This window comes from Niabella aquatica (assembly GCF_054779315.1).
The window spans coordinates 1-57,671 of sequence record NZ_BAAGYM010000003.1 but is presented as its reverse complement, the minus strand read 5'-3'; the positions used below and the strand labels follow the sequence as shown (position 1 = coordinate 57,671).

The window sequence follows — 57,671 nt, the reverse complement described above, 5'->3', positions numbered from 1 at the left end:
ACGGCGTATTGCTCATGCTGCATCCGCAGGAAGAAGGCGGTAAAAAACTGGGTTACAGCGAATATGAGATTTGGACGAACAGCGAAAAATCCGCCGCAAACAAAATAAAATCGTTAAGCGCGTTTAATGTAAACAGTAATCAAATCAAAGTACAGGTATGGCGGCAACAACAGCGATTACGGGTTTACCTGGATGGCGAGAAAATATGGGATCTGCCCAGAGCTTTTGAAGCCGGCAAAAACCTGAATACGTTATTGTTCAGCCGTTACGAGGCAAAGGAAGGAAACTGTTTTTATATTTCAAATATTCGCCTGGCTTCTTCCGTAGAAGATGCGCGTTCCAAAATCCTGAAAGAAGGAAAATATTCTACCAACGCTATTCTGTTCAGCACCAATTCATCTGCCATCCTGCCGCCATCCGCCGCACCCCTCAAAGAAATAGCGGATATTTTAAAAGAAAATCCGTCCTTAAAACTGACCATTGTCGGCCATACCGACAACATTGGCAAAAAGGAAAGCAATCTTACGCTATCCAAACAAAGAGCTGCGTCTGTGAAAAACGAATTGGTGGGAGTGTATGGCATCGCGGCTAACCGCCTGAATACCGATGGCAAAGGCGATACCGAGCCTGTGGCTGATAATGCTATACCCGAAGGCAGATCTCAAAACAGGAGAGTGGAATTTCTGCGGAAGTGAGGGCAAGGCTAAACCGCAGGTTTAAGGTATGCCGAACGGAACAGAAAATCAAAAAAGTTAGTTTGTGAGGATGTAAATAAAAAGAAATGATTTTTCAAAATTGGTTGACAGGTGGCCCGGCGTAATAACCCGGGCCTTTTTAGTACTGCTTTAAGTAAACCTTAAAAAAATATCTGGAAAATTAGTGCTACCACAAATTACTCTCTGTACTTTTACAAATTAATTGAATTACACTTTATAAGTTCCCCGATTTTTTTTATGTCCGTATTCAATCAGAGTAGAAGTTATATCATACGAGCCATTTTCCTGCTGGTGTTTCTGGTGATCCTGGGGCAGTTGGTCAACCTGCAGATTTTTGGCAGAAAATATCATCAGCTGGCAAGGGATAATGCTGTTTTTGCCAAAATAGTATACCCCGAAAGGGGAATTATTTTCGATAGAAAAGGCCGTCCCATTCTTAATAATACTATTATGTTTGACTTAATGGTAACACCGGCGGAAGTTAAGAATATTGACACGCTGGCTTTTTGCAGGCTGATGAACATTGACACTGCAGAGTTTCGCCAGCGGATAGTAGAAGCCATTATCAAGAATTCCCGTGTACGGCCTTCTATTTTTATCTCATTGCTTACGCCCCAAATGCAGGCCAGGTTCGAGGAAAACAGCTGGCGGTTTAATGGTTTCAACCTGCAGGCCAGGCCGGTAAGAACCTATCCTTCAAATGTAGGAGCGCAGGTGCTGGGTTATATCGGGGAAGTGAGCCCGGCCGAAATTGAGCGGTCTTCCAAGTATTACCGGATGGGAGATTATATTGGAAAGAACGGGTTAGAGCGTACTTATGAATCAGTATTAATGGGGCAGCGGGGCGTGGAGTACATGATAAAAGATAACAAGAACCGCCTGGTAGGGCATTTTGAAAATGGTGAGTTTGATACTACGGCTATTGCCGGTCGTGGTTTGAAAACTTATATTGATGTGGATTTACAGGCTCTGGCTGAAAAATTGCTTACAGACAAGGTAGGTGGTGTAGTGGCTATTGACCCCAAAACCGGTGGTATCCTGGCTATGGCTTCGGGCCCCACTTTTAACCCTAACGACCTGACCGGCCCCGATTTCAAGCGTAACTTTTTTAAACTGGATTCTTTGTATGCGGCCCCGTTATTCAATCGTGCCATTAAGGGGCAATATCCTCCCGGCTCTACTTTTAAGCCCATCGGAGGTTTGGTAGCATTAGATCAGGGAGTGATTACTCCTTCTTTCGGTTATCCTTGCGGAGGCCGATATTATGGTTGTGGCTCGGGTAAGCCAGCCTGCACCCACGCAGGAGGGGGACACGCAGCCAATTTAAGGCTGGCAACCGCTAATTCCTGCAACTCCTACTTTACAGATATCTACCGAAAAACAGTGGACAATCCTAAATATGGTAATGTGAAAAAGGGATATGAGGTATGGAGGGAATACATGCATAAGTTTGGATTAGGGGTAAGACTGGGAGTGGATCTGCCAAGCGAAGACCCGGGAAATATTTCTTCTGTAGCAAGGTATGATAAACAATATAACGGCAGCTGGAACTCATGCACCAATCTTACGTTAGGAATAGGACAGGACCAGATGACCGCCACGCCGCTGCAATTGGCCAATGCCATGTGTATTATTGCCAACAGGGGGTATTTTTATACGCCACATTTTGTGGATAGCATTGAGAACGAAACAATAGCAGATACCGCTATTATGGGCAGGTACAGAACCAGGCACGAGGTGCTGACCCATATTTCTGACACTGCCTACCAGGCCATTTTTAATGGTATGGAAGATGTGGTACGGGTGGGTACTGCGCGAACGGCAGCTATTCCCGGCATTGCCGTATGTGCAAAAACAGGAACGGCAGAAAACTATCATAAAGGGGTAAAGCAGCAGAATCACTCTGTATTTGTTTGTTTTGCCCCAAAAGAGAATCCTAAAATAGCTATTGGCATCGTAGTGCAGAATGGCGGCTATGGCGCTACATGGGCAGGAAGAATGTCGAGAATATTGATGGAACAATACCTGCTGGATAGCTTAACTCCTAAAAGCAAGGCCGATCTTGAGCAGATATCAAAAACAAAACTGATACCCGCTTATTTTGCCCGCGAACAGTATATAAAAGATTCCACCACCTCCGCCTATTGGGCCGGGATAAGAAGGGACAGCACGAATTACAGGAAATACTTAAAAGGGAATACACCGGTAAAAAAAGACAGTATGAAAAGAGACAGCGGCCTGAAAACCGCCAAAGTTCCCGGCAATAAAAAAGATGTGGAAAGAAAGGAATACTGGGCAATTATTGACAATAAAAAATACACGCACAAAGCAGGGAATATTTAGCATGAGCCAACGGAAAACAGAAATATCAAAAGGGGTGGATTATATATTAATAATTGTCTATCTGATTTTATTGGCGATTGGCTTTACCGCCATTTTTGCGGTTACCTATAAAGATGGCGACCCGGTATTGCAAAGCTTCCTGAGCTATAAAACCGATTATAGCAAGCAGTTCTATTATGGATGTATAGCCATGGTTCTGGGCCTGTTTATACTGCTTACAGACAGTAAGTTTTTTCCTGCTACTGCCAATCTCTGGTATGCCGGTGGTATATTATTATTGCTGCTCGTTTTTCCCTTTCACTCGGCGGTAAAAGGTACCGAGTCTATTATACGCATAGGAGGCTTCCAGTTTCAGCCCGCTGAATTTTGTAAAATAAGCGTGGCGCTTGCTCTGGCCAAATATCTTTCATTGCCTGAAATGGATTTTAGCAAGCCCAAATCCCAGCTCATTGCTGCGGGCATTACACTCCTCCCTGCGGTATTATCGATTTTACAAAAAGAAACCGGTTTGGCTCTGGTGTTTTTTGCCTTTTTCCTGGTTATGTTCAGGGAAGGTCTGCCCGCAATTTACATTATTGTTGGTTTTGCGGCAGCGGCCCTGGTGGTAGCTACTTTGCTGCTCGATAAAAATGTGCTGGCTGTTATTTTAGCAGGGATTACTGTCATTGCCATCCTCTTCAACCAAAGGCAGATTAAAAGGGATAAAGGCATTTTGATAAAAATCGTTTTAGTAGGGTTGCTCTGTATTGGTATCCAGCGCTTTGGCGTGCCCTTTCTGTTTACTCATGTATTTGAAAAGCACCAGGTAGAGCGCATTTTTAGCACTATTGGCCGCGATATTCCCGAGGAATATATAAAAGGAGAAGTAAAAGTTGATGCTAAAACAGGTAAACAAAAAAATACGGCAGATTATAATGTAAAACAGTCCAAAATAGCTATTGGCAGTGGTGGATTGTGGGGAAAGGGCCTGCTTAGCGGCACCCAAACCCGGTATGGCTTTGTACCCGAACAGCGTACCGATTTTATTTTTGATGCCATTGGGGAAGGGTTTGGATTTATGGGCAGCGCTTTGCTTTTGGGGCTTTACCTGCTCCTGCTTTTCAGAATTGTAACCATTGCCGAACGCCAGCGTAGCACTTTTAGCCGCTGTTATGCGTACGGGGTGGCATCGGTGTTCTTTTTCCATATAGCCATTAATATAGCCATGACGGTGGGGCTGGCACCTGTAATCGGTATTCCTTTGCCTTTTGTCAGCTATGGGGGCACTTCGCTGCTTACCAATAGCGTATTGCTTTTTATATTGATAAGGCTTGATGCCGACAGACAAATGGTGCTGCGCTAATTTTTTTTCCAATTGCTGTAACTTTTTATTTTTTCATCCGTATAATTGGTACAGGAGGTTTCAGAGAGTATGCCATAGCGGCACTGTTATGATGAGATGAATACCACAAATGAAGTGTGCGACGCAAGACTGCTGAGGCGTATTCATCTGCTGGTTCAATAATAAAAATATTTTACAAAGGTCCGGGCTGCTTATGACAGAGAAAGAATATAATAGTTGTGTTACGGAGTATGCGGATGCACTGTACAGGTTTATGCTTAAAACGTTAAAGCACAGACCCGATGCGGAAGATATGGTACAAAATGCCTACGAAGTGCTGTGGCAAAACAGGCAGGAGATAAAGGCAGAGACCGCAAAAGCGTATCTTTTTAAAGTAGCCTATAACAAAATGATAGACCATTACAGAAAGAACAGCAGGATGGACCTGAGCGATAATTTTGAGCACCTGGAAACAGGAGTAGTAGAACGGCGTGATAACCTGAAAGAGTTGCTGGGAGATGCTTTGAGCCGCCTGTCGGAACAAAACAGGTCGTTGGTTTTATTGAAAGATTATGAGGGGTACAGCTATGAGGAAATTGGAGAAATTACCGGCCTTAGCGCCTCGCAGGTGAAAGTGTACCTGCACCGGTCCAGGTTGCAGCTAAAAGCCTACCTCGTAAAAATGGACCATTTAGTTTAATTTTTTAAAAAGGGACAATGCAAATCAACCGACATAATTATGAAGAGTTTTTCCTGATGTATGTAGATCTTGAGCTGTCTGCAGCCGAAAGGGAAATGGTGGATGCTTTTATACAGCAAAATCCTGATCTGAAGGCTGAGCTGGATTTGTTGCGGTATACGGTGTCGGGCAGTGAAAAGGATATTCATTTGGAGGATAAGGAAAAGCTGATGGCTATAAATGGTTTTAGAGAAGAAGATCTGCTTACTTACCTGGATGAGGAGATCGCACCGGAAATGGCTGCTGCTATTGAAAAAGCAGCAGACGAAAATGATAATATAAAACAGCGCCTGGCTTTGCTGGAAAAATTATATTTTAAACCGGATACTTCTGTTGTATATCCAGGTAAAGACGTTTTATACAGAAGGGCCAGGGTTAAAAAAATGGACTGGTGGAAAATGGCGATAGCTGCTTCATTACTGCTTTTAGTAAGCGCCTGGCTGTTTTTGTATAAGGAGGAAACAGAGGTAGAAAGTCCTTTGGCTGTGATAGATACAACAAGATCAGCACCTGCAAAAAGAATAAGCCCGCAGGCAGCTTTGCTTGATACAACTCCGGCGGGAAAGATGATGGAGGAACCCCGACAATATGTTAGCCCTCAAAAGAAAGATGAGCCAAAAAAGAATACAACTCAGGTTCCCGTATTCACGTCAGCACAGCCGGTAACTGCCGACCTGCCTGAGAAAAAAACGACAGAAAGAGGGCGTACAACACAGGTAACTGAAGCAGAAAGAACTGTTCCGGCTGTAGAGCATACTTCAGCCAGTAATATTCCCGGGACAGCTAAAGAAATCAAGGAACAGCCAATAATGGCCGAAACAGCAATGCAAACCGCTGTTACTGAAATTCCCGAAAAAGAAAAGAAAAACTCTTTGCTTAAAAAAATAGGAAAAAAAATTAGCGACCGTGCACTGGATATTTTATCTGGCGATGGGGATGATATTCATGTAGCCGGCTTTGCCATCAACCTCAAAAAATAATACTTAAAACTGAAAGTGATATGTTACGAAAAATAATGCCCGCTGTATTAGGACTGATATGGTCTGCCAATGTATTTGCCCAGAAAGATACCTCCTCTGTTACAGTACAGGTGATTACGGATAAGAACAATAAAAAGGTGATAGTAGATGCCGAGGGCAATCTGTATCAAAAAACATCGCGCCGCAAAAATGTTACTACCAACTGGCTGGGCGGTTTCGACTTTGGATTTGCCAATTTTGTTGACCATACAGCGTATGGTTCTGCCGGATCAGACGCTGTAGCTCCCGGTAGTACTGCTGATTGGTTTGATCTGAAGAATGGTAAATCGGTAAATGTAAACCTGTGGATACTCAGCCAGAAGGTGAATTTGGTGAATCATACGGTAAACCTTAAATATGCGCTGGGGCTTGAGTTGAATAATTACAGGTTTAAAAGCCCTGTAAGGTTCAATGAGAACGCTCCGTATATTCGTTGGGACAATACAGCCGGCCGTACCTATTCAAAAAATAAGCTGGCGGCTGATTATGTAACTGTTCCTTTCATGCTCAACTTTGATTTTGGATCAGGCAGTGGAAGTTCTATTAAATACAAAAAAGGAAAGGATGCTGTTTTTTCTTATGGAAAGAAGCGGGAATGGGGTTTTAGCGCAGGTATCAGCGCGGGGTATTTATATAGTGCCCGCAATAAAACCATTACTTCCGATGAGGGAAAGGAGAAGCTAAAGGACAACTTTAACCTGCGTCCCTGGAAGCTGGCCTATGTAGCAGAGATTAATTTAGGGTATCTCAGCCTGTATGGTTCTTATGCTGCAAAGAGTATGTTCAAGAACGGTCTGGATATGACACCCTATACTGTAGGTATCAGGTTTTAAAGAAATTCGGATTATAAAGACCGGCTTTGCTCTCGCGCTCTTGTTCTGTCTTTTCCCGATGATTTAGGAAGGCAGAAAAAAGGAGAATTTTCCTGCATTCAAAAGTTTACACGGGCGCTATTTTTTTCGCCGGATAGTGTTTTCACAACCTGCATACTTTATTTTTACTGTAAAATGTATCTTTACAGGATGACGAGACTTTTTCTGTTACTGATCTTGGTTCCTCTTGCTTTTACATCAATGGCACAGGACCGGCCTAAACCTGATACGCTTGAAATAGGGGGTGTTACAATTATAAGAGATAATGATCCTGATGCTATACCTGATGAGGTAAAGAAAGGCTTTCTGAAAAAACTGAGCAGCCGTACCAGCCCTAAAAAAATCAAAACCCAGTGGGCTACTATAGATATCGGCGTGTCAAACTATGTAGATAACACGGATTATTCAAGTGCTGAAGCTAAAGGGTATGCTTCCGGTGATGTAAATTCAGAGTGGCTGGATTTGAAGCCTTTCAAATCGCGGAACGTAAATATATGGCTGGTTACCCAGCAGTTCGACCTGGTTAGCCATTATGTCAACTTCCAGTACGGATTAGGATTGGAGCTGAATAATTATCATTACAAGCAACCTATCCGTTACGTGGCACAAGTGCCCGCAGTAGAAAATGCGCCCGTTATTTTTTTGGATGAGACGCTGAACAGGAGCTATAAAAAAAATAAACTGGCTGCCGATTATATCACTATGCCGGTAATGCTTAATTTTAATCTCACACCTTATCGTCTTTATCCATTTGAGATCAGCGCAGGCATTAGCGCAGGTTATTTATATAGTGCCCGTAATAAGGCGATTACCTCTGATGAAGGCAAAACAAAAACGCGTGGCGATTTTGACATGCGCCCCTGGAAATTGTCGTATGTTGCTGAAGTAAACCTGGGTATAATCAGGCTGTACGGTTCTTACGCTTTTAAAAGTATGTACCAGCGCGGACTTGACATTACACCCTATAATTTCGGTATCAGGATAAAACCGGTAGAAGTTTTCGGTAAAGTAGAAACGAATTAGGCGTGAAAAATAAACCTGTCTTCTTCACTGCAACCCTTCATAAATTCGAGGAGAATGCCGATAAAACAGGCTGGACTTACATTGAAATACCTGCCGACCTTGCACAACAGCTTAAGCCCGGCAATAAAAAGAGCTTCCGCGTAAAAGGACGAATAGATAAACATCCTATTGAGGGCGTTTCATTATTGCCTGCCGGTGGCGGGTCGTTTTTAATGGCAGTAAATGCCGCTATGAGAAAAGGTATAGCCAAAAAGCACGGCGCAATGGTGGAAGTAACGCTATCTGCGGATAAAAAGAAGTATGAATTAAATGCTGATTTCATAGCCTGCCTGGAAGATGACCCGGGGGCTAAGGCTTTTTTTAATATGCTGACGCCTTCTCACCAAAACTATTTCAGTAAATGGGTTGATGATGCCAAAACAGAAGCCACCAAAGTCAAACGAATTGCACAATCTGTTTTCGGGTTGGCCAATAAAATGGATTACGGGCAGATGATCAGGTATCATCGTGGAAAATAAAAAGAATGATCTGACCGCTATTTTAAAATTACGTTTTCTTATCTCTAAGTAACTTTTTCAGTAATACAATTTGCCCCAGGTGGTAATAAATATGCTGGATCATCGCATTGATATTGTGATAATTGCTTCCGTAGTTCAGGTTGGCAAAAGGCTGCTCCCAGTATTCCTGCGGCTTTTGGCCCACGAGCGCCGAAAACCTGGCAGCATCATCGTCCAGCTTTTTCAAAAGTGTTTGCCAGCTCTCGTCATTCGCAATCTTGGGAGCATCAAAGCTGAATTTATCCTTAATGTCTAATGGGTTGCCTTCCAGCACACGGTTAATACCGCTTATATAGTAATTAAGATGGAAGGCTAAAACGGCAATGCTGTTGTGGTTGCCAATTTTTTTATTGGCTTCTTCCCAGCTAACATCACTTAGCTGAAGTTTTAGGCTGGTAGTAGATACCCAGTCTTTGGTTTGATGTACGTCTGTAAACTGCTGTGCCAGCTGTTGCGATAGGTTGTTCATGTTTCACGGATCGATTATTGCACCGCTAATTTAAACAATTACCTGGTGCTAAATCAGAAATCTTAAATCCTACATCAGAAATAACCGATCCGTCCCGTATTTTTGCACCCTTATGGCAACAGATACTAACAGGTTTCAGGCGATCATATCGCATTGTAAAGAGTACGGATTTATTTTTCCCAGCAGTGAAATATACGACGGCTTACAGGCTGTGTATGACTATGGTCAATGGGGCGCCGAGCTGAAAAAGAACATTAAGGATTACTGGTGGAAGAGCATGACCCAGATGCACGACAATATTGTAGGCATTGATGCGGCTATATTTATGCACCCGACTACATGGAAAGCGAGCGGCCACGTGGATGGCTTTAACGACCCGATGATCGATAACAGGGATAGTAAAAAACGCTATCGTGTAGATCATTTGATTGAGTCGCACACCGATCAGCTAAAAGCCGAAGGAAAAGAAGACGAAGCGGCTGCTATCATTACCCGGATGGAGCAAGCAGATGCATCTGGCGATCTGGCAGGCTTAAAAAAGATCATTGACGATAATAAAATAAAATGCCCGGTAAGCGGCACTGCCAACTGGACCGATATCCGACAGTTCAACCTGATGTTTTCTACCGAGTTTGGCTCAACCGTTTCTTCGGAAGATGAGAATAACAAAGTTTACTTACGACCCGAAACAGCACAGGGCATTTTTGTCAACTTTCTCAATGTGCAAAAAACCGGTCGCATGAAAATACCTTTTGGTATTGCGCAGATCGGTAAAGCTTTCCGTAACGAAATTGTAGCGCGGCAGTTTATTTTCCGCATGCGCGAGTTTGAGCAAATGGAGATGCAGTTCTTTATCAGGCCCGGCTCGCAGCAGCAGTGGTACGAGTACTGGAAAGAGGCACGTTTAAAATGGCACCTCGAATTAGGCGTGCCAGAGTCTGAATATCGCTTTCACGATCACGTAAAGCTGGCGCACTATGCCGATGCAGCCTGTGACATAGAATATAATTTCCCCATGGGCTTTAAAGAGCTGGAAGGTATCCATAGCCGTACTGATTTTGATTTGCGTAATCACCAGGAGTACAGCAAAAAGAAAATGCAGTATTTTGATAATGATATTAATCCAGAAACCGGCAAGCCTTACGGTAATTATATTCCTTATGTAATTGAAACCTCCATTGGTTTGGATCGCATGTTCCTTTCGATGATATGCGCCGCTTATACCGAAGAAGATTTAAGCACTGCCGATAAAAAAGATGACCGGGTAGTACTGAAGTTTCCTGCAAAGCTGGCTCCTGTTAAGCTGGCTGTATTCCCGCTGTTGAAAAAAGACGGGTTGCCCGAAATAGCACAGGAAATTATGGCAAAATATCGCGGCGCGTTCAAATGCTTCTACGAAGAGAAAGATGCTATCGGCAAGCGTTACAGAAGAATGGATGCCCTGGGTGTGCCTTTTTGTGTAACTATCGATCATCAAACCAAAGAAGACAATACAGTAACTATACGCTATCGCGATAATATGCAGCAGGAGCGGATTACCATAGGCCAGATAGGCGAGATCATTAATAATGCTGTTAATAAATAACAATCGTTTGATAGAAAACACACCGGGCGTACCGCATGTGTTTTAATATATAACATCACCGTACAATTCTAGGTCATGAAAAAATCTCTTTTACTAATATTTTTTCTTGTTTTAATCTCTATGAGGGCAATAAACGCACAAGATATCACAGGCTCCTGGAAAGGGGCACTGGAAGTTCAGGGAACACAGCTCCCGTTAATATTCCATATAAAAAAAGATAACGACAAATGGATTACCTCTATGGACAGCCCGGCGCAGGGCGCAACCGGCATACCAGTAGATAGTACTTCATTTTCGGACAATAAATTATTTCTTGGAGTAAAAGCGGCCGGTTTAAGCTATAGTGGTACACTTGATAATAAAACCATAACGGGTGAGTTTAAACAGGGCGGCACAACATTGCCCCTGGTGCTTACTCAAACAGTAGTGACCAAACCCGGGGACACGACGCTGCCTTCCAGCGAAGCGGAACTTCAAAAAATAATGGCGCAGGATAGAGGTAATTATAAATATAAAGTAGAGGACTATTTTGCAAAGCCCCGGTCGGCTCAGTTTCAGTTATCTCCCGGCGGCAAATATCTTTCTTACATGGAAAAAGAAGATAATGGGAAGCGCCATGTGTATGTAAAAGAAATTGCAACCGGCAAGGTTACCAGGGCTATCGAGGAAAAAGAGGAACTGATCAAAGGCTATGGCTGGATCAATGATGATAGGCTGGTGTATGTTATGGATAACGGCGGTAATGAAAATTATCATATTTATGCAGCAGGAGTAGACGGCAGTAATATGCTCGATCTTACCCCCTTTGATGGTGTGCAGGCTGGTATTGAACGGATATTGAAAGATCAGAAGAATTACATGATCATCACCATGAACAAAGACAATAAACAGGTTTTTGAACCTTATAAAGTAAACGTGGTAACAGGATCTCTCGAAAAATTATATGAAAATAAAGATGTAGCCAATCCGGTTGTGGGCTATGATTTTGATAAAGATGGAAACCTAAGAGGTTTTACCAGAATGTTCCAGGGAATTAAATCGCAGTATTTTTATAAACCTTCCGGCGCTGCTGATTATGAGCTTTATTTTACTAACAACTGGGACGATGCTTTTAGCATACAGTCCTTTAGTTATAATCCGGCCAGTCCTGATGAAGCTTATGTTGTAACCAATCTGGACTCTGACAAGTCCCGTATTATTCTTTATGATTTTAAAAAGAAGGAAAAAATAAAAGAGGTTTTTGCCAATAAGGATTTTGATGCCGCAGGTATCGCTCTTTCGCGTAAACGGAATTATGAAGTAGACTACTACAGCTATGAGGGCGAAAAAGAGGAGATCATATCTGTTAGTGAAACATTTAAAAAGATCTATAACAATCTTTCCAACGATTTTAAAGGTTACCAGTTTGGCATTGCGGGAAAGACCGACGACGAAAGCAAATACCTGGTATATGTAACCAGCGACAGGTTGGTTGGTAAATATTATATATATGATGCTGCAACCGGAAAAACTACATTTTTGTATGACCTGATGCCACAGTTGAAAGAGGCAGATATGGCGGTAATGAAAGCTATTTCTTTTAAAAGCCGCGATGGCAAAACCATTCATGGTTATATCACATTGCCGAAAGCAGCTCTTGAAGGTAAGGTGGTACCAATGGTCGTAAATCCGCATGGAGGTCCGCAGGGTATAAGGGATAGCTGGGGGTTTAATCCCGAGGCCCAGTTGTTTGCCAGCCGTGGGTACGCCACGCTACAGGTTAATTTCAGGATCAGCGGAGGTTACGGTAAGGAATTTTTAAGAGCAGGGTTTAAGCAAATAGGCCGTAAGTTGATGGATGATGTGGAGGATGGTGTTAAATATGCCATTAATCAGGGATGGGCCGATAAAAATAAAATAGCCATTTACGGAGGCAGCCACGGTGGTTATGCCACTTTAATGGGGTTGATAAAAACGCCGGATATGTACACTTGCGGCGTTGACTATGTGGGTGTGTCCAATATCGAAACGTTTTTTGCCTCTTTCCCCGAATACTGGAAACCTTACAAGGAGATGGTAAAACAAATCTGGTACGATCTGGACAATCCGGAAGAAGCTAAAATTGCCAGGGAAGTGTCGCCGGTTTACCAGTTAGATAAAATCAAGAAGCCTCTTCTTGTTGTGCAGGGCGCTAATGATCCCCGTGTAAATATCAATGAATCTGATCAGATCGTGAAAGCGCTTCGTGCCAAAGGTTTCAATGTGCCTTATATGGTTAAATATAATGAAGGGCACGGTTTCCAACGCGAAGAAAACCGTATTGAATTTTATAAAACCATGCTGGGCTTTCTGGCGCAATATTTGAAATAAAACCATAATGGCATGTTTTATGCCTTTTTATGAAATTAAAAAATATACACATGAAAAAAACAAGTGGTTTAATAGCATTAGGCCTTGCAGCCTGGGCGTACTGGAAGTATAAAATGACACCAGAGCAAAAAGCCAATATAAAGGATAAGGTTTCCGAAGCGGGCAAAAATCTATGGGATAAAGTGCCGCAAAATGTAAAAGACGCCGTAGGGCAAAAAAAGACAGGTGAGGCGCTCTGAGCTTTTTCAAATGGATTCTTATAAAGTGGCTCAGGCCGCTTTTTTTATGTTATTTTGAATGGTTTCTATAAAAGCGTTCTGCTCATCCGGTGTCAGTAAATATTTTTTCCCGCCGTGGGTTTTAATAAAAACAGCGTTATGCAGGTTTGTTGCAAACCATTTCATGCGGCCCAGCTTTTTGCTGATAAATGTTCCGTAATAACCAAAGAAAGCTCCCGCGCCAAACAGGCGGAAACTTCCTTTTAATTGTTGTTTCGGTACAGGCGCCACTGATAAAACATCAGCTATTGCAATTTTTAAGGGTGGCATCAGCAAGCGGTTAATATAAATATGGTTCTTATCAATGCTGTACGATTTTGGCGCCGAGGCTGCACTAACTACCAAAAGCAATAGGACGGTCAGCAACACGATAAACAATACCCAACCTGTGTCTTCTTTGGTATGCACAAGAAACAACGCTGCCATACTTGCTGCTACAAGTATTATTACTGCAGGCGTGATTATTTTCGTTGCCGTATCGTACGATGCATTATAGTTCATTTTAATTGTTTTGAGATTTTCAGTATCCAACCTGTGATTAACTGCAGCACTGTTGGCGATATCGTTTCTTCAATAGTAGCGTACTCGCTGGCAGCACCGGTTTTTGCTTGCTGGAAAAGATGATTGAGTCCCGGCAGCTCTGTTACTTCAAAGTTTTTATTGCCAGCTCTTTCAAGCGAGGTTTTCCAACCGGCCAGGTTTAATAGGGCATCTACCTGAAAGTCAAGCGAACCATTTATAGCCAGTACAGGAATCTTTATTTTTTCAATCGCTATTTGCGGATTTTGTTTGGCAAAATAAGAGAACCAGGATGTGCCAACCTGTGCAGCTACAGCTTTGCTCATGTCCTGCACCAGTGGAAATTTTTGAGCAAGATGCTGCTCAAGATCTGTTTTTAAATGATTACCTGTATAATTGTTGTTGAAGCTGTATGCCTCATTTACAATAGCTTTATTAATATCAGCGGCAGCTTCGGGCACATTACCAAGCTTTAAAGCCACATCAAGCTGCTTTTTCATCAAAGTATCGACAGGTACGCCCGGTCCGGCCATAGATATTATGAATTGCACTTTTTTATTATTGTTGGCCACCAGCGGGGCAATCATACCCCCTTCGCTGTGTCCTAGAAGACCGATGTGCTTAAAGCCTCGTCTTGCCAGGTAATGTACCGCGCTGTTTATATCTGTAACAAAATCGGCAGTAGTAGGCCCGTCCTTTCCTGCTTCAGAACCGCCAACATTCCTGTCATCGAGCCTTAAAGAGCCGATCCCGTTATTAGCAAGATGATCGGCGATCACTAAAAAAGGCTTGTGCCCAAACAACGTTCCATCACGGTCTTGTGCACCGCTGCCTGTGATCATTACTACAACAGGAAAATTCTTTTTATTGGAAGGCGTAGTTAAGGTGCCCGCCAGCAGATTTCCCTCATCCTGGTTTCTTAGGACAATCTCCTCGATTTTATAGCTGAACGGCGGGTGTGGCGTTTGCGGACGGTTATATACCGGAAGGCTATCTTTTGTACGGGTAAGCCTTAATGGTAAAGAAGTAGTCATTTGCGTAAAAATACCGGCAATGCTATCTCCGCTCACCATTGTTCCCACATAACGGAGTTGGATATTATTCACTACTAAAGTCAGCCGATCGTTCACCAATTCAGTCGTATCCACTTTCATTCCCCTCACTCCCTGCGCCGGGCTATCCATTGTACTGGTAAATGCAGTGCCTTTCTGCGTAATATGAAGTACCAGTGGAAGTTTTGCGCCTTGTATATCCAGCTCACCTGCCCAGTGACCTGTGATGGATTGTCCGTAGACTGTAAGAAATAAGACAGTTGATAATGCAATAAATAAGTATCTGAGCATAAAATTCGTTTCAGGAATTTTGTAAAAAAAATCTGGTTATCATCATTTTCGCGATCAGATCAGCCATTAGCAGACCTGTAACTATAAACAGTACATGAAACCATTTTTTGGAATTGGTAGCAGTTTTAAAGCCGTTAATAAGCAATATAACTGCATAAGCCAGCATGATAAGGCATACAAAGCCAATCACCGTCAGCAATATAAGATCAGGGCCGGAAGGTTTAAACTGCTCTATCTTCTGGATGTCCGGTAATTTTTGAAGTATGGATTTTGTTGCCGGTATAACAAAGGCCATAAGGTATAACGGGATGCGAAAGATTAATGCAACATTTAAAATATCTATAACCCTGGTTCGCTGGTTTACAAACAGGCTGATACCATATAAGCAAACAAAAAGTACCATTACCGCTATAATGTTTTGCAACAGCGCTGCGATGAAGTTTTGTTCTGCTGTAAGGTGTATATTAATAACGCCATCATAAATAATATTAAGGGCAGCAGCTGCCCAACTGGCTAATAACAGGCTCAGGATGCCGGTTATTAAAAGGGCACGCTCCTGGAATTTCATAAACGGGTTGAAAAAGTAAACGGGTTTCATCTTAATCAGTTTTAAGCGTTTTGATCTTTTCGATCATATCATCCATTTTGTTTCTCATAGTAGGATAACTGTTACCCGCCAGCCTGGCCATTTCTTTAATACTGCCGCTTGCCAGGAAGAAATCCATGATAAAATCCTGTTCCTCCCTGCTCAATTTTAAAAAAAGAGGCAGATCGTAACTGCCTGTAATTCCGGTAGAGCAGGTATCGCATTTTAATTGACTTACCTTGAGCGCATGATCACAGCTTGGGCACAAAACGGGCATTTTCATTTAATAAAATTAAAGAAAATATAAATAAAACTAAAAAATATTTGTGTTTTATGAAATTATGAGGCAAAAAAAACCGCCATGCTTTTATACATGACGGCAAAACTTTATCCTACTATGACGACAAGCTAAGAGGCCTGATGTAAAAATAGGAAATCTATTTTAATTAAACTAACAAATGTTAGGGAATTTGCAGTTTTAAACCATCATAAGCTAAATACCTGCCCTTGGGCAGCTCTTTAGAAATGATATGGTGTAAACCGATCTGGTGCGAGAGGTGAATGAAATAAACCTGTGGTATTGCCAGTTCCCCGGCAAGATCCAGGGCTTCCTGCAGGGTAAAATGCGATATATGCTTTTCTTTCCTCAGTGCATTCAGCACCAGTATTTCTGATCCTTTTATTTTTTCTTTAGATGCCGGCTCTATCCTGTTAGCATCTGTTATATAGGTGAATTTTCCCATCCTGAATCCCAGCACCGGCATGTACAGGTGCCATACCGGTATAGGGATCACTTCCACATCATTTACCCAAAAAGTGTCCGTATCATTTATGGTATGCAGGTTCATAGAAGGTACTCCTACATATTTTACGTCAGCAAAGGCATAATCAAATTCCGTTTTTACCCGTTTCAGGGTTGCGGCTGAAGCAAATACATCCATCGGTTGATGCTGAAAATAATTGTATGCTCTCACATCGTCCAAACCGGCTATATGATCTTTATGCGAGTGGGTTAAAAGTATAGCATCCAGATTATTAACCTGGTTAACAAGCATTTGCTGTCTGAAGTCGGGACCTGTATCTATTACAATAGTAGTGCGGGGCGATTGTATAAGAATACTGGACCTAAGCCGCCTGTCTTTGCTGTCAGCAGAAGTGCAGACTTCGCAATGGCAGCCTACCATTGGTACGCCCGAGCTGGTACCGGTACCAAGAAAAGTGATTTGTAAAGGCGGGTAAGGCAAAAGAAATTCGATAAATAATTAATTAACAATGAATACTATATCCCGGATTTTACGGGGTCTCCGGCTCGTTCTCCGCTTCCGGTTTTTCCATTACTTCGGTGTAGAGCTTCCTGGCATTATCGTCCAGGTTTTCCGGATCAATATTCAGTTGGGGTATCATTTCAACCAAAGCATTAATACGCCCTTCGGTTTGTAAAAACTTATTCAGTACCACTACTTTTTTATTGTCTAAAATACAATATCCACTTTGAAAATTTCCCCTTTCATATCGTAAAATATAGCCGCATTGTTCGGGTATAGCTTCTAATTTGTCTAAGGTATTTTGTGTGTACTTAATCATCTTGCTTATTGATGCGCAAATATAAACAATTGCCAAAAGCCGTATGGGGCAATGTTAATATTATGGGGAATGTTTCTGCCGGCTTATGTGTTTGGCAAAATCGCTAATTTTGTGGCAAAGCATCGTAGAGCCGCTTCCATTCGATTTTGAATTTCTGAAAAGAATAAAATTTAAAAATTGTCCCGCAAAATTATCAATGATCCTGTTTATGGATTTATCACAATAGATCATCCTTTGCTGCTACAGATCATTTCTCATCCCTACTATCAAAGGTTACGTAATATTCACCAGATGGCGTTTGCGCACCTGGTTTACCCGGGCGCGGTGCACAGCCGTCTTCATCATTCTTTGGGAGCCTATCACCTGATGTGCATGGCGCTTACCGAGCTGAAAAGTAAGGGAACTGTAATTACGGATGACGAGGCGCTGGGCGCCAAGCTGGCCATTTTATTGCACGATGTGGGACATGGCCCTTTTTCGCATGCGCTGGAGCACGAGCTGATAAAAGATGCACATCACGAGAGTATATCGCTGATGATCATGCACCGTCTGAATGAGGAGTTTGGCGGTCAGTTACAGGCTGCCATTGATATTTTTACGGATAAGCATCCCAAAAAATTTTTACACCAGTTGGTTTCGGGGCAACTGGATGTGGATCGTATGGATTATCTGAACCGCGATAGCTTTTTTACAGGTGTTGCCGAAGGGGTAATCGGTTATGATCGTATCATCAAAATGCTTGCTGTAAAAGATGGCAGGCTGGTAGTAGAGGAAAAAGCGATCTATTCCATTGAGAAATTCCTGCTCAGCCGCAGGCTTATGTACTGGCAGGTATACCTGCATAAAACCGTTGTAGCTGCGGAAAAAATGTTGATCAGGATCATACGGCGGGCCAAAGAGCTGATTGCCCTGGGAATGGATGCTCCGGCGGCAACCGTATCGCTTAATAAATTTTTGCACGCATCTCAAACCGGTTTTTCAATAGTTTCTTTGTTAGATGATTTTTGCGGGATGGACGATCACGATGTGATGGCTACCGTAAAAAACTGGTGTCATCACCCGGATAAAATACTCTCTGTTTTATGCAAAGCCATTATTCAGCGAAGAATTATGCATATCAGATTGCAGTCTGCACCCATATCCCCCGACTTTCGGGAGCGGCAAAAAGCTGAAATTGTGGCTGCTGCAGGCATTGATGCGGAAGATGCTGGTTACTTTGCCTTTGGAGGAGAAGCCTCCAACCAACTGTACAACAGGAACAACGAAAGTATTAATATATTATATAAGGATGGTACCTTAAAGGATATTTCGCGGGTGGATAATGCGATTATCAACCTGGAACTGAGCGAGCCTGTTAAAAAATATTATTTTTGCTGGTTAAGGCTTTAGTTCCGAAAGTTTAACTTTTAATATTTTTTTACTTCCCTACTTTCGATTAACTATAACCGACTAATAAATAAAGTTTTAAACATCTGAAAATGCTTTTTTCTGCTTCTCAAATCGCGTTGTTAATTAATGGTACTGTAGAAGGTGATCCCAATGCTGCTGTTGGGTCATTTGGTAAAATAGAAGAAGCAGGAGAGGGGCAGCTGAGCTTTTTGGCCAATCCTAAGTATGAAGAGTATCTATATACTACCAGGGCCACTATTATCATTGCCAATGAGTCGCTCGAATTAAGGCAGGCCGTAAGTCCCACATTAATCAGGGTAAAAGATGCCTACAGTGCTTTTGCCACTTTATTGGGAAAGTACCAGGAGTTTAAGCAGCAACAGTTAAAAGGCGTGCAGCAGCCGGTTTATATCTCTGCAACGGCTTCTTATGCTGATGATGTTTTTATCGGGGCTTTTGCCTACCTGGGTGAGCACTCAAAGATCGGGAAAGGGTCAAAAATTTATCCCGGCGTTTTTTTGGGAGATAATGTTGTAGTAGGAGAGAACACAACACTGCACCCCGGTGTGAAAATTTTGCACAGCTGCAACGTAGGTAACAATGTAACCATACATGCGGGTACTGTCATCGGCAGCGATGGATTTGGTTTTGCGCCACAGGCGGATGGCAGCTTTTCTAAAGTTCCGCAGATCGGAAATGTGGTAATTGAGGATGATGTTGAAATAGGGGCTAACAGCACCATAGACCGGGCTACCATTGGTTCTACTATTATTAAGAAGGGCGCCAAGCTGGACAACCTGATCCAGATCGCGCATAATGTGGAAATAGGTTATAGTACAGTAGTAGCTGCGCAGGCAGGTATCAGCGGCAGCACTAAAGTAGGCAAAGGAGTGATGATTGGGGGCCAGGCAGGTATTGTGGGGCACCTTCATATTGGCGATGGTGCTAAAATTAATGCGCAAAGCGGGGTGAGTAAAGATCTTGAGCCCGGCAAAGCTGTTACGGGTTCTCCTGCGCACGATTATACTTCGGCGCTGCGCAGCCAGGCTCTCAACCGTAAGCTGCCTGAGCTTGAAAAGCGGATAAAAGAGCTGGAGCAGCTGATCGCCCGGCTGAGGCCCACCACGTAAAAGATCACAGCTCACAATTGTCTACCCGGTCCTTTATTGTTTTTTTACATATTCTTTTCATTTCGCTTATTGTAATACAGCGTAATCGAACATAGCAATTTTATGAAAATTCCTTTAGGCGCCCAGGTATGGTCTCTAAGAAATCAATTAAATGACAATGCCGGAGTTGTTTTCAACAAGCTGGCAGCGGCAGGTTATACTTTTATTGAACCCGCAGGGTTTAATATTACTGAAAAAACCATGCAGGGCTTTTTATTACCTGAACTGAAACGGATGGCCGGTTATCATGGACTGGAGATCATTAGCGGGCACTTTCATTTTGGTGTGGAAGAGGCTCATGCTGTTTGCGAAGCGGCTGTGCAAATGGGCATGAAGTATATTGTCAGGTCTTTTTTTCAGAACGAGGTTAACCCCAATACAGACTATTATAAACAGGCCGCTGACGCGTTGAACCATATCGGCGAAACTGCCGAAATATATGGTCTGCAATTAGCTTATCATAATCATGCGCATGAATTTGATGCTATCAATGGCATATTACCTTTTGATTTGCTGCTACAAAATACAGATCCGGAACTGGTGAGTTTTCAGGCCGACCTGGGGTGGATGGTTTATGCCGGCCAGTTGCCACAGGAATATTTTAAAAAACATCCCGGTCGTTTTCCGCTCTGGCATTTGAGGGATATAGATGCAGATACTAAGAAATCAACTGCAATGGGTGAAGGAATGGTTCCCTTTAAATCAATCTTTGCAGAGAAAGAAAAAGCAGGTTTAAAATATGCTATGGTGGAAATGTCATCTGATATTGAAAATCCATTGGGGAAAATGCTAGATAGCTATACAATCCTCAATAAACAATTTTAAGGCACCGGGCTTGTGGCAATGAGCGGTTTTACTTTCTTTTTACCAGTCTCGCTTTTTTGATCACTACATCTTTCAATGGCCTGTCTTTATCAGCTCCTTTGCTGGTAGGTACGGCAGCAATTTTGTCAATAACCTCCATACCTTCCGTTACTGCTCCAAATACCGTATAGTTTTGATCCAGGTGTGGGGAGCCGCCAATGGTGGTATAAACGTCACGGTGTGCCAGTGGGATTTTTTTCCCGTTCAGTCTTTTGATCTCAAGTGTATCTAATCCGCCGGATGTCCATACTTTTCCCTGCACTATGTAAAACTGGCTGCCGCTGCTGGCTTTTGCAGGATTCACATCGTCACCTTCGCGTGCCGCCGCTATAACGCCTTTTTTGTGGAAAAGATCAGGCCTGAATTCAGCAGGCACGGTATAAGCCGGCCCTCCCTCTCCCAAAGGTATACCGGGTGTAGCTTTCCGGCTGTCGGGGTCGCCGGCCTGTATCATAAAATGATGAATTACCCGGTGAAACAGCACACCATCGTAATACCTGCTTTTAACCAGCTTTAAAAAATTATCGCGGTGCAAAGGCGTTTCATCGCTGAGCCGTACACGCATGTTACCGTAGTTGGTCTCTATTAAAACATCCTTTTTATAGTCGGCCGTGTACAGTTTGTTTTGCGATGTACAGCTGAAAAGAAACAGCACAAAATATATAAATAGCAGCTGGCGCATTAAAAACCGTTTTGTTCAAAGTAAAGCAGTACGTGATCTTTCAAAAAATTTTCCTGCTCAATAGGGTTGAGGTCGGGCATCGGCTTTAATTGCTTATAATGAGGCCAGCCTTCTTCATCCACCCCTTCCAGCTCGTAGTAGCCGCTGGGTTCCAGTAACCGGCAGATAGCTATGTGCATTAAATCTTGTTTTTGCTCTTTTGTAAATGTATCCTGCGGGCCAAATTCCTGTATGCCGATAAGGAAAAGAATCGCTTCCATATCGGGCTTTTTCCCGAAACGTTCTACCAGTTTTGCCTCTAACGTCCACCAGCGCACCTGTAAATCATCGTTGTTAACCATAATAGCAAAAGTAACAGTTTACTTAGTGATAAGAAAACAACTTCTTTTCAGCTTTCCTTCAAAATCAAACGGGGTGGTGGCTTTGGTTATATTTTTTATACCGGAGGCTGGGATGTTTTTTTCATCCAGCTCAAATTTTGTGTAATTATTGCTGAAATAAAGCCATCCTCCCGGAGATAATGCTCTAAGACAATTGTTGATAAGGCCTGCATGATCGCGCTGGATGTCTAAAACGCCTTCCATTTTTTTACTGTTGCTAAAAGTAGGCGGATCCATGATAATGATGTCGAACGAACCTGGAGCTATTGTTTCAAGATATTGCAAAACATCGGCTACAATAAAATGATATGGAGCATCAATCGTAAAACCGTTTGCCTGCATGTTTCTTTTGGCCCAGTGAATATAAGTGTTAGATAAATCGACCGTAGTAACCTGCAGGGCACTGCCTGCCGCAGCATACACTGAAAAAGAGCCGGTATAGGCAAAAAGATTAAGTACCCGTTTACCCGCGCATTGGTCCATCACCATTTTCCGGGTAATGCGGTGATCTAAAAATAACCCGGTATCTAAATAATCAGAAAGATTGACAATAAATTTCAGACCGTTTTCATGTACTATATATTCAGTTTTGGATGTTCCGGTCTTTTGGTATTGCCCTTCGCGCCCGGCCTTGCGTTGCCGGAGTTTTGTGAAGATCAGATCAGACTGAACATCCACTACTTCAGACAGGATGGTGATGCTTTGCTGCATCCAGAACTGATGTGCGTCTTCATGTAGCTGGTGGTTGCGCCTGTATTCAGAAACATAGAGCTTATCTTCATATTTCTCGATAATAAAGGGAAATTCCGGCAGGTCGTGGTCATAAATACGATAGCAGGAAATATTTTGTTTTCTTGCTGCTTTAGATAAATGCCTGTAAACCTTCGCTAAACGATTTTCAAACATTTCAAATTTATCGGTGCCGCTCATCAATGGAATTTTTTTGCGAATTTAGCGGTTGCTTTTTAGTTGGCAAGTTGAAAGGTTGGTACGTTAACAAGGTACGGTTCTACTTTTCTACCTGTCAATGTTCGGCTGATCAACATTTCAGCTATCCAATACGCAATTGTAGATATCGAAACCACGGGCTCATACGCGGCTGCTAACGGAATTACAGAGATCTGTATCGTGGTTCTTGATGGGAGTGAGGTGGTACAACGTTATGAAACTTTAATTAACCCCTTGCACCAGATACCTTATTTTATCCAGGCCATGACAGGCATTACCAATGAAATGGTAGCGGATGCGCCTGTGTTTGAAGACGTAGCCGCTGAAATTTATGAAATATTGAAGGATAAGATTTTTGTGGCACACAATGTGAACTTCGATTATTCCTTTATACGGAGTCAGCTGCAATACTGCGGGTATGATTATGACGCTCATAAGCTTTGTACAGTAAGGCTTAGCCGGAAAATATTGCCTGGGTACCAGTCTTACAGTCTGGGTAAACTTTGTAATGCCTTAGGTATTAACCACGTTAATCATCACCGTGCGGGGGGAGATGCGGATGCCACAGCAACGTTATTTAAAATGCTGCTGGAAAATGATGTAACCGGGCATATTGCAAAAAGCCTGAAGCGTACTTCCCGGGAACATATTTTACCTCCTTATGTTCCTAAAACTGATTTTGAGCAGCTGCCCTATACTGCCGGTGTATATTATTTTCATGATGAAAAAGGTAAAGTGGTGTATGTGGGTAAGGCTAAAAATATCCGGTATCGAGTAAGCAGCCATTTTAGTAACAATGCTACAACAAAGCAGAAGCAAAATTTTATGCGCCATGTGCATCATATCAGTTTTGAGGAATGTGGTACGGAACTAATGGCTGCGGTAAAAGAATCCTCCGAAATTAAGAGGCTGTGGCCACGGTTTAATGCTGCGCAAAAACGCCGGGAAGAGGTATATGGTATTATTTGCTACCACGATCAAACCGGTTATTTACGGCTGGCAATAGATAAAGTGAACAGCCGTTATGAAGTGATCAGCTCTTATCATCATATAGAGAATGCTACTGCAGCCTTAAGGCAGTTGGTTCATGATTTTGATTTATGCCCGCGCCTCTGCTTTTTGAATGAGCGCCTATATGAGGAAAAGATGCACTCGTTATTATGTAAAGGTGCCTGCAACAAAAAAGAGCCGGTACCGGTTTATAATGAACGCGCGGACAGCGCATTAAATAAGCTCCGGGGCCTCCCGTCTTTTGCAATAATCGATCAAGGGGTCACGTTCGATCAGCGTTCCTGCATATTGGTATGGCAGGGAAAGTTTTACGGCATGGGGTTTATACCTGCTGATATTACCATAGAGCATCCTGAAGGATTTAAAGATATGGTTACTCCTTATAAGGAAAACGGCACTATCACCCATATGCTTTTTAGCTATGCCAAGAGATATCCGTCCAAGGTGAAATTTTTTGAAGTTTGATGCATCGTATGGCGTTTTTTATTTAAACTTGTACCCCGATATTCAGTTCATTATGCGGAAGAAAGCACAGGTAGTCAACCCCGCGCTTTATCCGGGCGGGATATTTCGATAGATGTCAGTTAATGTAGAAAAATATAAATAATGAAATATATTGTAATTGTAGCGTCTCTTGCCTTATTTGCCTTTCAACCTGCTAAGAAAAAGAAAGTGATCTTTTTTGGCGACTCTATAACGCAGCAGGGGGCCGCTCCCGGGGGATACATCCCTAAAATTGACAGCCTTTGTAAAACGGAAAACAGACAGGAGGATTTTGAGTTTGTTGGAAAAGGCGTTGGCGGCAACCGCGTATATGACCTGTTCTTACGTTTCCAGGAAGATGTGCTGGAGCAAAGACCAGATATCGTTATAGTATATATCGGTATTAATGATGTATGGCACAAAACTACAAGCGGTACCGGTACTGAGTTTAAAAAATTCGGAGCTTTCTATGATAAAATGATCACCAAAATGAAAGCTCAGGGCATACAGCCTGTTATGTGCACACCCTCTGTAATAGGAGAGTATAATGATAATACGAACCTGCAGGATGGTGATCTGAATTTTTATGCTAAATGGATCAGGGAGTATGCTGCCGCAAACAATATTCCTTTGATCGACCTGAGAAAGTCTTTTATGAACTACCTGGATCAACACAATCCGAAAAATGAAGAAAAGGGAATTCTTACTACAGATCGGGTTCATTTGAACGCAGCCGGGAACTTAATGGTTGCACAAGAGATGTGGAAGGTGTTAAAGACGATAGATAATAGGCGATAGGCCATATACCGTGGTCACAATCGGTTATGATCTATTGACAAAAACGACATCCCTTGCTGTCTTTATTTTCCGGATACTCCGTCACTAACTGGGTCTTACTGTACCTTGCCGCATTTTTTATTGGTCTTTCCAAAGCCGGGCTGAAAGGTATAGATATGCTGAACGTCACCATTATGGCTATTGTGCTGGGAGGCAAAGCCTCAACAGGTGTAGTGCTGCCATTATTATGCGTTGCAGATCTGATGGCAGTAAAGTATTACCATCGCCATGCAGAATGGAAGCATTTCTGGAAGCTGATACCCTGGATGGTAGTAGGCGTGTTGATTGGCGTATTCGCCGGTCAGCAAATGAACGAAGTAGTGTTCAGAAAGATAATGGCAGTGATCATTGTTCTTACCGTGATCATTATGCTGTACCTTGAAATAAGGAAAACGCTCACTGTGCCCGCTAATAAATTTTTCGTTTCGGGAATGGGGTTAATATCAGGGTTTACTACCATGATTGGTAATCTTGCAGGTGCTTTTTCTAATATCTATTTCCTGGCTATGCGTATGCCCAAAAATAATTTTATTGGTACTGCGGCCTGGGTATTTTTAGCGATCAACTATTTCAAATTGCCTTTCCAGTTTTTTTTCTGGAATAATATAACCTTCTCCACTCTTACAACAGATCTGATGTTGTTGCCTGCGCTTATCGCAGGGTTTATTTCAGGAATAAGGATTGTGGCCTTGATAAAAGAGGATAATTATCGTAAGCTTATTATTATCCTTACGTTTACAGGAGCGGTATTTATTTTTTTAAAGTAGCATCCACTCATGGTTTCAAAAACTTAAGTACCAGAATTTCCCGAAAGAGAGTTTGGAATACCAAGTTGTGTAACGATAGGATCTCACAGAGATCGCAGACTTGCACAGAAAAGTTCTGTGATCATCCGGGCAATCTGTGAGTGATAAATGTAGTATCATACTTTACATAACTTCTACTAAATAATAATTTTTCTTTCCCTTTTGCAGGAGCAGGTATTTGTTATGAAGCAGGAAAGAAGCATTTACAGATAGCTGAACATCTTCCACTTTTATGCGGTTGAGCTGCACACCACCTCCCTGCACCAGCTTACGTGCCTCGCCTTTGCTCGCAGTGATTTTTGCATCTGCTAACAAGGAAATGATGTCCATCCCTTCTTCAACCCGGTTTTTTTCTATAGCAGACCTTATAATACCGTTCATTCCTTCCAGGTCTTCCACGCTCATTTCTTCGGCTGGCCTGAACTGGTTAGCAAAAAGCTTTTCGGTAGTAACAATAGCTTTTTCGTATTCGTCTGCTCCATGTACAAAAATGGTGATTTCTTTTGCCAGGGTTTTCTGGAGCAGGCGTTTAGACGCATCGGCTCTGTGTGCTTCAATGACCTCGTTTACGGTAGGCTCATCTAAGAAAGTAAAGATCCTGATCCAGTTTTCTGCGTCTGTATCACTGGCATTGAGCCAAAACTGGTAAAACTGGAAAGGTGTGGTTCTTTTAGGATCTAACCAAACATTCCCGCTTTCGGTTTTTCCAAATTTGGTACCGTCGGCTTTTTTTATTAACGGGCAGGTAAATGCAAAAGCCTCGCCCTGTGCTTTACGGCGAATGAATTCAGTGCCCGTGGTAATATTGCCCCACTGGTCGCTGCCGCCCATTTGCAGTTTGCAGTTATTTTCCCGGAACAGGTGGTAAAAATCGTAGCCCTGCATCAGCTGGTAGGCAAATTCGGTATAGCTAATACCTACCTCGCCTTCAAAACGTTTTTTGACACTGTCTTTGGCCATCATATAATTTACTGTAATATGCTTACCTGCGTCCCGCAAAAAATCAATAAAAGAAATATTTTTAAACCAATCGTAGTTGTTAACCATTATAGCCGCATTGGGCTTGGCAGGGTCAAAATCAAGGTATTTCTCCAGTTGGGCCTTGATACCTGCTATATTAGCGGCCAGCTGCTCTTCAGTAAGCAGGTTTCTTTCTTCGCTTTTACCGCTGGGGTCGCCGATCATACCCGTAGCGCCTCCCACCAGTGCAATGGGTCTGTGCCCTGCTTTTTGCATATGTGCCAGCAATAATATAGGCACCAGGCTGCCAATGTGCAGGCTGGTAGCCGTGGGGTCGAAGCCAATATATCCGGTAGTGATCTCTTTTTTCAGTTGTTCATCGGTGCCGGGTATCATATCCTGCACCATACCACGCCATTTCAGTTCTTTTATCAGGTCCATAGCGGCAAAAATAAGTTTTTAAATGGTTGGCAGGAAATAATATGGAATCACCGGATCGTGCTGACTCCATTCAAATTTTCACATCGTGTGCAGCATGTGGCCGGTGAAAACACCGTTCATGGCGATATCCGCGGCGGCACAAAAACATTGTACCGCGAGTGTTGAAATACACCCGATAGCGCTGCTCATATCCGGCTATATCGTTAATTTCGCAATGGGGCATTGTGAACACAATTATGTATCATTGCATATATATTTGATAAATATATAACGAGGCCGGGTAGTGCAAGCCCGCCCGGCCGAGCATAAAAGACAAAGCCGATGAGATATTGCTAATTACTTGACCTGGTTAAATATTAATAATAACTGTTTGGTGATCAATAGAAATTTTATATCCTTTGCGAGCTTATTAGTGCTGGCGGTTTTTGTTTGCAATAATGGTATGGCCCAGTTCCGCAAGTACTCCAATGAATTTTTAAATATTGGCGCCGGTGCGCGCGGCCTTGCTATGGGTAGTGCACAGGTAGCTTCTGTAACGGATGGAACGTCCGGCTACTGGAACCCGGCAGGGTTGGTGCATGTACAGGGCCATACGCAGGTAAACCTGATGCACTCAGAGTATTTTGCAGGAATTGGAAAATATGACTTCGTAAATGTGGCTTTACCCACTACGAATGAAAAAAGGGTGTTGGGCTTAACCGCTTTGCGGTTTGCGGTAGATGATATTGCGAACACTTTGTTTCTGGTAAACCCCGATGGCTCATTGAACTATAATAATATCAAAACCTTTTCATCTGCTGATTATGCTTTTCTTTTATCTTATGGGCAAAATCTGAAAAAAACAGCCAATAGCATGGTGAATTTCGGAGCTAATGCAAAAGTGATCTATCGTGGTGTAGGAAAGTTTGCACAAGCCTGGGGATTTGGCCTGGATGCCGGTTTACAGGTGTTTAAAAATAACTGGCGTTTTGGAATCACTGCTAAAGACATAACCAGCACTTTTAATACCTGGTCCTTTAATTTTACAGATAAGGAAAAAGAAGTATTGTATCTTACCAACAATGAGATACCGGTAAAATCAACGGAGCTTACTTCTCCGCGGTTAACTTTGGGAGCCTCGCGATTGTTTAATGTAGGTAATTCTTCTACTATTCTAGCTGAAACTGATTTTGATATAACATTTGATGGACGCAGAAATACGCTGATAAGTAGCAATCCTGTAAGTTTGGATCCGAAACTGGGAATAGAATATGGCTATAAGAACATTTTTTTTGTGAGAGGCGGTATCAATAATTTTCAGCAGGGGCTGGCGGATGGCGATACCTTAAACCAGAAAAAAGTTTGGATTTACCAGCCCAGTGTTGGAGTGGGCTTCAGGATAAAATCTGTTGTCATTGATTATGCTTTTGCCAACCTGGCTAATCAATCCAATCCATTGTTTACGCATGTTTTTTCTTTGAGGCTTGATATCAGGAAAAAAGAAAAATCCACTGTATTTCAATAACCGGAAACGCTGATGAAGAAGCTGCTATTCATATTATCTTTTTTTTACTGGCTGGCTGCAGGGGCGCAGCAGTTCAATAATGAATGGATCGATCATTCTAAAACCTATTATAAATTTAAAGTAGGTACTACAGGGCTTTATCGTATACCTCAGTCTCTATTGGCCATGGCCAACCTGGCTAATACAGATGTGTCGCAATTCCAGCTATGGAGAAATGGCGAGGAAGTGCCTGTTTATACATCCAGCCAGGCGGGAATACTTGCTGCCGGGGGATATATAGAATTTTGGGGTGAGGCTAATGATGGCAGGCCCGACCGGGCATTGTATCGTAATATAAGTGACCAGATCAATAACAGCAAGAGCTTATTTACAGATAGTGCTGCTTATTTTTTAACCGTTAATCCTGCAGGTAATAATAAACGCTTAGTGCCCACTCCTAATAATATTCCGGCAGGTGCAACGGCAGAGCCTTATTTTATATATACTCATGGTATCTATCCTAATGAAACCATTCATCTCGGGCCTTACGCAGGAGAAGTTTCAAGCGCATCTTACTCTGCCTCTTTTGAGGGAGGGGAGGGATGGACCTCTAATGAGATAACAGAAAATCAGACAAAAAATTTACCGCAAACCGGTTTATATCCCTTTACGGGAAGTGGTGCGCCGGCTATGCAGGTAAATATGAATGTGGTAGGTAACAGTCCTAATAGCCGGGCGGTACAGATGCTGCTTAATAATACACAGGTTTTTAATGCTTCGCTGACCGGATTCTCCTATGCCAAACTATCGGCTACTTTACCGGTGTCTGTTTTAACAGGGGCTACTGAAAACATTTCAGTTAGTAATAATACTACAGGTCCTAACAACAGGATAAAGATCGGTTTTATTGAAATAAGCTATCCCCGTGCCTTTAATTTTGGAGGCGCCGCGAATTTCCGTTTTAAGGTAGCTGGAAATAGTACAGGGAAATACCTGGAAATCACAGGATTTAATTATTCTGGCGTACCGGTATTGTACGACCTGGCTAACGGACGGCGTTATGAGGGTAATGTAACCAATCCGTCGCTTGTGAAAGTATATGTGCAGGCTGCCACCACCGCGCCAGACCTGGTATTGGTCAACCAGGCGGCTTCCAATATTAAAACGGTTTCAAATCTTGAAGTAAGAAACTTTACTAACTACCTGGTACCGGCTAACCAGGGCAATTACCTGATTATTACTCATAAGGTTATTTTAAACGGGGCTAACGGAACCCAGCCTGTTGAGGAATACAGGGCCTATCGCAGTTCTGCTGCAGGAGGTGGTTACAATGCGAAAATTTATATGATAGATGAGCTTGCTGATCAGTTTGCTTATGGAATTAAGGGCAGTCCGCTCAGTGTTAGAAACTTCCTGAGATTTGCCCGCAGCCGGTTTTCTGCCCCCCTTCAAAGCGCATTTATTATGGGCAGGGGGGTTAAATATACGTCGGCGAGGTATAATGAATCAGATCCGGTGACAGACAGGTTAAATCTTATACCTACTTTTGGAGAGCCTGCATCAGATATATTACTAGCGGCAGAAGGCGCTAGTTCTATACCTCTGACACCGATAGGTCGTGTATCGGTTACGAACGGTAATGAATTAGCTGTTTACCTGGAAAAGATAAAGCAGTACGAGGCGCATTTGTCACCTGACCCAGCCGTTGAAGCCAGTACCTGGAAGAAGAATATAATACATATGGTAGGTTCCAGCGAGCAGGCCCTGATTGATCAGCTCTACAGCTACCTGAATGTAGAAAAAAAAGTTATACAAGATACACTGTATGGTGCTACTGTATATGATTTTGTAAAAAGCGCCATACCTGGATCTGAGCAAACAGCTGCACAGCGGCTGCGGGCTCTTATAAATGAGGGCGTTAGTCTGCTTACTTATTTCGGGCATTCAGCAGCTACAACTTTAGTATTTAATATAGAGAACCCCGAAGAATACTCGAATCAGGGTAAATACCCTGTATTTCATATGATGGGGTGTAACGTGGGTGATATATTCATTTGGGATAAAACCAGGCTTACCAATATCACCACGATTTCAGAAAAATATTTATTTGCCAAAGAAAGAGGTAGTATAGGCATGATGGCGGGTACGAGCCTGGGGCGTGTAGGCTCTCTGCAACTCTATAACCGGGAGCTGTATAAATTATTATCCGGCAAGGGGTACGGGCTTACACTAGGTGAGCTGATGCAAAAAACAGCTACGAACGCATTTGCTGTTTCAGGTGGCGAATCCGATCCGTATAACCGGGCGCAAAATGAGGAATATACATTAAATGGAGACCCGGCGATCCGCTTATACCAGTTCGCTAAGCCGGATTATGCCATTGAAGATGCTATGGTAACGGTAACCCCGGCTATTGTTTCTGTTACAGAACCCAACTTTACTATAAAGGCTAGAATAGCTAACCTTGGAAAAGCTGTCGATAATAAACTGATTGTTGAGTTAAAAAGAACCTTTCCCGATCTATCTGTAAAAGTAATAAAAAGAGATACGATTGCCGGAGTGCGTTATATGGACTCGCTCAACTACCAGATAAATATCGATCCAATGATAGATAAAGGAGCCAGCAAGTTTACTATTACCCTAGACCCGGAGAATGCTGTTGACGAATTGTTTGAGACGAATAATACGATTACCAAAGAGGTATTTATTTATGAAGATGATATCAAACCAGTATTCCCTTATAATTATTCCATTATAAATCGCCAGGATATTGTTTTAGCAGCATCTACAGGTAATCCTTTTGCCGGGTCAAGAAGCTATATCATGGAGATGGATACCACAAAACTATTTAATTCGTCATTGAAAATTTCGCAAACAAAGGTTTCTTCCGGAGGTGTTATAGAATTCACGCCTGGTACTACTTTTAAAGACAGTACGGTTTATTACTGGCGCGTGTCAGCAGTGCCTGCATCACCATCCGATCAGCAGGTTTGGAACAGCGCCTCCTTCACTTATATTGCGGGTGACATTGCGGGATTTAGCCAGTCCCATTATCAGCAATTTGATGCAGGGCTTTTTGAAAATATAAGTATGACAGCTCCTGGCAGGCTCTCGTTCGATAGTCTCAGGTCAGAAATTATCATCAGGAATGTGGTGGTAACACCCGGATCTTCAGTGCCATTAGTGGATGTTTCTTTACAAATAGATGGCATCATTGTACAGCAGGGCACTATAGCCGATCCTGCTCCTGGTAAAAATCCTCATGAAAATTCGCTGCGTTTTTATCTGATAGATAACAGGAACTTAAAAGCGGTGAATAACCGGGACCTGGGAACCTCCGGTCTATACGGCAGCTATCGGCCGATTGCACGATCCCAGGGTTCTATCCCATATTTTTTCCAGTTTGATATTAGCAGCGTGGAAAGCAGGAAAACAGTGATGGCCTTTTTAGACTCTATTCCTGATGGCTTTTTTGTTGGAATAACGAGCAACCTGCGCGGCCCAACCATATTACCTTCGGTTTGGGAGTCGGATACTGCTGTGTTAGGTTCGGGAGTTTCCCTGTACCATAGATTTAAGGAAATCGGTTTGACAGCTATAGATGAAGTAAAGTCATTTGTACCCTATATATTTATCTATCAAAAAGGGAAACCAATGCCATTGGCACAGGAGGTGGGAAATACCGGTGTTTTAGAGGTTCGTACCATTGTTCCGGTAAGTGGCACAACAGGGACTGTAAAGTCACCAGTATTCACAAGGTCTGCCTCCTGGAAAAAGATAGTATGGAATGGTTATAGCCTCGAAAGCCCGGCTACTGACACTGCCTTTGTTTCCATTATCGGAATAGATAAGAACGGTCAGGAAGCAGAGCTTATGAAAGATCTCCCTGTTTCACAAAAGGAGGCTGATTTATCTGGTATTAATGCCGCAATCTACCCGGGTTTGAGAATAGTTATGCGTAGTACCGATGCCGAGAATAGGTCTCCTTACCAGCTTAAATACTGGAGTTTGTATGGCACTTCTGTTCCTGAAGGTGCTATTGCTCCCAACCTTTATTACAGTGCCAGGGACACTGTAGAAGCCGGAGAACCGCTCAATATGGGCGTTGCATTTAAAAATGTAAGCCCTCATAATTTTGACAGTTTATCGGTGAAACTTTCTATCCGTGACCAAAATAATGTGGAGCGTATTATTCCTGTTCCTAAGGTAAAACCGTTAACCACGGGAGATACAACTAAAGTAAATGTTTCGCTGGATACCCGGTCCTTTACGGGAAATAACCTGGTATTTTTAGAGTTTAATCCTGATGGCGGCTATCACCAGCCGGAGCAGCATCAGTTCAATAATTTTATCAGTAAGAATTTCTATGTGCGCGGAGATTCAACAAGCCCTTATCTGGATGTAACATTTGATGGTGTCCATATCCTGAACCGGGATATTATATCAGGTAAACCTCAGATATTAATGAAGTTGACAGATGATGCTAAATATTTATTACTGAACAATACAGATCTGGTAAAAGTTCAATTAAAACATCCGGATGGTATAACCAGGGATTACCGGTTTAATAGTGACACATTGATTTTAACACCTCCTGCTCCGAATGATGAAAGTAATACGGCTACAATTAGCTTTAAACCTCATTTATCAGAGGATGGCGAATATGAACTGATCGTAAGCGCTAAAGATCAAAGCGGTAATAAAACCGGTTTAGCCGATTATCGCATAGCTTTCCAGGTGATTAATAAGCCTATGATCTCTAACCTGCTGAATTATCCCAATCCGTTCACCACCTCAACGGCTTTTGTGTTCACTTTAACGGGATCAGAAATTCCACAGAACATAAGGATTCAGATATTGACCGTAACCGGCAAAATTGTACGGGAAATAACCAAGGCCGAGTTAGGCCCGTTGCGCATCGGCAGAAATATTACCGAGTTTAAATGGGATGGAACTGACCAGTACGGCCAAAAGCTGGCCAATGGTGTTTATTTGTACCGGGTACTTACCAATCTTAACGGCAAAGCACTAGACAAGTATAAGGCCGCAGGCGATAACACCGACAGATATTTCAATAAGGGGTACGGAAAGATGGTGCTGATAAGATAGGGAGTAATGAGCCAATCAATTAAAGGTCTGAAAGTTTAAAAGGTTTAGAGTTGCCACTGTTACGTGTTGAATAGGTGGTGAAGGAGGGCTAAACAACAACGCAACGGCATAGCCGGTTCCAACCTCGTTTCGGGTTAGCTCATACATGCCGTTTAGCATGTTGTAATAATCGCAGTGGCCTGGATATGATATACATCCATTTGTATTTAAACTGAGTTTGGGGCGTATCATTATAATTGGGAGTAAGTATATATTTTATGATGGCCTTAGTAAGTTTAAGTTTTTCAGATACAGTTTTACGCAATAAAAAAGATGCTTTTAAAATAGCGCTTGTAGGTACGCGTTTGGCTGCTTTCTTTTTTAAAAGCCTGTGGATTATTTTTTCTCCCAATGCTGCGATCAGGTTCTGATTTGTTTGAAAAGAGAACCCATTGCTATTAACTCCCAAAAGCTGCTTCACTAAAGATCCATTAAGCGCGTAATAACCTCCTAACTTTTGCTCGAGCCGGTACTGCGTATCATGAGTGCATTTCTGCATCAGCACCGCAATATCCATCATACAGCGGAGGCTGGGGTATAAGTCAGATAATCCATGATTTAAGGTGATCAGCGGCAGGTAATCGCAGTTGGAAAACTCGTCACCGATCTGCCATTTGGAAGGAAGCATATCTTCAAAAGAAATATTCATAGCCAGGTAAGAACCTACCGGCCTGTAATGAAACTCATAGAGAAAAGTGCCATCCGGCGTTCTCTCATAACAGATCACATCCTTTTGATGAGCCAGGTAATCCTTCTGCGAACGGACAAATAATTCTTCTCCCTCTATTTTATATCCGTTTTCTTTTAATACAGAAACCAGCCGGGGTATATCTTTCTTTCTCACTATAAAATCCATGTCTCCGAACTCGCGTATTGAGAGGTGATTGTATAGCAGCTGTGATAAGTGAATACCTTTGTACAGCTGAACCGGTATGTTATGCTGTTTCATCAGCGATATCATTCGGGCTGCTTTTTGCTGGCAACGAAATGCATGCAGGCTATGGTTCAAAAAGAAATGTTTCAGCTGATCCTTAAATCGGAAGTTTGAATTATCAGAAATAACAGTTTCATATACAACAGGCCTGATACGATGTATTTTCGACAGCTCATATACGGTTTGCCAGTCTGGTGGATTCTGCTCCACAAAAATGCTCAGTTCTGAAGATCTTGCCGTTTTTAAGAATACCCTGCAACAAAGCAGGATCAGTGCAACTTCCTTACCATAGTTTCGCTTTATATTTTCTATAGGTATCATAGTTGCTGCATATTATAAAGCCTGGTAAATGTTCCGTTCTTATTAACGAGCTCATCAAACCGGCCTTCTTCTGTGATCCTGCCTTCCTCCATCACGTATAAATAATCTGCGATCTTTAAATTATATAGCCTATGAGTGATTAAAATAATCATTTTATTTTGGGCGAGTGATTTTAATTGGGAAAATATCTCAAACTCAGCCTGAGCATCTAATGCGCTGGTGGGTTCGTCTAATACAATAAGAGAAGTATTGTCTCTGTAGAACACCCTGGAGAGCGCTAACTTTTGCCATTGACCGCCACTTAATTGCTCGCTGCCTTCAAAGATACGTCCCATACGGGTTTGATAACCTTTAGATAGTTTTGAAATGAACCGGTCTGCTCCCGATAGCCGGGCGGCGGCCTGTACATCCTCTATAGTTTTGCCGGTGACTGGTTTACCCAAAATAATGTTTTCCTCGATGGTGAAAAAATATTTCTCAAAGTCCTGGAATAAAAACATCGTTTGCTGGCGGTAAGTATTGGCTGCAATATTTTTTAATTCAATGCCATCAAAAAGGATAGAGCCAGAGCTGGCTTCATATAATTTGGCCAGTAGTTTTATTAAGGTAGATTTTCCCGAACCGTTTTCACCAACTATTGCAATAATCTGTCCCGGTTTGCATTTCAGTGAAACATTCTGCAATACAGGTTTATTCTCGATATATTGGAAGTTAAGATTATCTACAACCAGCCCATGGCTTATGCCGGGAAACTGTTTTTGGTTTTTTAGGCCGCCCACGATCTTTATATCCAAAAAAGCAAACAGGTCCTGTAAAAAAATACGCTGCTGTAAAATTTGCACAACAGCCTGTAAAAAGTTTTTTGAATTATTTTGTAAGCTCTGGAACCCCTGTATATATATTACAAACAGGCCTAGGGTGATGGCGCCACCCAGTGCCTGCTTTGCCAGCAGGGCGAAAATAACAGCCATAGCAATAATCTCGGCAGCCTCGGCTATTAAGCTGTAATGGGTGAGCCGTTTGTTCAGCTGTTGCTTCTGAAGGCGGATATAACGGCGTATATGCTCAAATTTTTCTATAAAGAAAGAGCCGAAACCAAATACCCTGGTTTCTTTTGCAAAGCTTACTCCTGTTAGTATTTGATGCAGGTAATTAGCTTCCCTTTCAAGTGGAGTTAGCTTTCTTTCCTGCTGTATAGTGGCTATGCCAAAATACCATTTTATAATGGCCAGCGGAAGCGAAAATGCAATGAAGAGAATGGCAAAAAAAGATTGCATGCTTATAAACAGAAATAATAAAAAAAGCAATGCAAAGCCTGATGTAATAAAGGAGTTATAGCTGGTTAGCAGGCTTCCGGCCCTATACAGCGATTGCTGTTGTGCCAGGTGCAGGCTGTTATGGTACTCCGGATTCTCGTAATAATCGTAATTAACATGTATTGCTTTATGCAGTACCTGTTGCGATAAATGATCCGTGAGCTTTAGCTGGAAAATGGAATTGATGTAAGCGGCGTACTGCTGCACCACGGCCAGTAATAATTGGGCCGCTAAAAAAAATATGATTACAGGGAGTATTTCTGAAAAGGATTGCTTGCCGGTAACCTGCTCAATCAATATTTTTATAAAGTATAAAGACAAAACAGGGAGCAGTGCCTGAACTATGTGCAATGCAAAGCTTAATATAGCCAGGCTCCTGCTGGTTTGCCACAGCAGCATTAAAGAGCGCTTAATATTGCGCCTGAGATCTCTGGGATTAAATTTTTTTAATGTTATTGCCATTTGTTCCTGTAAATGCTTTGTACAACGTATTCTTCAGGATCACAAAAACCGGTTATCATTTTTCCACCGGCTATCGTCCAGGCATGTGCCTGTATCTCATTTTTTTCGTTATCTTTTTTAAATCCTATAAATATAAGACAGGGAATTCTATAAAAGTTACAAAGCAGTTTTGCCTGGTAGGCCTGGTGCCGGCAAACATTTTTCCACGGAATGTATTTATTTACGATTTGAATAGCCTTCGCTATGTTATTTGCTTTCCTTTCGGGTGTTTCGGCTTTCCTCCCCTTTATCCGAAACGACTCCTTTGGAAAAGAGGAGTAAGAAGGAAGGTCTGTCTTTTTCCCAAACTTTACATAGCGATTTAAAAAAGCGAACAGGAATCCTGTATAAATCGACAAGGCTATTGCCTGCAGTATCATTATTTTTAGTTGCGGCTGTAACCTGATAAACGTTTTTATTTTTTTCATCATGCTTCAATAACCAGCTTTTTCGCAAGAAAAATCTGGATAGTGCTATTTACGGCCTTTTCGCATTCATCAGCCGGGACATTGTATTCGTTTTCAAGCTGCTTTTTTATCTCTGCAGCAGAAGTATTGTTTTCAAGCCCTTTCAGGATTTTAAATGAAGTTTCGTTTAAAGAAAAATATTCATTGGTAGCACTGTTAAAAGCTACGCCTTCATTTCCTAATTGTGTTATCAACACATCGGCTGCATTAAACCTGTAATTCATACTACTAAGTTAATTATAATAATCTCTAATCAAAGTGAAGCTGCAAAAATAAGGCAAACTCTAAACCCTTTAGCAGGCACTGCATGCTAAAAGAATCAGTATAGGGCTGTGTTAAATACAATTTCCAGTTAGCCTCCAGTTTTTTAATATCAATATAGTGGCTGGCCGCAGCGCTCTGTTGTAGCGCATCGATTGCATTTGTAATTTCTTCATGTTGCGCTTTAACCCGATATGTAATATCAGCGCTTTGAAGGCCTGCCCTTTTTTCGAATAGTACGCTATCTGGAATTCTATTACGCATCATCCGCTTCACCAACATACGGTTGTTACCGCGCGCGTCAAAAAAAGCATCGTTAGGAATACGAAAGTGATACTCCATCACGTCCTGGTCTGCACAGGGATCTCGCAATTCAAAACCATAATATTGACCATACGCAGCGCCAAACAGGCTCCTGGTATTATATAGCGTTATAAAAGTTTCTTTTACTTCTGCTATATCCTTTACAGTGCGTTGAAAATCTTTATCGTTTGATAACAGATCATTCACAATATCGTACTTGTGCAATACGCTTTCTTGGACAAAAACACTGGAAATATAGCGTTTAAGCTTGTTATTGCTGCGTTTTCTTTTTTCAAAATACCCAGGTAAAAAAGTTTTTACCAGAGGTTTTGCGATACGGCTTCTAAAATAGGGGTAAGGGTTATTGGCCAGCATCTTCCAACTTAGCGGTAACAGGCTACGGCTTCCGGCAAAGGAAATACTGCCATTTCCTCCTTCTCCGCTCAGCAAAGCGCCAAAGCCTTGCTGTACGGCACTGCCGTATAAATCCTGAAGCCAGAACAGGTTAGCAGCGGCATGAGCTGGCGCGTCGGAAATGTTCATAAAATCAAGCATCCCCTTTAGAACACTCCCATTTTTCGAGTTTAAAAGAAGGGGGTCTATATTACCCGATGCCTCAACTATTTGCAGGATCAGGGGTGTTTCATCCAGTACCCGATTTTCCTTTCCTTTGTCCTGCCACAATTCGCTGGCGTAAAGAGGGACGTGACTAAAAGTAACCAGGCGTTTATTTTTTAGCTTTAGCAGGTCTGCGGTAACAAAGCTCACCGTACTGCTGTCTAGTCCGCCACTGAGCATAGATGCAACGGGTTTATAACTGCGTAGCCTCGATTGAACAGCTCCGGTAAATATATCCAGCATCTCCGTGGCGTAATCCTGCTTGTTTTTATAATGCAATAGCTGGCTGTTTTGTGGCTGCCAGTATTTTCGAGTGGAGAGGGATCGATCCTTTTTTACAGTAAGCGTATGAGCGACCGGCAGCGAATATATATTTTCGAAAAAAGTGGTGTGAACGGTCCGGCTGGTATGATCCCACAGGGTGAGTGCTCTTAACCAGTGCTCTTCATTCAACTGTTTTTTATAACGAGGTAGTGCCAGAAGGCCTTTAACAGACGAGCCAAAATAAAAACCAGTATCATCCTGGTAGTAATACAGGCTGGTATAACCCATAGGATCCCGTGCGATGAATAATTCCTGCTCCTTATAATCAAAAACTGCAAAACTCCAATCTCCCCTTAAATGGTGCACACATTCCTTCTCCCATTTTAGATAGGCATGGATCATGAGTTGCCCATCTGTAAAGCTATCGCTGGCTGTAATGGCCAGGCTATTGAAAAGCCGATCCCGGTTATCAATACGGCCCTGGGTTACCAACAAAAGCTGTCTTTCCGGCAGGTACACTGGCATTTGTTCATATATGGCCTGCGGCGTATTAAGCGTAAGTATATGTCCGAAACCAACCTGCTCTAGTGCCCGGAAGCTATGCGATTCCTGCGGCAAACCCGCCAGACCGTTATACATATATTCGAGAGTGATGTACAGGGGGCTTTTTTCTGTATATTGCTTTTCTGTGTATTGCCAGGTACCGAAAACTAAACTCATAAATAAGGAAATATACGAATGAACGCCAGGGAGAATTTCTAAGTTATCTTGAAGTGGGTTTGATTCTCATATTGGTCTGCCTCTGTCAGAATGATACTTGTCAGATTCGCGGATGATTCGTTCAGCCAGGCTCGGATTATTCATTCATCCAAATGGGATGACAAGATTTTCTGAAACTGTCGCCCGTTGAAATGTTTCGTTCGCCTGCGGTCAAATGGTATTTATCTGATTAAAAATGAGAGATATACGAATGAGCCAGGTACGAATAAAGCATAAAAAAAGCAGAGAATTACCCTGCTGTATTAAATTAATAAATTACCTGCTACAGGAAAATGCTAAGCTGGCCCTGAAAATCCTGTTGAATTTGCATCACCCTCACCACCAGCTCCGTTATTCACTTCAATTGGCGCTATCTCGGGTGCTATCCATTGTTTTTTTACTTCCATGATTGCTAAGGTTTAATGTTTAAAAAAAGTTAACTTTATTCAACCGCAAATTAAATCAACAAAGTCATTTTGCAAAATTTTTTTTATGATGACAGAGAATTCAGTAAAGCTATCCCGGTTCTCAGGGCGTATGGCCCGGATACAGGGTACCTTATTTAATACCTGGCTTACTATATTAAATTGCAGCCTGGTCTTTTGCATGGCGGGCGTCCATCGGGCGCCAAAAACATTGTTAGACAGTGCAGTAAAAGCTTCTGCATTTTTAATAGGAGTTATCTGTATTTCAGTTCCTTCTTTTTTAAGGAAAATGATCTGTACCACTTCAGCCGGTTCAGGTGTAAAAGTGCTGTGGAAGGAAAAACCATATTTCGGCCGCTGGTCATCTGCGTAAACCTTTTGCTTTTCATCCTCATTTAATAAAGTTTGTTCAACTATTGTTTTTTCCCATAGGCGCATCATAGGGTAGGAGGCTTGTGCGTAACATTTGCCGTTTTCGATATATAAAACAGCAGTGTCATCTGTAAAAGGAGCATAACCTAGCTCCTGCAATTTTACCGCCAGGGTAGATTTGCCCGTACCGGAGTCTGCAGCAAACAGCGCTACTTTCCCCGGCCCTGTAAAAACGCCGGATACATGAAAAGATACGAGGTTGCGCTGCAACAAGATGGCAGTAAGTGCGGTATTATAAATATAGATAAGCTGCCCCTGGTAGTCCGCATTCACGGGTTCCATAATTATTTCCCTCCCGTCAGATACATACAGTTTTATTTTCCCGGGAATAATGCAGCTTAATTCATTTGCCGTGCAACGGGTAAAAGGAGTGGCCTGCACGGCACCGGGAATTTCTTTGGGCACAGCGCCCAACTTTACATATACCGGGTCTTTCATAAGTTCGGCCGCTTTTAAAGGCAGCAGCGCCGGTAACTCAATTTCAGAAATAACAGGAATTCCAAAGGCCAGGTAATGATACATCATGAATTGTCTATTGAATATTTGCGATTCGGTTGAAGCTGCAAACGTACATAAAAGGTTGTCAGAAAAAATAGTACAACAGAAAAGAATATGCGCTTTACGATATTTTATACCGGGGTTGATCACCTGGAACCTCTTACTGCCATTTTTACATAATATACTGAAGGGCCTGCGGTTATAAAAAGTGTATCCCTGTTCTTTCCTCCAAAGCAAACATTGGCCGTCCATTTTTCAGGAACAGGAATGTGGGCGATTTTTTTACCTGCCGGATCATATACCGTAACTCCGTTGCCGGTAAGATAAAGATTGCCTTTTTCGTCTAATGTGATCCCATCCGATCCCTCGGATACCAACAACGTTTTTCCTGACAGGCTTCCATCGGGGTTGATGGTGAATTTGTAGGTTTTACTGTCTCCGATATCCGCAACAAACAAATATGTACCATCGGCAGAACCAACAATACCATTAGGTTTCACAAGATCGCTGATAACTGTTGCCGGCTGGTGAGCTCCTTTAGGAAGGTAATAAACATTTTCTTCCTTTATTTCCTGCTCTTTGTTGGCCCAGTAATCACGTTGATAGTAAGGATCAGTAAAATAGATACCGCCTTTTTTATCGATCCACAGGTCGTTGGGGCCGTTCAGTTTCTTCCCTTTTACCTTTCCAAGTAATACTTTTACGGTATGCCCCCTTTTATCAATGGACCATATCTCGTTGTGTTCATCAGCACAGGCAATAATATTTCCTTTGGCATCAATAGCCAGCCCGTTTGAGCGGCCGGCGTTCTTTTTAAACTCCCAAAGCACGGTGGTTTCCGGGCTGTAACGCCAGATCCTGTTATTAGGCTGATCGGTAAAATATACGTTGCCCTCTTTGTCCGCTACCGGCCCTTCGGTAAAAGAGAACTGCTGTTTTATCTTCATCAGGGGCTCAAATCTGCTGGCTACAATACCGGTTGTATCGAAAAAAGCACCGGGTTGAGCCGAAAGCTGATGAAAAAAACAAATGAATAACGCAAAAAGAATGTATTTCATCTGTGTGTTTTTATTGTTTTTAATTGCCTGGATGGAATTCGCTAATGGAATTCCTGGAACATCTTTTGGGGGCATGAAATTTTTTATAGCTCCCTTTCAGACTGTAAATGTATACATCATGCCTTCAAATCAGCCAAATTAGCTTACTGATCGTATAGTTTTTTGCTCTTCCGGTAAACTTTTCAACATTTCAATTAATTATCTTACCTTTGCACCCCCAATCAGTTCTTTTAGGTTTTTCACGCTACGTAATGTGGTGTGAAACAGAGGAATTTGGGAGTTCTGATAACTATCAGGACGCTTGAACCAATAAATCGTTAAAAAATGGCAAAAGAAATCTCCGGCTTTGTAAAGCTGCAGTGCAAGGGTGGTCAGGCCAATCCTGCACCTCCAATTGGTCCGGCGCTGGGTTCCAAAGGTGTTAACATCATGGAATTCTGTAAGCAATTCAATGCGCGCACACAGGACAAACCAGGAAAAGTACTTCCTGTATTAATCACAGTTTATTCCGACAAAAGTTTTGACTTTGTAATCAAAACCCCTCCTGCTGCTGTACAGCTGATGGAGGCGGCTAAAATTCAAAAAGGTTCTAAAGAAAGCAACCGTGCTAAAGTAGGGAAAGTTACCTGGGAGCAGGTAGAGGCTATCGCAAAAGATAAAATGCCCGACCTGAACTGCTTCACTGCCGAAAGCGCTATGAAAATGGTAGCCGGTACCGCACGTAGTATGGGATTAACTGTAGAAGGTAAAGCCCCCTGGGAAAATTAATCCCGTTCTTCCTCATTCTCCGTTTGAAACAGGAGAAAGGAACTTCTCAAAACCTTTAAAAGAATTACAATGGCAATTACAAAGAAAAGAAAAGCTGTAAATTCCAAAGTAGATGCCAATAAGGCGTACACGCTAAGCGAAGCATCTGCATTGGTGAAAGAAATAAATATTGCAAAATTCGATGCGTCTGTAGACCTGCACGTACGTTTAGGGGTAGATCCTAAAAAAGCAGACCAGGCGATCCGTGGTACGGTTACTTTACCCCACGGTACCGGTAAAACAAAAAGAGTATTAGTACTTTGCACTCCCGATAAGGAAGCTGCAGCTAAAGAAGCTGGTGCAGACCATGTGGGATTAGACGAGTATATCCAAAAAATTGAAAGCGGCTGGACAGATATTGACGTAGTAATTGCTACGCCTGCCGTAATGCCTAAAATTGGTAAGTTAGGTAAAGTATTAGGGCCGCGAAACCTGATGCCCAATCCTAAAACCGGTACTGTAACCAACGATGTTGCAGCTGCTGTAAACGAGGTGAAAGGCGGTAAAATTGCTTTCAAGGTAGATAAAGCGGGGATCATTCACGCATCCATCGGCCGTGTAAGTTTCTCTGCAGAGAAAATTGCCCAAAACGGTCAGGAGCTGATCAATGCCCTGATCAAAGCAAAACCTTCTACAGCAAAAGGTATTTATTTAAGAGGTATCAGTATGGCCAGCACCATGAGCCCGGGTATTGCTTTAGATACAAAAAGCTTTGTTCACTAATAGTTGTTTAGCTACCCGCTGCAGTATATGTGGCATCGCTCTTGCGTCGCAATCACTTCATCTGCAGTACAACGATCAGCAGGTAAAACAACCGTAACAATTTTAAACACAGTCAAATCGAAATAAAATGACTAAAGAACAAAAAAACGAAGTAATTGAAGTATTGAAAGGTAAGTTCTCTCAGTACGACAATTTCTACATAACCGATACAGAATCGCTTACCGTAGATCAGGTAAGTAAGTTGCGCCGCGCTTGTTTCGACAAAAATGTTGAAATGAAAGTGGCTAAAAATACGCTTATCAAAAAAGCATTAGAATCATTGGATGCTGAAAAGTATGCAGGTGTTTACGATGCTTTACACAAAGTAACCGCTTTAATGTTCTCCGAAAATCCGAAAGAGCCGGCTGTTATCCTCAGCTCTTTCCGTAACGAGGCAAAAGCTGAAAAACCGGAGTTAAAGCTGGCTTTCATCAATGGTGACCTGTATGCCGGTGATAATAACCTGAAAGCGTTAACGCAAATTAAGACCAAGAACGAGCTGATCGGCGAAGTGATTGGCCTGTTGCTTTCTCCGATTCAGCGGGTTATCGGCGCTTTACAAAACAAGTCCGAAGGAGAAGTGGCTCCTGTGGCTGCCGCCGAAGCAGCCCCTGCCGCTGAGGCTCCTGCAGCAGAGGCGGAAGCTCCCGCAGTACCAGAAGCGCCTGAAGCTCCTGCAGCAGAAGAAAAACCTGCGGCTGAGTAATGGGTGAAGCTATATGTGCGTAATTGCTGTCAGGCAGCTTTGTTGCATATAACAATGGTGTTGCTTTCTGGCAACAATAAAAACAGGATTTTAGTTCTTTTTATAAATCAACTTTCCGTGCTGCTATCCAGGTAGCCGGAGATAAACAATTTTTTTAAACCCGCCGTCGGACCCGGATAGTTATCGGGGAATGAAGACGGTAAAAATTAAAACAAAATGGCAGACATTAAAACATTAGCAGAAAGCCTGGTAGGTTTAACTGTAAAAGAAGTACAGGAATTAGCAGATTTCTTAAAAACTGAATATGGTATTGAACCAGCTGCTGCTGCAGTAGTGGTTTCTGGTGATGCTGGTGGCGGCGCTGCTGCTGCTGAAGAAAAAACAGCATTCGATGTTATCCTGAAAAGCGGTGGTGCTTCTAAATTAAACGTGGTTAAGATCGTTAAAGACTTAACAGGTTTAGGTTTGAAAGAAGCTAAAGAATTAGTGGATGGTGCTCCAAAACCAGTTAAAGAAGGTGTTTCTAAAGCAGAAGCTGAAGAAATTGCAGCTAAATTAAAAGAAGCGGGTGCAGATGTGGAAGTAGCTTAATCTCATTTCTTTTATAAAGTATTGAAGCCGTCTCAAATATTTGAGACGGTTTTTCATTTTACCGGATAATGAGTGAGATGTTTAAGTATTTCACTTTTTGAGTGTTTTTTATACGAATCTGCAATTTATTACAATCAATAAAACCCGCATTGGTTTAATGCCAATGCTTTTATAGCTTACTTCACTCTGCTGGATTTTTCTTATATAGCGTTACTCACCTTCTTTAAAAAGTTAATAAAAACGTAAAAAAGTTTGTTTTATTTCTTTTTATTCTTTATCTTAGTACAGAATTGCCCTGAAGACCCTTTTAATTATTATGGTATAATTAAATCTTGCATAAAAAGTTACCTGTAACAGATGCCCTAAACCGTTTTTTTTCTGTTACAGGGTTATAAAGGTTATAATAAGAATGAAGCAGAAAAGCAGTAGTAAGTAGGTAATATTACCCGGCTGGCCTTGCTTTCTCAATGAGCATGTATTCACATACAATGATCGTGATTGTCTGCACCATTCTTTTTAAGTAGTACAGGAAATAATTTTCGGATTATTTCCTGTAGTGGCTATCATAATCCCAGCTCTTGGCTGGTCTTATATACTAGTCCCATTTAATAACTACTAAAGACTTTCAGTATGAAAAAAAATGAACCTAATTGTACCCTGCAACACCACGGGAACACTAAAAGCGCTCAAACAGAAAAGCGCTGCTCTAACCCTTACAAACGCCTTTCCTTATCTGCTCCAACGCCTGATTTAAAGGAACGAGCTAAGCTTGCTTATATGGCGCTCTGTGCTTTACTTATTGTTACTGTAAACGGATTCTCTTCTATGGTTTATGCCCAACAGGGAGTGCTGGGAGGGTGCTCCATGACAAACGTTCCGTTAATAAATAGTACACCTTTTAGCGCGGAACAATTTGATGTTGCCCCGTCAAATTCCGTTCCGCTTACAAGTGGGTGGATTGGTTCTAATACTAACCTTACAAATGGCAACCTTACCGATTACATTACCGGATATGCTATTGCGGTGGGTAGCGCCTCTGTTACAATAGAGGATAATAATAATAATGTATATAATGCAGGCAACTTTGTGGGTTTTATGGTTGAGCCTGTAGCGTTAACTGTTGTTCCTAGTGTACTTGAAATACCACTTAACCTTGGTATTCTGTCGGATATTACAATTGAAACGCTGAATGCGGCGGGTATTCCGGTAGAGTCCAGAACCGGCACTTCTTTGCTCCAATTAAGTTTAAGCGGAAACCAACGCGAAATAGGTTTTTATACCAATTTGCCTTATAGTTCGTTAAGGCTATCGTTTTCAGGTGTTCTTGCTGCAACGCGTGTTTATTATGCCTTTATGCGCGGCACCGGTTCTTGTACTTCCCCGGCATTAACCTGCAATACACCTACATTACTGTCTTTTCCTACTCATCCTGTGGTTGCCGAAAATAGCACCAGCGCGGTTTTGGCTATCGGAGGCATTGCTGATTTGGATAATATGGTAGATGGCAGTACTGCTACTGCTGCTACTATGGTGCCTGTTGCCGGTGCTTTGGGTTCACATGGTGTTTCTGTTAAAAATACTACAGGCCAGTACCCTATAGGTACTTATATAGGTTTTGATATTGAAAATCTCAGTATTGTAAGCGCTGACCTTTTAAGCCGTTATAGTATAGAGCTTTATAATGATGACGGATCGCTGCTGCAAACAATTTACGGTACAGATGCTTTAGCTGGCATTAATGCAATAAATAGTACAAGGCGAATGTTTGGAGGTGTTTCTACTGTGGCTTTTGATGAAGCCAGGCTGGTATTTAATTCTACGGGATTAGCAAACGTGAATTTGGGTGCCACAAATATTTATGGCGTTTATGCGACGAATTTATGTGGCAATACATTGAATTGCGATCAAACCTATCTTCTTGCTAATCCCGGCTTCCCCGTTATCATCAACTCCCAAAGAACAGGATTTGCCGGTGTGGCTTCAGTAAATGGAGAAGTAGAGAACCCAGAATTTGTTATCGATAATATACCGGGTAATTATGGAACTATAGAGATAGATGCTGGTGCATTAAATACCGGTTCAATTTCTGTTTTGGACACAAAGAATGAATATCCCGCAGGAACTTATGTTGGCTTTAATCTTGCTAAAGGTACATCCGGTGGCCTTCTTGATTTTATAGCGGACGGTAATATACTGGGAACTATTACAATTGAAACATGGAATAATGGAGGGGCGTTGCCTGTGGAAAGTAAAACCATTTCAGATGGGCTGATTAATTTAAGTGCTCTTAATGGCCTTGTCGCCATTGGTTCAGGTACCAACTTTACGAGTGTAGGGTTCCAGGCAACACAACCATTTGATGAAGTGGTAATAAGAATAAGCAGTTTAGCCGGGGTGGCTAATCAGCTTCGTGTTTTTGGGGCATTCGCTGTAACAACATCGATACCGGGCATATGTACCTCACTTCCGGTAGATTTTGGAGGCATAAGTGCTGAGTTTAAAAATGGTTCCCTGTTTGTAAGCTGGAAAACTTTATCAGAAACCAACAACAAAGAATTCTTTATAGAAGGATCTAAAGATGGAAAGAACTGGATAACCATCGGAACAGTTGCTTCAAAAGCTGCCGACGGTAACTCTGATGTAACTTTAGAATACAACTTTACAAAGAGCCTTTCTGGTTTAGCATTAAGCGGGCTGGGACTTATAGCTTTGTTAAGTATGCCATTTTTCAGAAACCGCTTTATAAAAGCATGTTTAGCGCTGACCTTCCTGGTATTATTGGGCCTGTCTTGTAATAAAGACAATGAACAGGTAAATACCGATGATATGGAAAATTTATATATCCGTATAGGCCAGGTTGATAAAGATGGTACGGTTAAATATTCATCAGCCGTAAAAACAGTTAACAGGCAGTAAGCCCCCGCCTGATTCAAATTTTTAAATAAAATAAAGCTTGGTAAAGGCTGTCTCAAATACGGGACAGCCTTTTTTAAAGCCTTCATCAAAGCTTGAAATTGACCGCTTCCTAAGCCAACTTCACACCAGGTGAAGGGTCAATAAAGGTTATTCTATTGTAAGATACGGGACGATCTTATCGTAAGAGTCGCCCGTTTCGCTTACCAGCATCTTTATCTCATCCATATCCGAAAAAAGGCCTTTTTCCTTCCGGTATTTCAAAATAGTAAAAGCCGTTTTATTACTGATATATGGATGTATGTTCAGCTCATTGTAAGAAGCTGTATTGATATTGATTTTCCTGACCGGAGCTTGATTCACCTGTAACTGAGGTCTGATCTTCTGAAAAGTAGAATCGGGCAGGCCATAAGTTTCCCCTACCTGGTCTATTGAATGAAAGCCGCCCAGTTTCTCCCTGAAATGAACGATCCTTGCCGCCAGTTTATTACCTATGCCATACAGTAATTCGAAGGCTGCCATATCTGCCGAATTAATTTCGATCACTTTGGGGCCATATTTCGGTTTGTTTTCGGGAAATGAAGTGCGCAGGTAAGCGGTATTGTCCTGGCTTTTTGGAGCAGGGGCATCGTAAGCGGTTCCTATTTTTATATAAGCTTCCAATCGCTTAAACTCATCTGGCCGCAGGCCGTAAATTTTAGCCAGGTCTTCCGTTTTTCTGAATCTGCCACCTTTATTTCGATAATTGAGCAGGGTTTTAATTGTTCGATCCCTCAATCCCAGCTTTGCAAAACCTGCAGCATCTAACGTGTTGGGGTCAAAATAGAATAAAGTGCCAACCGGCCTGGTATGATCTTTATTGAACGAAAGAAAAATGGAATTGTCCTCATTTTCTTTGATCCGGGAAGAAAAAGATTGCCCGCCCGGTCTTTGCTGCAGCTCATTGGCCATAGCCATCCAGGCAGTATCTGAACCCGGCGCCTCCATACGGCGGCTGTGCTCAGGTAAAACAAATGGTAAAGCTGTAACCATTATAATGGCCAGCAGCAGGATAAAAAATGCCATTCTTTCCTTTTTTGAAAAAGTAAATAACTTTTTCACAGTGTGTTTCAGGGTCATAGGTTATGCTTTGCTCTAATTTACAACATATAAAATCTTAATGCAAAACAAAATTTGGCAAAATTATTGCTAATAAGTTTTTTCTTATAATGTATTCCCCTAACTTTGCAGTCCTTTTTATTTTGGCCAATAAAATTTTGATTTTACGAAATGTGTTCAAGTAATTGAATTTCAATGGGATTTCTTTTAGTGATAAAAGTCTTCCTTTTTGCCGTTTCTATAAGTCGATCATTAAAACCGGTTTAATATTTATGTCTGCTACTAGCGTACAATCAAGAGTTAATTTCGGGAAGATCAAGCATTTAGCTCAAACACCCGATTTGCTTGAAGTTCAAATCCAATCTTTTAAAGAGTTTTTCCAGCTGGAGACCACACCCGACAAACGTAATATTGAAGGGCTGTTCCGTGTGTTCAAAGACAATTTCCCGATCACCGATACGAGGAATATTTTCGTGCTGGAGTTCCTGGATTATTTTATCGACCCGCCCCGCTATTCTATCGATGAATGTATGGAGCGTGGCCTCACTTATGCGGTTCCGCTCAAAGCCAAGCTGCGTTTAAGCTGTAACGATGAAGAACACGTAGATTTTCAGACCATCGTTCAGGACGTGTTTTTGGGAAATATTCCCTACATGACGCCGCGTGGTACTTTTGTAATTAATGGTGCTGAGCGTGTAGTGGTTTCTCAGTTACATCGTTCCCCCGGTGTATTCTTTGGCCAGTCTGTTCACCCTAACGGCACCAAAATTTACTCTGCCCGTGTTATTCCTTTTAAAGGGGCCTGGATGGAGTTCGCTACCGATATCAATAATGTAATGTATGCGTACATCGACCGTAAGAAGAAATTTCCGGTTACCACGTTATTACGCTCTATTGGTTACGAAACGGATAAGGATATCCTGGAGCTGTTTGGTATGGCTGATGAGGTAGCCGGCGATCAAAAAACGCTGGAAGCTCATGTAGGTAAAAGACTGGCTGCCCGCGTACTGCGTACCTGGGTAGAAGATTTTGTGGATGAAGATACCGGTGAGGTGGTTTCTATTGAGCGCAATGAAATTGTAATGGAGCGTGATACGGTACTGGATGACGAAGCCATTGAAACGATTGTGGATATGGGAATCGATACTGTATTTATCCAGAGAGAAGATGTAGGCGGAGATTACGCGATCATTTATAACACTTTAAATAAAGATACTTCTAACAGCGAGCTGGAAGCCGTTCAGTTCATCTACCGCCAGTTGCGTGGTGCTGATGCTCCGGATAACGAAACAGCACGTGGTATTATTGATAAATTATTCTTTAGCGATAAACGCTATGACCTGGGTGAAGTAGGCCGCTACAAGATCAACCGCAAGCTGGGTATAGATGCGCCACTGGATCAAAAAACTTTGACCAGGTTAGATATTATCGAGATCATCAAATACCTGGTGCGCCTTACCAACGGTAAAGCAGAGATCGATGATATCGATCACCTGAGCAACCGCCGTGTACGTACGGTAGGCGAGCAGTTATATGCGCAGTTTGGAGTGGGATTAGCACGTATGGCACGAACCATACGCGAGCGGATGAATGTTCGTGATAATGAGGTGTTTACCCCGGTAGACCTGATTAATGCAAGAACACTTTCTTCTGTGATCAACTCTTTCTTCGGTACCTCCCAGTTATCGCAGTTCCTGGACCAGACCAACCCGCTTTCTGAAATCACGCACAAACGCCGTATCTCAGCCCTGGGGCCAGGCGGTTTGAGCCGTGAGCGTGCCGGTTTCGAGGTACGTGACGTACACTATTCCCACTATGGTCGTCTTTGTACCATTGAAACTCCGGAAGGTCCGAACATTGGTCTGATCTCTACACTTTGCGTTCATGCAACTATTAACGAAATGGGCTTCATTGAAACGCCTTACCATAAGGTAGAAAATGGTAAAGTAAATATGAAGAAGCTGAACTTTTTAAGTGCAGAAGAGGAGGATAGCGCAAAAATAGCCCAGGCAAATACAAAGCTGGATGCCGATGGGAATTTTGTAGAAGAGCGGGTGGAAGCCAGAGAAACCGGCGATTTCCCGATATTAGATAAAAGCGAAGTAGAATATATGGACGTTGCGCCTAACCAGATTGTAGGTTTGAGCGCTTCGCTGATCCCCTTCCTGGAGCATGATGATGCCAACCGTGCGCTGATGGGATCGAACATGCAACGCCAGGCAGTTCCGCTGTTGCGCCCCGATGCCCCTGTAGTAGGTACCGGTCTGGAAGGTAAAGCGGCACGCGATTCGAGGATCCAGATCCATGCGGAAGGAAACGGCGTAGTGGAATTTGTAGATGCCAACGAGATCCATGTGCGTTATGACAGGGATGTGAATGAAAAGCTGGTGAGCTTTGAGGAAGACCTGAAAGTATATAAGCTTACTAAATTTATAAAAACCAACCAGGAGTCCTGTATTAACCTGATGCCAACGGTGAAGAAAGGGCAGAAGGTGAAAGAAGGCGACTTCCTGACCCAGGGCTATGCTACTCAAAATGGTGAGCTGGCCTTAGGTAAAAACCTTAAAGTGGCATTTATGCCATGGAAAGGGTACAACTTCGAGGATGCGATCGTGATCAGCGAGCGTGTGGTAAAAGAAGATATGTTTACTTCCATCCACATTTCCGAATACGAGCTGGAAGTACGCGATACTAAATTAGGTGAGGAAGAGTTAACGGCTGATATTCCTAACGTATCTGAAGAAGCTACCAAAGATCTGGACGAGAACGGTATTATCCGTATCGGGGCACAGATTAAGGAAGGCGATATTCTTATAGGTAAGATTACTCCTAAAGGAGAAAGCGACCCTACTCCGGAAGAGAAGCTGCTTCGCGCCATCTTTGGCGATAAAGCCGGGGATGCTAAAGATGCTTCCCTGAAAGCGCCCAATGGGGTAGAAGGCGTTGTGATTGGCAAGAAATTGTTCCAGCGTGCCAAGAAAGATAAGAACGCCAAGGTTCGTGAAAAGGCGGCAATTGAGAAGCTGGATAAAGTGCATGAAAAGAATGAGCAGGACCTGCTGAATGTTCTTTTAGAGAAATTAGGCACTTTACTGGAAAACCAGGTTTCTGCCGGTGTTAAGAACAGTTTTGATGAGATTGTAATTGGAAAAGGTTCTAAGTTCCATGCTAAAAACCTTGCTTCTTTAGATTACGCTAATATCAATCCTTTAAGCTGGACTACCGATGAAAAGATCAACGGGCAGGTAAATACCCTGCTGCACAACTATAATATTAAGTTTAACGAAGAGCTGGGCCGCTACAAAAGAGAGAAGTTCAATATTTCTATTGGTGATGAGCTGCCTGCGGGTGTATTGAAGCTGGCTAAAGTGTATCTGGCAGTTAAGCGTAAATTAAAAGTAGGGGATAAAATGGCGGGCCGCCATGGTAACAAAGGTATCGTAGCCAAGATCGTTCGCCAGGAAGACATGCCGTTCCTTGAAGATGGCTCTCCTGTGGATATTGTATTAAACCCGTTAGGGGTACCTTCCCGTATGAACCTGGGTCAGATCTATGAAACGGTGTTAGGATGGGCCGGCAAAGAGCTGGGCATACGTTTTGCCACACCGATATTTGACGGGGCAGAACCTTATGAAATTGAGAAGTATTGTGATGATGCAGGTATTCCTAAATTCGGTCATACTTATTTGTACGATGGTGAAACCGGCGAGCGTTTCCATCAGAAGGCCACTGTAGGCGTTATTTATATGATTAAGCTGCACCACATGGTGGATGATAAAATGCACGCCCGTTCTATCGGGCCATACAGCTTAATTACGCAGCAACCTTTAGGCGGTAAAGCCCAGTTTGGTGGTCAGCGTTTTGGTGAAATGGAGGTTTGGGCCCTGGAAGCTTATGGCGCATCCAACATCCTGCAGGAGCTGTTAACCATTAAGTCGGATGATATTATCGGCCGTGCCAAAACGTACGAGAGTATTGTAAAAGGAGAGAACGTTCCGCGTGCCGGTGTTCCCGAATCGTTCAACGTATTGGTACACGAGTTACGAGGCCTAGGACTGGATTTAACATTTGAATAATAATCCGGAAGAAGTCAGTAAGTTAGAAATACTGATGAGACCTATTCAAAAGCCGAAGGGTGCGACGCAAGGAAGATGGCAGCAGCACAGCAGTTGGTAAACAAAAAATATTTTATTAAAAGTCTTGAAGCGTAAAGCTTAAGGCATAAAGCAAAATGCTTAATAAATATGGCTACTAAAAAAGACAATCGTCCGAAAGCAGCGTTTTCAAAAATAACAATAGGCCTGGCCTCTCCAGACTCGATCCTGGAGAAAAGCTTTGGCGAGGTGTTAAAGCCTGAAACTATTAACTATCGTACTTACAAACCCGAGCGTGATGGTTTGTTTTGCGAGCGGATATTTGGCCCGGTAAAAGATTATGAATGTGCCTGCGGTAAGTATAAGCGTATCCGTTACAAAGGCATCGTATGCGATCGCTGCGGTGTGGAAGTAACAGAGAAAAAAGTGCGCCGCGAAAGAATGGGGCACATTAAGCTGGTGGTTCCGGTGGTTCATATCTGGTATTTTAAATCATTGCCTAATAAGATCGGTTACCTGTTGGGAATGAGCTCTAAAAAATTGGAAACTATTATTTACTATGAGCGTTACGTAGTGATTCAGGCAGGTGTGCGTGAAGATAAAGGGCAGAACTATGGCGATCTTTTAACCGAGGAAGAATACTTAGATATACTGGATGCTTTACCAAAAGATAATCAGTACCTGCCTGATGATGATCCGCAGAAGTTCATTGCGAAAATGGGCGCCGAAGCGGTTCACGACCTGTTGCAGCGGATCGACTTAGACCAGTTGTCTTTCGATTTAAGGAACAGTGCGGCAACTGAAACTTCGCAACAGCGTAAAGCAGATGCTTTAAAACGTTTGAGCGTGGTGGAAGCTTTCCGCGATGCCAATACACGTATCACGAACCGTCCGGAGTGGATGGTAATGCAGTATATCCCGGTGATTCCGCCGGAATTACGTCCTTTAGTGCCTTTGGATGGCGGACGTTTTGCTTCTTCAGATCTGAACGATCTGTATCGCCGTGTTATTATCCGTAACAACCGTTTAAAACGTTTGATGGAGATCAAAGCACCTGAAGTGATCTTACGTAATGAAAAGCGTATGCTCCAGGAAGCCATCGACTCGTTGTTTGATAACAGCCGTAAATCCAACGCTGTTAAAGCCGAGGGCGGACGTGCTTTGAAATCGCTTTCAGATGTGCTGAAAGGCAAACAGGGCCGTTTCCGTCAGAACCTTTTAGGTAAACGTGTGGACTACTCCGGGCGTTCGGTAATTGTGGTAGGCCCTGAAATGAAAATGCACGAGTGCGGTTTGCCCAAAGATATGGCGGCCGAGCTGTTCAAGCCGTTTATCATTCGTAAACTGATTGAAAGAGGTATCGTAAAAACCGTAAAATCTGCCAGGAAGCTGGTGGATAAAAAAGAAGCGGTTATCTGGGATATCCTTGAAAATATCCTGAAAGGCCACCCTATCATGTTAAACCGTGCCCCAACGCTGCACCGTTTATCTATACAGGCCTTCCAGCCAAAACTGATCGAAGGTAAGGCGATTCAGCTGCACCCGTTGGTTACTGCAGCGTTCAACGCCGACTTTGATGGAGACCAGATGGCGGTGCACGTGCCTTTGAGCAATGCGGCTGTTCTGGAAGCACAGTTATTAATGCTGGCTTCTCACAATATCCTGAACCCGCAGAACGGTACCCCTATCACCCTTCCTTCGCAGGACATGGTACTTGGGCTGTATTATATTACCAAGGGTAAAAAATCTACCGAAACAGAAAAAGTACGTGGCGAAGGCAAGGCTTTCTATTCTGCAGAGGAAGTGATCATTGCTCATAACGAAAAGCAGGTAGATCTTCACGCCTGGATCAAAGTAAAAACCAGGGTACGGAATGAGAATAATGGGGAACTGGAAAATAAATTGGTTGAAACTACAGTGGGGCGTGTGATCTTTAACCAGCATGTTCCCGAAGAAGTAGGTTTTGTGAATGCTTTGCTGACTAAAAAGAACCTGCGCGAGATCATTGGTGATATCATAGAGATCACCAATGTGCCTAAAACTGCTAAGTTCCTGGATGATATCAAGCAATTAGGATTCCGTACAGCTTTTCAGGGAGGTTTGTCGTTCAGCATTAACGATCTGATCATTCCTGATATCAAACAAGAACTGCTGGAAAACGCCAAGGGTGAAGTAGACGAGGTTTGGGATAATTATAATATGGGATTGATCACTAACAACGAACGTTATAACCAGATCGTGGATATCTGGAGCCGTGTGGACACAAGGCTTACAGAAACCCTGATCCGCGAACTGGCAGCTGATAAGCAGGGTTTCAATTCTGTTTATATGATGCTGGATTCCGGCGCGCGGGGTTCTAAACAGCAGATCAAGCAGCTGGCCGGTATCAGGGGATTGATGGCCAAGCCAAGAAAATCAGGCTCTACCGGTTCAGAGATCATTGAAAACCCCATCCTTTCCAACTTTAAAGGCGGACTGAATGTATTGGATTACTTCATCTCTACGCACGGTGCCCGTAAAGGTTTGGCAGATACTGCGTTGAAAACAGCGGATGCGGGTTACTTAACACGCCGTCTGGTGGATGTGGCGCAGGACGTGGTGATTACCGAAGAAGATTGCGGAACATTACGCGGTATCAATATCTCTGCATTAAAAGATAATGAAGATGTTATTGAACCATTAGCAGACAGGATCGAGGGCCGAACTTCGTTGCACGATGTATATAACCCCCAGAACGATGAGTTGATTATAGAAGCCGGTACTGAGATATCGGCATCAGTAGCTAAAAAAATAGAAGACGCAGGTATTGATTCCATCGAGATACGTTCTGTGCTCACGTGCGAAAGCAAGCGTGGCTGTTGTGTAAAATGTTATGGTAAAAACCTGGCATCAGGAGCTTTGGCCCAGAAAGGTGATGCGGTAGGTATCATTGCTGCCCAGTCGATTGGTGAGCCCGGTACACAGTTGACACTCCGTACTTTCCACGTGGGTGGTGTGGCTGGTTCTGCTTCGGTAGAATCTACATTGATCGCTAAGTTCGATGGTACGATCCAGTTTGATGGGGTACGCTCTGTGATTACCACCAACGCCGAAGGGGATGATGTAAAAGTAGTGATCGGACGTACCGGTGAAGCCCGTATTATTGATACCAAGAACGACAGGTTGTTAATTACCAATAACATTCCTTATGGTTCTACCTTGTTGGTAAAAGATGGTCAGAAGGTAAGCAAAGGAGAAGCCATTTGCTCATGGGATCCATACAATAATGTTATTGTTGCAGAAGTGGATGGGGTGCTGAAATTTGAAAATGTTATTGAAGGGATTACCTACCGGGAAGAAGCTGATGAGCAAACCGGCCACCGTGAGAAAGTGGTAATTGAAACCAGGGATAAAACCAAAATACCTTCAATTGTTGTAGAAGGTAAAGTAGATAAGTCTTACAACCTGCCTACCGGTTCACATATTATGCTGGATGAAGGTGAAGAGGTAAAAGCAGGTAAAGTGTTAGTGAAAATTCCTCGTATTTTAGGTAAGCTGAAAGATATAACGGGTGGTCTGCCTCGTGTAACCGAGCTGTTCGAAGCCCGTAACCCAAGCAACCCTGCTGTGGTTTCAGAGATTGATGGTGTGGTAACCATGGGTGCTGTAAAACGCGGTAACCGCGAAATTATCATTGAAGCTAAAGACGGGGTTACAAGAAAATACCTGGTTCCTTTAACACGCCAGATATTAGCCCAGGACGGCGACTTCGTAAAAGCCGGTACTTCTTTAAGCGATGGACAGGTTTCTCCGCAGGATATCCTTTCTATACAGGGGCCATTTGCTGTGCAGCAGTATGTGGTGAACGAGATCCAGGAAGTATATCGTTTACAGGGGGTGAAGATCAACGATAAGCATATCGAGGTAATTGTTCGCCAGATGATGCGTAAAGTAAATATCGTAGATCCGGGCGATACCCGTTTCCTTGAAGATGATTTGGTAGATAAGTTCGAATTTGTAGATGAGAACGACTTTGTATATGAGAAAAAGGTTGTAACCGATCCGGGTGATTCCGGCAAGCTTCGTGCGGGCCAGATCATCAGCCTGCGTGACTTAAGGGAAGAAAACTCTGTGCTGCGCCGTGCAGATAAAAAACCGGTTGAGTTCAGGGATGCGCAGCCTGCCACATCCGCTCCAACGCTGTTGGGTATCACCAAGGCCTCCCTGGGTGTGCAAAGCTGGATATCTGCAGCTTCGTTCCAGGAAACTACCAAGGTACTTTCTTCAGCCGCTATTCATGGTAAGGCAGATGAAATGCTCGGCCTGAAAGAAAACGTAATCACCGGTCATCATATTCCTGCGGGTACCGGTTTGCGTGAGTTTGAGAACATGATCGTTGGCTCCAAAGAAGAGTACGAGCTGTTACAAACAACACGTGAAGCAATGGCTTTTGATGAAGAAGAGTAGCCTCATCCTCTTTTAGAAGACGAAGGACTGAAAATAGTGAAGGAGCAGTTCCGGAATTAGCCGGGATTGCTCCTTTTTTATGTTCTGTAAAGGGTCTTCCTGAAAATATGTAATGCAGTGTAGGCTTGTATTTTATTAGCAAAAGAATATAAAAAATGCCTCATTTGGAGCAAAAATTGCTTTAAGTGAGGCA

The 57,671-nt window shown here is 42.7% G+C and carries 45 protein-coding genes (1 of these 45 running past the window's edge); 26 read left to right on the top strand and 19 right to left on the bottom strand.

The annotated features are described in order from the left end of the window. The 8 genes from ACYVBM_RS01745 to ACYVBM_RS01710 form a co-directional block, all read left to right on the top strand. Positions 1–695, top strand: the 3' portion of a protein-coding gene (locus tag ACYVBM_RS01745) for an OmpA family protein (RefSeq protein ID WP_460683886.1). It extends 643 nt beyond the left edge of the window; only the last 695 of its 1,338 coding nucleotides appear in the window; its start codon lies off the left edge, out of view; the stop codon is at positions 693–695. 258 nt (positions 696–953) lie between these two features. After that, positions 954–3,059 carry a penicillin-binding protein 2 gene (gene mrdA / locus ACYVBM_RS01740; RefSeq protein ID WP_460683885.1) on the top strand — a complete coding sequence of 702 codons (2,106 nt, stop codon included), beginning with the start codon at positions 954–956 and terminating at the stop codon, positions 3,057–3,059. Position 3,060: 1 nt separating this feature from the next. After that, positions 3,061–4,401, top strand: a complete 1,341-nt coding sequence (rodA, locus tag ACYVBM_RS01735) for a rod shape-determining protein RodA (protein ID WP_460683884.1) — start codon at positions 3,061–3,063, stop codon at positions 4,399–4,401. A 193-nt stretch (positions 4,402–4,594) separates the two neighbouring features. Then, positions 4,595–5,080, top strand: a complete 486-nt coding sequence (locus tag ACYVBM_RS01730) for an RNA polymerase sigma factor (RefSeq protein WP_460683883.1) — start codon at positions 4,595–4,597, stop codon at positions 5,078–5,080. A gap of 17 nt (positions 5,081–5,097) precedes the next feature. Continuing rightward, positions 5,098–6,099: an anti-sigma factor family protein gene (locus ACYVBM_RS01725; RefSeq protein WP_460683882.1), complete on the top strand. Its 1,002-nt coding sequence runs from the start codon at positions 5,098–5,100 to the stop codon at positions 6,097–6,099. Positions 6,100–6,119: 20 nt separating this feature from the next. Continuing rightward, positions 6,120–6,971 (top strand): hypothetical protein, encoded by an 852-nt coding sequence (locus ACYVBM_RS01720; protein ID WP_460683881.1) that lies wholly within the window; start codon positions 6,120–6,122, stop codon positions 6,969–6,971. Positions 6,972–7,160: 189 nt separating this feature from the next. Then, entirely contained in the window at positions 7,161–8,033 is an 873-nt protein-coding gene (locus ACYVBM_RS01715; RefSeq protein ID WP_460683880.1) for an outer membrane beta-barrel protein, read from the top strand. A 2-nt stretch (positions 8,034–8,035) separates the two neighbouring features. Continuing rightward, entirely contained in the window at positions 8,036–8,551 is a 516-nt protein-coding gene (locus ACYVBM_RS01710; protein ID WP_460683879.1) for a YdeI/OmpD-associated family protein, read from the top strand. A 28-nt stretch (positions 8,552–8,579) separates the two neighbouring features. Here ACYVBM_RS01710 and ACYVBM_RS01705 read toward each other — a convergent pair whose 3' ends face one another. Beyond that, entirely contained in the window at positions 8,580–9,059 is a 480-nt protein-coding gene (locus ACYVBM_RS01705; RefSeq protein ID WP_460683878.1) for a DinB family protein, read from the bottom strand. Positions 9,060–9,171: 112 nt separating this feature from the next. Here ACYVBM_RS01705 and ACYVBM_RS01700 point away from each other — a divergent pair, with 112 nt between their 5' ends. From ACYVBM_RS01700 to ACYVBM_RS01690, 3 genes are all read left to right on the top strand, one after another. Continuing rightward, positions 9,172–10,644: a glycine--tRNA ligase gene (locus tag ACYVBM_RS01700; protein ID WP_460683877.1), complete on the top strand. Its 1,473-nt coding sequence runs from the start codon at positions 9,172–9,174 to the stop codon at positions 10,642–10,644. A gap of 120 nt (positions 10,645–10,764) precedes the next feature. After that, entirely contained in the window at positions 10,765–12,993 is a 2,229-nt protein-coding gene (locus ACYVBM_RS01695) for an alpha/beta hydrolase family protein (RefSeq protein ID WP_460683876.1), read from the top strand. A gap of 50 nt (positions 12,994–13,043) precedes the next feature. Beyond that, the gene (locus ACYVBM_RS01690) at positions 13,044–13,232 is read left to right on the top strand and encodes a hypothetical protein (protein ID WP_460683875.1); all 189 of its coding nucleotides are present in this window, start codon (positions 13,044–13,046) and stop codon (positions 13,230–13,232) included. Positions 13,233–13,262: 30 nt separating this feature from the next. Here ACYVBM_RS01690 and ACYVBM_RS01685 read toward each other — a convergent pair whose 3' ends face one another. From ACYVBM_RS01685 to ACYVBM_RS01660, 6 genes are all read right to left on the bottom strand, one after another. Beyond that, positions 13,263–13,772, bottom strand: coding sequence for a PH domain-containing protein (locus ACYVBM_RS01685; RefSeq protein ID WP_460683874.1), 510 nt, complete (start codon positions 13,770–13,772; stop codon positions 13,263–13,265). Further along, on the bottom strand, positions 13,769–15,133 hold the full coding sequence (locus ACYVBM_RS01680; protein WP_460683873.1) for an alpha/beta hydrolase family protein: 1,365 nt from the start codon (positions 15,131–15,133) through the stop codon (positions 13,769–13,771). Before ACYVBM_RS01680 ends, ACYVBM_RS01685 begins: the two co-directional genes overlap by 4 nt. Positions 15,134–15,143: 10 nt before the next feature. After that, on the bottom strand, positions 15,144–15,731 hold the full coding sequence (locus tag ACYVBM_RS01675; RefSeq protein ID WP_460683872.1) for a hypothetical protein: 588 nt from the start codon (positions 15,729–15,731) through the stop codon (positions 15,144–15,146). Between the two features lies 1 nt (position 15,732). Continuing rightward, positions 15,733–16,002 (bottom strand): DUF2089 family protein, encoded by a 270-nt coding sequence (locus tag ACYVBM_RS01670; protein WP_460683871.1) that lies wholly within the window; start codon positions 16,000–16,002, stop codon positions 15,733–15,735. Between the two features lie 178 nt (positions 16,003–16,180). Then, entirely contained in the window at positions 16,181–16,963 is a 783-nt protein-coding gene (locus ACYVBM_RS01665; RefSeq protein WP_460683870.1) for an MBL fold metallo-hydrolase, read from the bottom strand. Between the two features lie 49 nt (positions 16,964–17,012). Then, the gene (locus ACYVBM_RS01660) at positions 17,013–17,303 is read right to left on the bottom strand and encodes a hypothetical protein (RefSeq protein ID WP_460683869.1); all 291 of its coding nucleotides are present in this window, start codon (positions 17,301–17,303) and stop codon (positions 17,013–17,015) included. 177 nt (positions 17,304–17,480) lie between these two features. On the opposite strand from ACYVBM_RS01660, the gene ACYVBM_RS01655 reads away from it, so the two are divergent. From ACYVBM_RS01655 to ACYVBM_RS01645, 3 genes are all read left to right on the top strand, one after another. Continuing rightward, positions 17,481–18,692 carry an HD domain-containing protein gene (locus tag ACYVBM_RS01655; protein ID WP_460683868.1) on the top strand — a complete coding sequence of 404 codons (1,212 nt, stop codon included), beginning with the start codon at positions 17,481–17,483 and terminating at the stop codon, positions 18,690–18,692. 89 nt (positions 18,693–18,781) lie between these two features. Next, on the top strand, positions 18,782–19,822 hold the full coding sequence (gene lpxD / locus ACYVBM_RS01650; RefSeq protein WP_460683867.1) for a UDP-3-O-(3-hydroxymyristoyl)glucosamine N-acyltransferase: 1,041 nt from the start codon (positions 18,782–18,784) through the stop codon (positions 19,820–19,822). A gap of 102 nt (positions 19,823–19,924) precedes the next feature. Continuing rightward, on the top strand, positions 19,925–20,686 hold the full coding sequence (locus ACYVBM_RS01645; protein ID WP_460683866.1) for a sugar phosphate isomerase/epimerase family protein: 762 nt from the start codon (positions 19,925–19,927) through the stop codon (positions 20,684–20,686). Between the two features lie 28 nt (positions 20,687–20,714). Here ACYVBM_RS01645 and ACYVBM_RS01640 read toward each other — a convergent pair whose 3' ends face one another. Genes ACYVBM_RS01640 through ACYVBM_RS01630 form a run of 3 tightly spaced genes read right to left on the bottom strand, consistent with a single transcriptional unit; the run spans position 20,715 to position 22,717 of the window. Further along, a complete protein-coding gene (locus tag ACYVBM_RS01640; RefSeq protein ID WP_460683865.1) occupies positions 20,715–21,407 on the bottom strand; it encodes a peptidylprolyl isomerase in 693 nt (230 codons plus the stop codon). Then, a complete protein-coding gene (locus ACYVBM_RS01635) occupies positions 21,407–21,748 on the bottom strand; it encodes a hypothetical protein (protein WP_460683864.1) in 342 nt (113 codons plus the stop codon). Before ACYVBM_RS01635 ends, ACYVBM_RS01640 begins: the two co-directional genes overlap by 1 nt. An 18-nt stretch (positions 21,749–21,766) precedes the next feature. Next, complete coding sequence (locus ACYVBM_RS01630; protein WP_460683863.1) at positions 21,767–22,717, bottom strand: class I SAM-dependent methyltransferase; 951 nt, start codon at positions 22,715–22,717, stop codon at positions 21,767–21,769. 105 nt (positions 22,718–22,822) lie between these two features. Between ACYVBM_RS01630 and ACYVBM_RS01625 the strand changes: the two genes are divergently transcribed. The 3 genes from ACYVBM_RS01625 (at position 22,823) to ACYVBM_RS01615 (ending at position 25,833) form a co-directional block, all read left to right on the top strand. Further along, on the top strand, positions 22,823–24,211 hold the full coding sequence (locus ACYVBM_RS01625; RefSeq protein WP_460684284.1) for an exonuclease domain-containing protein: 1,389 nt from the start codon (positions 22,823–22,825) through the stop codon (positions 24,209–24,211). 141 nt (positions 24,212–24,352) lie between these two features. Beyond that, on the top strand, positions 24,353–25,027 hold the full coding sequence (locus ACYVBM_RS01620) for an SGNH/GDSL hydrolase family protein (protein WP_460683862.1): 675 nt from the start codon (positions 24,353–24,355) through the stop codon (positions 25,025–25,027). Between the two features lie 53 nt (positions 25,028–25,080). Beyond that, positions 25,081–25,833, top strand: coding sequence for a sulfite exporter TauE/SafE family protein (locus ACYVBM_RS01615; RefSeq protein WP_460683861.1), 753 nt, complete (start codon positions 25,081–25,083; stop codon positions 25,831–25,833). 162 nt (positions 25,834–25,995) lie between these two features. On the opposite strand, the gene tyrS is transcribed toward ACYVBM_RS01615, so the two are convergent. Continuing rightward, positions 25,996–27,273, bottom strand: a complete 1,278-nt coding sequence (gene tyrS, locus ACYVBM_RS01610) for a tyrosine--tRNA ligase (RefSeq protein ID WP_460683860.1) — start codon at positions 27,271–27,273, stop codon at positions 25,996–25,998. Positions 27,274–27,664: 391 nt separating this feature from the next. On the opposite strand from tyrS, the gene ACYVBM_RS01605 reads away from it, so the two are divergent. After that, positions 27,665–28,777, top strand: coding sequence for a putative type IX sorting system protein PorV2 (locus ACYVBM_RS01605; RefSeq protein ID WP_460684283.1), 1,113 nt, complete (start codon positions 27,665–27,667; stop codon positions 28,775–28,777). 12 nt (positions 28,778–28,789) lie between these two features. Continuing rightward, the gene (gene porU2, locus ACYVBM_RS01600) at positions 28,790–33,865 is read left to right on the top strand and encodes a putative type IX secretion system sortase PorU2 (RefSeq protein WP_460683859.1); all 5,076 of its coding nucleotides are present in this window, start codon (positions 28,790–28,792) and stop codon (positions 33,863–33,865) included. A gap of 139 nt (positions 33,866–34,004) precedes the next feature. On the opposite strand, the gene ACYVBM_RS01595 is transcribed toward porU2, so the two are convergent. The 7 genes from ACYVBM_RS01595 to ACYVBM_RS01565 all read right to left on the bottom strand — a co-directional run bounded on the left by ACYVBM_RS01595 (position 34,005) and on the right by ACYVBM_RS01565 (position 42,061). After that, positions 34,005–35,159, bottom strand: a complete 1,155-nt coding sequence (locus ACYVBM_RS01595; RefSeq protein ID WP_460683858.1) for a nucleotidyltransferase family protein — start codon at positions 35,157–35,159, stop codon at positions 34,005–34,007. Then, entirely contained in the window at positions 35,156–36,937 is a 1,782-nt protein-coding gene (locus tag ACYVBM_RS01590) for an ABC transporter ATP-binding protein (RefSeq protein ID WP_460683857.1), read from the bottom strand. The genes ACYVBM_RS01595 and ACYVBM_RS01590 overlap by 4 nt, the downstream gene beginning before the upstream one ends. Next, complete coding sequence (locus tag ACYVBM_RS01585) at positions 36,928–37,407, bottom strand: lasso peptide biosynthesis B2 protein (RefSeq protein WP_460683856.1); 480 nt, start codon at positions 37,405–37,407, stop codon at positions 36,928–36,930. Before ACYVBM_RS01585 ends, ACYVBM_RS01590 begins: the two co-directional genes overlap by 10 nt. After that, a complete protein-coding gene (locus tag ACYVBM_RS01580; protein ID WP_460683855.1) occupies positions 37,404–37,667 on the bottom strand; it encodes a PqqD family protein in 264 nt (87 codons plus the stop codon). The genes ACYVBM_RS01585 and ACYVBM_RS01580 overlap by 4 nt, the downstream gene beginning before the upstream one ends. 25 nt (positions 37,668–37,692) lie before the next feature. Then, the gene (locus tag ACYVBM_RS01575) at positions 37,693–39,609 is read right to left on the bottom strand and encodes an asparagine synthetase B family protein (RefSeq protein ID WP_460683854.1); all 1,917 of its coding nucleotides are present in this window, start codon (positions 39,607–39,609) and stop codon (positions 37,693–37,695) included. A gap of 485 nt (positions 39,610–40,094) precedes the next feature. Continuing rightward, a complete protein-coding gene (locus ACYVBM_RS01570; RefSeq protein WP_460683853.1) occupies positions 40,095–41,030 on the bottom strand; it encodes a hypothetical protein in 936 nt (311 codons plus the stop codon). A 119-nt stretch (positions 41,031–41,149) separates the two neighbouring features. Next, positions 41,150–42,061 carry an SMP-30/gluconolactonase/LRE family protein gene (locus tag ACYVBM_RS01565; RefSeq protein WP_460683852.1) on the bottom strand — a complete coding sequence of 304 codons (912 nt, stop codon included), beginning with the start codon at positions 42,059–42,061 and terminating at the stop codon, positions 41,150–41,152. Positions 42,062–42,385: 324 nt separating this feature from the next. On the opposite strand from ACYVBM_RS01565, the gene rplK reads away from it, so the two are divergent. The 5 genes from rplK (at position 42,386) to ACYVBM_RS01540 (ending at position 47,843) form a co-directional block, all read left to right on the top strand. Continuing rightward, positions 42,386–42,829, top strand: coding sequence for a 50S ribosomal protein L11 (gene rplK / locus ACYVBM_RS01560; protein WP_460683851.1), 444 nt, complete (start codon positions 42,386–42,388; stop codon positions 42,827–42,829). Between the two features lie 69 nt (positions 42,830–42,898). Beyond that, on the top strand, positions 42,899–43,591 hold the full coding sequence (gene rplA, locus ACYVBM_RS01555) for a 50S ribosomal protein L1 (RefSeq protein WP_460683850.1): 693 nt from the start codon (positions 42,899–42,901) through the stop codon (positions 43,589–43,591). 127 nt (positions 43,592–43,718) lie between these two features. Further along, the gene (gene rplJ / locus ACYVBM_RS01550) at positions 43,719–44,336 is read left to right on the top strand and encodes a 50S ribosomal protein L10 (RefSeq protein WP_460683849.1); all 618 of its coding nucleotides are present in this window, start codon (positions 43,719–43,721) and stop codon (positions 44,334–44,336) included. Between the two features lie 216 nt (positions 44,337–44,552). After that, complete coding sequence (rplL, locus tag ACYVBM_RS01545; protein WP_460683848.1) at positions 44,553–44,927, top strand: 50S ribosomal protein L7/L12; 375 nt, start codon at positions 44,553–44,555, stop codon at positions 44,925–44,927. Positions 44,928–45,557: 630 nt separating this feature from the next. Next, entirely contained in the window at positions 45,558–47,843 is a 2,286-nt protein-coding gene (locus ACYVBM_RS01540; RefSeq protein WP_460683847.1) for a hypothetical protein, read from the top strand. A 147-nt stretch (positions 47,844–47,990) separates the two neighbouring features. Here the strand turns inward: ACYVBM_RS01540 and ACYVBM_RS01535 are convergent, their stop codons facing one another. Continuing rightward, the gene (locus ACYVBM_RS01535; protein ID WP_460683846.1) at positions 47,991–48,905 is read right to left on the bottom strand and encodes a ComEA family DNA-binding protein; all 915 of its coding nucleotides are present in this window, start codon (positions 48,903–48,905) and stop codon (positions 47,991–47,993) included. A gap of 305 nt (positions 48,906–49,210) precedes the next feature. Here ACYVBM_RS01535 and rpoB point away from each other — a divergent pair, with 305 nt between their 5' ends. Together rpoB and rpoC are read left to right on the top strand one after the other, a co-directional pair. Next, a complete protein-coding gene (gene rpoB / locus ACYVBM_RS01530) occupies positions 49,211–53,014 on the top strand; it encodes a DNA-directed RNA polymerase subunit beta (protein ID WP_460683845.1) in 3,804 nt (1,267 codons plus the stop codon). Between the two features lie 168 nt (positions 53,015–53,182). Further along, positions 53,183–57,478 carry a DNA-directed RNA polymerase subunit beta' gene (rpoC, locus tag ACYVBM_RS01525; RefSeq protein WP_460683844.1) on the top strand — a complete coding sequence of 1,432 codons (4,296 nt, stop codon included), beginning with the start codon at positions 53,183–53,185 and terminating at the stop codon, positions 57,476–57,478. Positions 57,479–57,671 lie beyond the last annotated feature (193 nt).

Coding starts and splice junctions, on each gene's coding strand:
- mrdA (WP_460683885.1), top strand. CDS start 954: ATGTCCGTATTCAATCAGAGTAGAAGTTATATCATACGAGCCATTTTC.
- rodA (WP_460683884.1), top strand. CDS start 3,061: ATGAGCCAACGGAAAACAGAAATATCAAAAGGGGTGGATTATATATTA.
- ACYVBM_RS01730 (WP_460683883.1), top strand. CDS start 4,595: ATGACAGAGAAAGAATATAATAGTTGTGTTACGGAGTATGCGGATGCA.
- ACYVBM_RS01725 (WP_460683882.1), top strand. CDS start 5,098: ATGCAAATCAACCGACATAATTATGAAGAGTTTTTCCTGATGTATGTA.
- ACYVBM_RS01720 (WP_460683881.1), top strand. CDS start 6,120: ATGTTACGAAAAATAATGCCCGCTGTATTAGGACTGATATGGTCTGCC.
- ACYVBM_RS01715 (WP_460683880.1), top strand. CDS start 7,161: ATGACGAGACTTTTTCTGTTACTGATCTTGGTTCCTCTTGCTTTTACA.
- ACYVBM_RS01705 (WP_460683878.1), bottom strand. CDS start 9,059: ATGAACAACCTATCGCAACAGCTGGCACAGCAGTTTACAGACGTACAT.
- ACYVBM_RS01700 (WP_460683877.1), top strand. CDS start 9,172: ATGGCAACAGATACTAACAGGTTTCAGGCGATCATATCGCATTGTAAA.
- ACYVBM_RS01695 (WP_460683876.1), top strand. CDS start 10,765: ATGAGGGCAATAAACGCACAAGATATCACAGGCTCCTGGAAAGGGGCA.
- ACYVBM_RS01690 (WP_460683875.1), top strand. CDS start 13,044: ATGAAAAAAACAAGTGGTTTAATAGCATTAGGCCTTGCAGCCTGGGCG.
- ACYVBM_RS01685 (WP_460683874.1), bottom strand. CDS start 13,772: ATGAACTATAATGCATCGTACGATACGGCAACGAAAATAATCACGCCT.
- ACYVBM_RS01680 (WP_460683873.1), bottom strand. CDS start 15,133: ATGCTCAGATACTTATTTATTGCATTATCAACTGTCTTATTTCTTACA.
- ACYVBM_RS01675 (WP_460683872.1), bottom strand. CDS start 15,731: ATGAAACCCGTTTACTTTTTCAACCCGTTTATGAAATTCCAGGAGCGT.
- ACYVBM_RS01670 (WP_460683871.1), bottom strand. CDS start 16,002: ATGAAAATGCCCGTTTTGTGCCCAAGCTGTGATCATGCGCTCAAGGTA.
- ACYVBM_RS01660 (WP_460683869.1), bottom strand. CDS start 17,303: ATGATTAAGTACACACAAAATACCTTAGACAAATTAGAAGCTATACCC.
- lpxD (WP_460683867.1), top strand. CDS start 18,782: ATGCTTTTTTCTGCTTCTCAAATCGCGTTGTTAATTAATGGTACTGTA.
- ACYVBM_RS01645 (WP_460683866.1), top strand. CDS start 19,925: ATGAAAATTCCTTTAGGCGCCCAGGTATGGTCTCTAAGAAATCAATTA.
- ACYVBM_RS01640 (WP_460683865.1), bottom strand. CDS start 21,407: ATGCGCCAGCTGCTATTTATATATTTTGTGCTGTTTCTTTTCAGCTGT.
- ACYVBM_RS01635 (WP_460683864.1), bottom strand. CDS start 21,748: ATGGTTAACAACGATGATTTACAGGTGCGCTGGTGGACGTTAGAGGCA.
- ACYVBM_RS01630 (WP_460683863.1), bottom strand. CDS start 22,717: ATGAGCGGCACCGATAAATTTGAAATGTTTGAAAATCGTTTAGCGAAG.
- ACYVBM_RS01620 (WP_460683862.1), top strand. CDS start 24,353: ATGAAATATATTGTAATTGTAGCGTCTCTTGCCTTATTTGCCTTTCAA.
- tyrS (WP_460683860.1), bottom strand. CDS start 27,273: ATGGACCTGATAAAAGAACTGAAATGGCGTGGTATGGTGCAGGATATG.
- porU2 (WP_460683859.1), top strand. CDS start 28,790: ATGAAGAAGCTGCTATTCATATTATCTTTTTTTTACTGGCTGGCTGCA.
- ACYVBM_RS01595 (WP_460683858.1), bottom strand. CDS start 35,159: ATGATACCTATAGAAAATATAAAGCGAAACTATGGTAAGGAAGTTGCA.
- ACYVBM_RS01590 (WP_460683857.1), bottom strand. CDS start 36,937: ATGGCAATAACATTAAAAAAATTTAATCCCAGAGATCTCAGGCGCAAT.
- ACYVBM_RS01585 (WP_460683856.1), bottom strand. CDS start 37,407: ATGATGAAAAAAATAAAAACGTTTATCAGGTTACAGCCGCAACTAAAA.
- ACYVBM_RS01580 (WP_460683855.1), bottom strand. CDS start 37,667: ATGAATTACAGGTTTAATGCAGCCGATGTGTTGATAACACAATTAGGA.
- ACYVBM_RS01575 (WP_460683854.1), bottom strand. CDS start 39,609: ATGAGTTTAGTTTTCGGTACCTGGCAATACACAGAAAAGCAATATACA.
- ACYVBM_RS01570 (WP_460683853.1), bottom strand. CDS start 41,030: ATGATGTATCATTACCTGGCCTTTGGAATTCCTGTTATTTCTGAAATT.
- ACYVBM_RS01565 (WP_460683852.1), bottom strand. CDS start 42,061: ATGAAATACATTCTTTTTGCGTTATTCATTTGTTTTTTTCATCAGCTT.
- rplK (WP_460683851.1), top strand. CDS start 42,386: ATGGCAAAAGAAATCTCCGGCTTTGTAAAGCTGCAGTGCAAGGGTGGT.
- rplA (WP_460683850.1), top strand. CDS start 42,899: ATGGCAATTACAAAGAAAAGAAAAGCTGTAAATTCCAAAGTAGATGCC.
- rplJ (WP_460683849.1), top strand. CDS start 43,719: ATGACTAAAGAACAAAAAAACGAAGTAATTGAAGTATTGAAAGGTAAG.
- rplL (WP_460683848.1), top strand. CDS start 44,553: ATGGCAGACATTAAAACATTAGCAGAAAGCCTGGTAGGTTTAACTGTA.
- ACYVBM_RS01540 (WP_460683847.1), top strand. CDS start 45,558: ATGAAAAAAAATGAACCTAATTGTACCCTGCAACACCACGGGAACACT.
- ACYVBM_RS01535 (WP_460683846.1), bottom strand. CDS start 48,905: ATGGCATTTTTTATCCTGCTGCTGGCCATTATAATGGTTACAGCTTTA.
- rpoB (WP_460683845.1), top strand. CDS start 49,211: ATGTCTGCTACTAGCGTACAATCAAGAGTTAATTTCGGGAAGATCAAG.
- rpoC (WP_460683844.1), top strand. CDS start 53,183: ATGGCTACTAAAAAAGACAATCGTCCGAAAGCAGCGTTTTCAAAAATA.